General features: G+C 33.7%; 50 protein-coding genes and 1 tRNA gene (1 of these 51 cut by a window edge). 19 read left to right on the top strand and 32 right to left on the bottom strand.

The features are described from left to right. Window positions 1-428: the 3' portion of a 16S rRNA (cytidine(1402)-2'-O)-methyltransferase gene (gene rsmI / locus L3X39_RS02575; RefSeq protein WP_237230008.1), read on the top strand. 244 nt of this gene lie to the left of the window's left edge; the window shows 428 of its 672 coding nt (coding positions 245-672); the start codon falls outside the window, past its left edge; its stop codon occupies window positions 426-428. Beyond that, a complete protein-coding gene (locus L3X39_RS02570; protein WP_237230634.1) occupies window positions 428-997 on the top strand; it encodes a uracil-DNA glycosylase family protein in 570 nt (189 codons plus the stop codon). Before rsmI ends, L3X39_RS02570 begins: the two co-directional genes overlap by 1 nt. 87 nt (window positions 998-1,084) lie before the next feature. Here the strand turns inward: L3X39_RS02570 and L3X39_RS02565 are convergent, their stop codons facing one another. Further along, window positions 1,085-1,675 carry a carboxymuconolactone decarboxylase family protein gene (locus tag L3X39_RS02565; RefSeq protein ID WP_237230006.1) on the bottom strand — a complete coding sequence of 197 codons (591 nt, stop codon included), beginning with the start codon at window positions 1,673-1,675 and terminating at the stop codon, window positions 1,085-1,087. 60 nt (window positions 1,676-1,735) lie between these two features. On the opposite strand from L3X39_RS02565, the gene L3X39_RS02560 reads away from it, so the two are divergent. From L3X39_RS02560 to L3X39_RS02550, 3 genes are read left to right on the top strand one after another with little or no spacing between them, the layout of a single operon-like run. Then, complete coding sequence (locus L3X39_RS02560; protein ID WP_237230004.1) at window positions 1,736-2,158, top strand: OsmC family protein; 423 nt, start codon at window positions 1,736-1,738, stop codon at window positions 2,156-2,158. Between the two features lie 26 nt (window positions 2,159-2,184). Then, window positions 2,185-3,879 (top strand): single-stranded-DNA-specific exonuclease RecJ, encoded by a 1,695-nt coding sequence (recJ, locus tag L3X39_RS02555; protein ID WP_237230002.1) that lies wholly within the window; start codon window positions 2,185-2,187, stop codon window positions 3,877-3,879. 3 nt (window positions 3,880-3,882) lie between these two features. Continuing rightward, entirely contained in the window at window positions 3,883-5,151 is a 1,269-nt protein-coding gene (locus tag L3X39_RS02550; protein WP_237230000.1) for an MFS transporter, read from the top strand. Here the strand turns inward: L3X39_RS02550 and L3X39_RS02545 are convergent. After that, window positions 5,148-5,900: a UDP-2,3-diacylglucosamine diphosphatase gene (locus L3X39_RS02545; protein ID WP_237229998.1), complete on the bottom strand. Its 753-nt coding sequence runs from the start codon at window positions 5,898-5,900 to the stop codon at window positions 5,148-5,150. The two genes, L3X39_RS02550 and L3X39_RS02545, sit on opposite strands and share 4 nt — an antisense overlap. 124 nt (window positions 5,901-6,024) lie before the next feature. Further along, complete coding sequence (locus tag L3X39_RS02540) at window positions 6,025-6,477, bottom strand: 6-pyruvoyl trahydropterin synthase family protein (protein WP_237229997.1); 453 nt, start codon at window positions 6,475-6,477, stop codon at window positions 6,025-6,027. 111 nt (window positions 6,478-6,588) lie between these two features. Between L3X39_RS02540 and L3X39_RS02535 the strand changes: the two genes are divergently transcribed. Continuing rightward, window positions 6,589-7,218: a 2OG-Fe(II) oxygenase gene (locus L3X39_RS02535; protein ID WP_237229996.1), complete on the top strand. Its 630-nt coding sequence runs from the start codon at window positions 6,589-6,591 to the stop codon at window positions 7,216-7,218. A gap of 107 nt (window positions 7,219-7,325) precedes the next feature. On the opposite strand, the gene L3X39_RS02530 is transcribed toward L3X39_RS02535, so the two are convergent. Further along, window positions 7,326-8,660, bottom strand: coding sequence for an MATE family efflux transporter (locus L3X39_RS02530; RefSeq protein WP_237229995.1), 1,335 nt, complete (start codon window positions 8,658-8,660; stop codon window positions 7,326-7,328). Continuing rightward, window positions 8,657-9,157 (bottom strand): GNAT family N-acetyltransferase, encoded by a 501-nt coding sequence (locus tag L3X39_RS02525; RefSeq protein ID WP_237229991.1) that lies wholly within the window; start codon window positions 9,155-9,157, stop codon window positions 8,657-8,659. Before L3X39_RS02525 ends, L3X39_RS02530 begins: the two co-directional genes overlap by 4 nt. A gap of 58 nt (window positions 9,158-9,215) precedes the next feature. Between L3X39_RS02525 and L3X39_RS02520 the strand changes: the two genes are divergently transcribed. After that, the gene (locus L3X39_RS02520; protein WP_237229989.1) at window positions 9,216-10,010 is read left to right on the top strand and encodes a universal stress protein; all 795 of its coding nucleotides are present in this window, start codon (window positions 9,216-9,218) and stop codon (window positions 10,008-10,010) included. Between the two features lie 6 nt (window positions 10,011-10,016). Then, a tRNA-Ala gene (locus tag L3X39_RS02515) sits at window positions 10,017-10,090 on the top strand. A gap of 64 nt (window positions 10,091-10,154) precedes the next feature. Here L3X39_RS02515 and L3X39_RS02510 read toward each other — a convergent pair. The 6 genes from L3X39_RS02510 to L3X39_RS02485 form a co-directional block, all read right to left on the bottom strand. Then, window positions 10,155-11,465, bottom strand: coding sequence for a sugar MFS transporter (locus L3X39_RS02510; RefSeq protein ID WP_379840587.1), 1,311 nt, complete (start codon window positions 11,463-11,465; stop codon window positions 10,155-10,157). 52 nt (window positions 11,466-11,517) lie between these two features. Continuing rightward, entirely contained in the window at window positions 11,518-12,357 is an 840-nt protein-coding gene (locus L3X39_RS02505; RefSeq protein ID WP_237229985.1) for an alpha/beta hydrolase family protein, read from the bottom strand. Between the two features lie 2 nt (window positions 12,358-12,359). Continuing rightward, on the bottom strand, window positions 12,360-15,119 hold the full coding sequence (locus tag L3X39_RS02500; protein WP_237229983.1) for a PD-(D/E)XK nuclease family protein: 2,760 nt from the start codon (window positions 15,117-15,119) through the stop codon (window positions 12,360-12,362). Between the two features lie 74 nt (window positions 15,120-15,193). After that, window positions 15,194-16,561 carry an OmpA family protein gene (locus L3X39_RS02495; RefSeq protein WP_237229975.1) on the bottom strand — a complete coding sequence of 456 codons (1,368 nt, stop codon included), beginning with the start codon at window positions 16,559-16,561 and terminating at the stop codon, window positions 15,194-15,196. A gap of 123 nt (window positions 16,562-16,684) precedes the next feature. After that, window positions 16,685-17,878, bottom strand: a complete 1,194-nt coding sequence (kbl, locus tag L3X39_RS02490) for a glycine C-acetyltransferase (protein ID WP_237229972.1) — start codon at window positions 17,876-17,878, stop codon at window positions 16,685-16,687. Between the two features lie 21 nt (window positions 17,879-17,899). Then, window positions 17,900-21,046 carry a UvrD-helicase domain-containing protein gene (locus L3X39_RS02485; protein WP_237229970.1) on the bottom strand — a complete coding sequence of 1,049 codons (3,147 nt, stop codon included), beginning with the start codon at window positions 21,044-21,046 and terminating at the stop codon, window positions 17,900-17,902. Window positions 21,047-21,171: 125 nt separating this feature from the next. Between L3X39_RS02485 and L3X39_RS02480 the strand changes: the two genes are divergently transcribed. Together L3X39_RS02480 and L3X39_RS02475 are read left to right on the top strand one after the other, a co-directional pair. Beyond that, window positions 21,172-21,780: a superoxide dismutase gene (locus L3X39_RS02480; protein WP_237229968.1), complete on the top strand. Its 609-nt coding sequence runs from the start codon at window positions 21,172-21,174 to the stop codon at window positions 21,778-21,780. Between the two features lie 274 nt (window positions 21,781-22,054). Continuing rightward, window positions 22,055-23,716 carry a polysaccharide lyase family 7 protein gene (locus L3X39_RS02475; protein WP_237229967.1) on the top strand — a complete coding sequence of 554 codons (1,662 nt, stop codon included), beginning with the start codon at window positions 22,055-22,057 and terminating at the stop codon, window positions 23,714-23,716. Between the two features lie 215 nt (window positions 23,717-23,931). On the opposite strand, the gene L3X39_RS02470 is transcribed toward L3X39_RS02475, so the two are convergent. From L3X39_RS02470 to purN, 13 genes are all read right to left on the bottom strand, one after another. Further along, window positions 23,932-24,552: an LTA synthase family protein gene (locus tag L3X39_RS02470; protein ID WP_237229965.1), complete on the bottom strand. Its 621-nt coding sequence runs from the start codon at window positions 24,550-24,552 to the stop codon at window positions 23,932-23,934. 153 nt (window positions 24,553-24,705) lie between these two features. Continuing rightward, entirely contained in the window at window positions 24,706-25,233 is a 528-nt protein-coding gene (locus L3X39_RS02465) for a hypothetical protein (protein WP_237229963.1), read from the bottom strand. Between the two features lie 157 nt (window positions 25,234-25,390). After that, window positions 25,391-26,452, bottom strand: a complete 1,062-nt coding sequence (locus L3X39_RS02460; protein ID WP_237229962.1) for a metallophosphoesterase — start codon at window positions 26,450-26,452, stop codon at window positions 25,391-25,393. Between the two features lie 15 nt (window positions 26,453-26,467). After that, window positions 26,468-27,865 carry a sodium:solute symporter family protein gene (locus tag L3X39_RS02455; RefSeq protein ID WP_237229961.1) on the bottom strand — a complete coding sequence of 466 codons (1,398 nt, stop codon included), beginning with the start codon at window positions 27,863-27,865 and terminating at the stop codon, window positions 26,468-26,470. Window positions 27,866-27,959: 94 nt separating this feature from the next. Next, window positions 27,960-29,114, bottom strand: coding sequence for a serine hydrolase domain-containing protein (locus L3X39_RS02450; RefSeq protein ID WP_237229959.1), 1,155 nt, complete (start codon window positions 29,112-29,114; stop codon window positions 27,960-27,962). Between the two features lie 199 nt (window positions 29,115-29,313). Next, complete coding sequence (locus tag L3X39_RS02445; protein ID WP_237229956.1) at window positions 29,314-29,757, bottom strand: cupin domain-containing protein; 444 nt, start codon at window positions 29,755-29,757, stop codon at window positions 29,314-29,316. A gap of 185 nt (window positions 29,758-29,942) precedes the next feature. Further along, on the bottom strand, window positions 29,943-30,407 hold the full coding sequence (locus L3X39_RS02440) for a hypothetical protein (RefSeq protein WP_237229955.1): 465 nt from the start codon (window positions 30,405-30,407) through the stop codon (window positions 29,943-29,945). Window positions 30,408-30,554: 147 nt separating this feature from the next. Beyond that, window positions 30,555-31,292: a DUF6090 family protein gene (locus L3X39_RS02435; RefSeq protein WP_237229952.1), complete on the bottom strand. Its 738-nt coding sequence runs from the start codon at window positions 31,290-31,292 to the stop codon at window positions 30,555-30,557. A gap of 197 nt (window positions 31,293-31,489) precedes the next feature. Next, window positions 31,490-32,272: a DUF695 domain-containing protein gene (locus tag L3X39_RS02430; RefSeq protein ID WP_237229950.1), complete on the bottom strand. Its 783-nt coding sequence runs from the start codon at window positions 32,270-32,272 to the stop codon at window positions 31,490-31,492. Between the two features lie 634 nt (window positions 32,273-32,906). Continuing rightward, a complete protein-coding gene (locus L3X39_RS02425) occupies window positions 32,907-34,805 on the bottom strand; it encodes an amidophosphoribosyltransferase (protein ID WP_237229942.1) in 1,899 nt (632 codons plus the stop codon). A 143-nt stretch (window positions 34,806-34,948) separates the two neighbouring features. Then, window positions 34,949-35,881, bottom strand: a complete 933-nt coding sequence (locus L3X39_RS02420; protein WP_237229940.1) for a PfkB family carbohydrate kinase — start codon at window positions 35,879-35,881, stop codon at window positions 34,949-34,951. Between the two features lie 186 nt (window positions 35,882-36,067). Continuing rightward, complete coding sequence (locus L3X39_RS02415; protein ID WP_237229938.1) at window positions 36,068-36,709, bottom strand: ribonuclease H1 domain-containing protein; 642 nt, start codon at window positions 36,707-36,709, stop codon at window positions 36,068-36,070. Further along, complete coding sequence (purN, locus tag L3X39_RS02410; protein ID WP_237229936.1) at window positions 36,702-37,274, bottom strand: phosphoribosylglycinamide formyltransferase; 573 nt, start codon at window positions 37,272-37,274, stop codon at window positions 36,702-36,704. The genes L3X39_RS02415 and purN overlap by 8 nt, the downstream gene beginning before the upstream one ends. A 185-nt stretch (window positions 37,275-37,459) precedes the next feature. On the opposite strand from purN, the gene L3X39_RS02405 reads away from it, so the two are divergent. The 5 genes from L3X39_RS02405 to pyk all read left to right on the top strand — a co-directional run bounded on the left by L3X39_RS02405 (window position 37,460) and on the right by pyk (window position 41,738). Further along, window positions 37,460-37,693, top strand: coding sequence for an acyl carrier protein (locus L3X39_RS02405; RefSeq protein WP_007647141.1), 234 nt, complete (start codon window positions 37,460-37,462; stop codon window positions 37,691-37,693). A 12-nt stretch (window positions 37,694-37,705) separates the two neighbouring features. After that, window positions 37,706-38,956: a beta-ketoacyl-ACP synthase II gene (fabF, locus tag L3X39_RS02400; RefSeq protein ID WP_237229934.1), complete on the top strand. Its 1,251-nt coding sequence runs from the start codon at window positions 37,706-37,708 to the stop codon at window positions 38,954-38,956. 7 nt (window positions 38,957-38,963) lie between these two features. Beyond that, window positions 38,964-39,704, top strand: coding sequence for a ribonuclease III (rnc, locus tag L3X39_RS02395; protein ID WP_237229932.1), 741 nt, complete (start codon window positions 38,964-38,966; stop codon window positions 39,702-39,704). A 118-nt stretch (window positions 39,705-39,822) separates the two neighbouring features. Further along, entirely contained in the window at window positions 39,823-40,305 is a 483-nt protein-coding gene (locus L3X39_RS02390; protein WP_237229930.1) for an IPExxxVDY family protein, read from the top strand. Continuing rightward, window positions 40,305-41,738 carry a pyruvate kinase gene (gene pyk / locus L3X39_RS02385; protein WP_237229928.1) on the top strand — a complete coding sequence of 478 codons (1,434 nt, stop codon included), beginning with the start codon at window positions 40,305-40,307 and terminating at the stop codon, window positions 41,736-41,738. Before L3X39_RS02390 ends, pyk begins: the two co-directional genes overlap by 1 nt. Window positions 41,739-41,802: 64 nt before the next feature. Here the strand turns inward: pyk and L3X39_RS02380 are convergent, their stop codons facing one another. After that, window positions 41,803-42,048 (bottom strand): hypothetical protein, encoded by a 246-nt coding sequence (locus L3X39_RS02380; protein WP_237229926.1) that lies wholly within the window; start codon window positions 42,046-42,048, stop codon window positions 41,803-41,805. Window positions 42,049-42,134: 86 nt separating this feature from the next. Further along, complete coding sequence (gene dinB / locus L3X39_RS02375) at window positions 42,135-43,232, bottom strand: DNA polymerase IV (protein ID WP_237229924.1); 1,098 nt, start codon at window positions 43,230-43,232, stop codon at window positions 42,135-42,137. A gap of 83 nt (window positions 43,233-43,315) precedes the next feature. On the opposite strand from dinB, the gene L3X39_RS02370 reads away from it, so the two are divergent. The 3 genes from L3X39_RS02370 to L3X39_RS02360 are packed head-to-tail and all read left to right on the top strand — an operon-like array spanning window position 43,316 to window position 45,209. Next, window positions 43,316-43,786: a CYTH domain-containing protein gene (locus L3X39_RS02370; RefSeq protein WP_237229914.1), complete on the top strand. Its 471-nt coding sequence runs from the start codon at window positions 43,316-43,318 to the stop codon at window positions 43,784-43,786. Then, window positions 43,783-44,328 carry a YciI family protein gene (locus tag L3X39_RS02365; RefSeq protein WP_379840525.1) on the top strand — a complete coding sequence of 182 codons (546 nt, stop codon included), beginning with the start codon at window positions 43,783-43,785 and terminating at the stop codon, window positions 44,326-44,328. Before L3X39_RS02370 ends, L3X39_RS02365 begins: the two co-directional genes overlap by 4 nt. Next, complete coding sequence (locus tag L3X39_RS02360) at window positions 44,328-45,209, top strand: endonuclease/exonuclease/phosphatase family protein (protein ID WP_237229909.1); 882 nt, start codon at window positions 44,328-44,330, stop codon at window positions 45,207-45,209. Before L3X39_RS02365 ends, L3X39_RS02360 begins: the two co-directional genes overlap by 1 nt. On the opposite strand, the gene pbpC is transcribed toward L3X39_RS02360, so the two are convergent. The 6 genes from pbpC to L3X39_RS02330 form a co-directional block, all read right to left on the bottom strand. Continuing rightward, window positions 45,206-47,557, bottom strand: a complete 2,352-nt coding sequence (pbpC, locus tag L3X39_RS02355; protein ID WP_237229907.1) for a penicillin-binding protein 1C — start codon at window positions 47,555-47,557, stop codon at window positions 45,206-45,208. The genes L3X39_RS02360 and pbpC overlap by 4 nt on opposite strands. After that, the gene (locus L3X39_RS02350; RefSeq protein ID WP_237229898.1) at window positions 47,554-47,865 is read right to left on the bottom strand and encodes an antibiotic biosynthesis monooxygenase family protein; all 312 of its coding nucleotides are present in this window, start codon (window positions 47,863-47,865) and stop codon (window positions 47,554-47,556) included. The genes pbpC and L3X39_RS02350 overlap by 4 nt, the downstream gene beginning before the upstream one ends. Further along, entirely contained in the window at window positions 47,862-48,584 is a 723-nt protein-coding gene (locus L3X39_RS02345; protein WP_237229896.1) for a YqjF family protein, read from the bottom strand. The genes L3X39_RS02350 and L3X39_RS02345 overlap by 4 nt, the downstream gene beginning before the upstream one ends. Before the next feature lie 7 nt (window positions 48,585-48,591). Then, window positions 48,592-48,894 carry a hypothetical protein gene (locus L3X39_RS02340; protein WP_237229894.1) on the bottom strand — a complete coding sequence of 101 codons (303 nt, stop codon included), beginning with the start codon at window positions 48,892-48,894 and terminating at the stop codon, window positions 48,592-48,594. Between the two features lie 223 nt (window positions 48,895-49,117). Continuing rightward, window positions 49,118-54,688, bottom strand: a complete 5,571-nt coding sequence (locus L3X39_RS02335) for an alpha-2-macroglobulin family protein (protein WP_237229892.1) — start codon at window positions 54,686-54,688, stop codon at window positions 49,118-49,120. 119 nt (window positions 54,689-54,807) lie between these two features. After that, a complete protein-coding gene (locus L3X39_RS02330) occupies window positions 54,808-55,866 on the bottom strand; it encodes an isoaspartyl peptidase/L-asparaginase family protein (protein WP_237229890.1) in 1,059 nt (352 codons plus the stop codon). A gap of 121 nt (window positions 55,867-55,987) precedes the next feature. Between L3X39_RS02330 and amaB the strand changes: the two genes are divergently transcribed. Further along, window positions 55,988-57,541 carry an L-piperidine-6-carboxylate dehydrogenase gene (amaB, locus tag L3X39_RS02325; RefSeq protein ID WP_237229888.1) on the top strand — a complete coding sequence of 518 codons (1,554 nt, stop codon included), beginning with the start codon at window positions 55,988-55,990 and terminating at the stop codon, window positions 57,539-57,541. Window positions 57,542-57,671: the final 130 nt, after the last annotated feature.

The raw sequence follows: 57,671 nt of genomic DNA, 5'->3' as shown, positions 1-57,671 counted from the left end.
ATGCAGGAACACCTGGCATTTCTGACCCTGGATTTTTACTAACACGAGCGTGTATTGAAAAAAGCATAGATATAGAATGTTTACCAGGAGCAACAGCTTTTGTACCTGCTTTAGTAAATAGCGGATTGCCAAATGACAAATTTGTTTTTGAAGGCTTTTTGCCTGTTAAAAAAGGTCGACAAACCAGACTATTACTATTAGCTGAAGAAACCAGAACCATGATTTTTTACGAAAGCCCGCATAAATTGTTAAAAACCCTGGCTAATTTTTGTGAATACTTTGGTGAAGAGAGAACGGTATCTGTATCCCGTGAGTTGACAAAATTATATGAAGAAACCATTCGTGGTACCGCAAAAGAAGTATTAGATTATTATACCAACAAGCCTCCAAAAGGAGAAATTGTTATCTGTGTAGGCGGTAAAAAATGATGCAAGAACTACTTAATAACATTAGAAATTGTACAATTTGTTCAACGCATTTGCCACTTGGACCAAGACCTGTAGTATCTGCACATCCTGAAGGTAAAATTGTCATTATTGGTCAAGCACCAGGAACAAAAGTGCATGCTTCGGGAATCCCTTGGGATGATGCGAGCGGTAAGCAATTACGTAAATGGTTAAATGTTACGGATGAAGATTTTTACGATGAAACTAAGTTTGCTATTATACCCATGGGTTTTTGTTACCCTGGAAAAGGTAAAACGGGTGATTTACCTCCACGACCCGAATGTGCGCCACAATGGCACGATGCATTACTAAAAAAATTACCAAATGTTCAATTGATTTTATTAATTGGGATGTATGCTCAGAATTATTATTTAGGCAAAAAAGCGAAACAAACATTAACCGAAACGGTAGCTAACCATAAAGCATATTTACCTAAATATTTGCCATTACCACACCCAAGCCCTCGAAATAGGTTTTGGTTGACTAAAAACCCTTGGTTTGAAGTGGAGGTGTTGCCGGTGTTGAGGAAACGAGTGAAGGTTTTAATGTAACACATAATTTAATAGAAAAACCTTCCCGTTTCTGGAAAGGATTCAATCTGATTTATCTAAAAGGATTGAGACCAAAAGTCTAACAATCTAAACATGCTTCCCTTTCTCCCATCCATGTTTTCCTAAATATTGTTCACCACTTTCAACAGCGCCATCTTCAATACTAGTTCCCATGCTGTCATTCCATCTATTCAAATATCCAAACAAGGAAATTACACCCAGCATTTCAACAATTTCACCTTCATCCCAATGCTCGTATAATTGCTTTTTAATGTTTTCATCCACGGCATTTGGCACTTGACTCGCCGCTAAACTAAAATCTAGAGCAGCACGTTCGGCATCATTAAAAGCGGGATGTGTTCTGTATTCCCAAATATTATCTAGGTGTTCTTGTTCTGCCCCATAACGCTCTGCTGCACGTATAGCGTGCGCTTGACAATATCTGCAACCCGTAGCGTTGCTCGAAACCCAAGCAATCATACGTTTTAACGCTGAGGTAACTCTGCCCTCATTCGCCATAACCGCTTTATTTAAGTTTATAAAAGCTTTACTAATGGCAGGACGTCGCTGCATAGTCAATACTGAATTAGGGCAAAAACCCAAGGTTTCATTAAAGAATTCAGCAAGTTCTTTGGTTTCTAAATCGTGGTTTGCAGATAATGGTGTTACTAAAGGCATAATTAATTTTTTAAATAGTATTTTTGATGCTACAAGAAACGAAAAATTACTCAGAAGAAAATGACAAATCATATTACTACAACTTGGTTGGGAAACATGAAATTTGAAAGCACCAATCCATCAGGGCATAATTTGTTTATGGATGCTGGAGCAGAAAATGGAGGTAATGGAGAAGGCTATAGACCAAAAGCATTGATGTTATCAAGTTTAGCGGGCTGTTCAGGGTTAGATGTAGCTTCTCTGATAAAAAAAATGAAGCTAGAAGTTGATGATTTTAAAATTGAAATTGAAGCAAACCTTACTGAAGAACACCCAAAATATTACGATAAAGTCGCTATGCACTTCCATTTTTATGGAGGCAATTTAAACGAAAAGAAACTTCAAAAAGCAGTAGATTTATCTATTGAAAAATATTGCGGCGTTATGGAAATGTTTCGCCAATTTTCTAAATTAAACATAGAAACTCACTTTCATAAAAAATAAACAGTTAGATTTTTTCTGATTAATTTATGCGTTGGACCCTAAAGCCTAAACCAGTCTCTAAAAAAGTTGAAGCCTTACAAAAAGCACTTCAAGTAGATGCTGTTACCGCGACTTTATTGATTCAACGTGGTATTGAAACTTTTGATGATGCCAAACGATTTTTTAGACCAAGCTTAAAGCATTTGCACGATCCATTTTTAATGAAAGATATGGATAAAGCAGTTGCCAGAATTGAAAAAGCTATTGCTAACAAAGAGAATATTTTGGTTTATGGCGACTATGACGTAGATGGAACGACTGCTGTGGCTTTGATGTCATCATATTTAAAAACGAGGCACAATTTAGTTTATACCTATATTCCAAACAGATATGATGAAGGTTATGGGATTTCTTACAAAGGCATCAACTTTGCTTTAGAGAATGATTTTAGCCTTATCATAGCCTTAGATTGTGGGATAAAGTCTGTTGAAAAAGTAGAACATGCTAAAAAATTAGGAATAGATTTTATTATATGTGACCACCACAGACCTGGAGACAAAATACCAGAAGCTGTAGCAGTTTTAGACCCTAAGCGGGAAGATTGTAATTACCCGTATAAAGAACTATGTGGTTGCGGTGTTGGGTTTAAGCTTGTGCAAGCCTTAGCCTCAAAACAAGGAAAATCTGCAAAAGATTTAACGGAATATATGGACCTAGTAGCTGCAGCTATTGGAGCCGATATTGTACCAATTGATGGAGAAAACAGAGTGCTTGCTTATTTTGGATTAAAAGTTATAAATACCAATCCTAGATATGGAATTAAAGCCATACTTGACCAGGTTGAAAAAACAGAACTTACAATTACTGATGTTGTTTTTGTGGTGGCACCTCGTATTAATGCGGCTGGACGCATGAAGCATGGTAATTTTGCAGTTTCCCTATTGGTTGAGGAGGAAGAGGATATGGCAAATAAATATGCTGCTGAGATTAATGATTACAATTTAGATAGACGCGAAACGGACAAACAGATAACGGAAGAGGCTTTAAAACAAATTGAAGTAAACAAGGAGGAAAACCGCCTTACTACCGTTGTTTATGATAAAAATTGGCACAAAGGTGTTATTGGAATAGTAGCATCAAGATTAACCGAAACTTACTACAGACCAACTTTGGTATTTACAAAGAGCGGTGATAAGTTAGCGGCATCAGCACGATCGGTAAGAGATTTTGATATTTATAATGCTATTGAGTCTTGTAGTCAATACATTGAACAGTTTGGGGGGCATAAATATGCCGCAGGTTTAACACTAAAAGAAGAAAATTACGAAGCTTTTAAGCAAGCTTTTGAAGATGAAGTTTCCAAAACTATTGACAGGAATTTATTAACCCCTGAAATTAAGATTGATTGTAAGATTGATTTAAATGATATTACTCCTAAATTTTATAGAATCTTGAAACAATTTGCACCTTATGGTCCAAGTAATATGACACCCGTTTTTATGACCGATGAATTAATTGATACTGGTTATGGCAAATGTGTCGGAGCAGATAAAACGCATTTACGATTAACAGCAACCCAACCAAACTCCTCTAGCAGGTTTGTTGCCATTGGGTTTAGCATGGGTGATAAATACGAAATCATTTCTGATGGCGAACCATTTAAAGCGGTTTATTCAATTGATGAGAACGAATGGCAAGGAAATATCAATCTGCAACTTAAGTTAAGAGATCTTAAAGCTTAGTTTATGTCAAAAACCGATCCGTACGCAGCCTTAAGAATAAAAGAATTCAATATTTTTTTATTACTCCGTTTTGCATTAGTTTTTGGATGGTCAATGCAATTTGTAGTTATAGAATGGCAAGTGTATGCCTTAACTAAAGATCCTCTTTCTTTAGGGATTATTGGTCTTTGCGAATTTATACCTGCTTTCTTGTTTGCACCTTTTGCAGGACATATTGTAGATAAGAAGGAAAAGCGAAATCTATTTGCACTTTGCATTGCTTTGTTTTCTTTAATAAGCTTTGGATTGTTTTGGTTAACATCAAATAGAATTGAATCCACCTGGGAGACATATACAATTTTACTAGGAATTTATGCATTGGTATTTTTTGGTGGCGTTTTAAGGTCTTTCTTCGGTCCAACTATTTTTTCGCTCATAGGGCTTTTGGTTCCAAAAAAAATATATCCCAATGCAGCAACATGGAGCAGTAGCACATGGAAAGGCGCTAGTGTTTTTGGCGCTTTGTTCGGAGGCTTTTTAATTGCATGGATTGGTGTTCATTATACACTTGGCATAATATTTTTATTAGTTATGTTAGCATTGTTTCTAGTATTTTTTATAGCAAAGAAACCAATTTTCAATAAAGTTGTGGGCGAATCAGTGAAAAAGAGTCTTAAAGCCGGACTTAATTTTGTTTTTAAGGACAAAGTTATATTAGGCGCTTTAACGTTAGATATGATTGCGGTTTTGTTTGGAGGAGCGGTTGCCATTTTTGCTGTATTTGCAACAGATGTTTTAAATGCGGGACCAAAAGGGTTTGGTTTGTTAAATGCGGCATTGTCTTCAGGCAGTATTATTACCATGTTAGCAACTACTTATATTCCTATTACAAAAAATACTGGAAAAAAATTACTTATTTCAGTTTTTGGGTTTGGTGTTTTTATGATAATTTTTGGAGCTTCAAAACTTTTATGGCTTAGTGTTATAGCGTTGTTCTTTTCCGGTGTTTTTGATGGGATTTCCATGGTAGTTCGCCAAACGATTCTTCAACTCAAAACACCTGATGATATGAGAGGTCGGGTAGGAGCAGTTAACTCCATGTTTGTTGGGTCTTCTAATGAACTTGGAGCTCTAGAAAGCGGTGTAGCTGCACGAATTTTTGGCGCACCATTAGCAGTTGTTCTTGGTGGAACAATGACGCTTGTTATTGTAGCAATAATAGGGGTTAAAAATAAGTCGTTACGTAATCTTGATTTAAGAAAAGATATAGAAGAACATGAAAAAGAAGATTAATATTTCTTCAATTCAAACGTTTCTCCATTAAAAACACCGTAAGTGTAATACGTTATCCAATCACCTAAGTTTATGTATTTCGATTTTTTATCTAAGTCTATTTCTAGGGGTAGATGCCTATGCCCAAAAACAAAATAATCGCGGTGTTGTTCTTTCAATTTTTCTTTTGAATATTGAACTAACCATTCGTTGTCTTCTCCTAAAAACTTAGTATCATCATCGCCAGAAATAAGTTTGTTTTTAACAGATAGATATTGCGCCAAACGTACGCCTAAATCCGGGTGCAACCATTTAAAAAGCCATTTAAAAAATGGATTTGTAAACACTTTTTTCATGCGTTTATAGCCTTTGTCGTAAGGCCCTAAACCATCGCCATGCCCTATAAAAAATGTTTTGTTATTGAACGTGAACTCTTTTGGTTTGTGGTATACAGGGATGTTAAGTTCGTCTTCAAAATAACCATTCATCCAGAGGTCGTGATTACCAACAAAATAATACACAGGTATTCCTGAGTCGGTAATTTCAGCAAGCTTCCCTAGGGTGCGTGTAAATCCTTTAGGCACTACTTTATTATATTCAAACCAAAAATCGAATAAATCCCCTAACAGGAAAATGGCAGCAGCATCTTGTTTTACATCATCTAACCAAGCTACGAATTTTTTTTCGCGAGGTAATGAAGCCTCAGAAGTTGGGGCTCCTAAATGATTGTCGGAAGCGAAATATATTTTTTTCCCTTTTGGAATTTGCATGCTGTAAATATAGAAAATGTTTTCGCAAAGTTATGCTTTGCGTTAGGGATTGAGCAATTGTTGGAGCTACCCGTTGATAGCGACTTGCGAAAGCCCGACCCCGAATTTGTTTCGGGGGAACGCCCTAAATATTATCGTAAGCGTACCACTCTGCATAAGAGGTTTCGGTTTCCTGTAATTTTAACGCGTATAGGGTAATGTGATTGGGTAAACGCTTTTTAATTTTTGAAGCAAAATCAATAACCATCATTTCGCTGGTGGGTTGATAATCTACAAGTAGTACGTTATGACCTCTATCTTCAAGTTCTTTTGCAAGTTCTACATGAGGCGTGTTTTTATTAAAAACGGTAGCGTGGTCAAAAACATTTACTATTTCTTCTTTCACGATTTTTTTAAGGTCGCTAAAATCGATAACCATACCATATTTTACATGGGTTTTGTCGGCAATAGGTTTGCCAAACACAGTTACAGAAAGCTTGTAACTATGCCCATGTACATTTTTGCATTTACCGTCGTAACCGTAAAGGGCATGACCAGTTTCGAAAGAAAATTGTTTAGTTATTCGTATCCCACTCATTTGAATAAAATATTTTAGGACACAAAGATATTCATTTTGTTTTATGAATGCATTTTTAGATTACATTTGCGCACTTTTATTCGCTCTGGATAAATGGTTATTATTTAATTAATGAGTCACTTATTTGAAGCTATTGAGTTTGTAGAAAACTCATTATACGAAAAAATAATTTCGGATATCGCCACACAGCGATATAGCGTTATAGAAAACTTTTTCTCTGACGACGAGGTTAGTTTGTTAAGAGCATCGCTTTTAGAAAGACAAATAGAAGATGGTTTTAAAAAAGCTGCGATTGGTAATAAGCTAAATGAAACTATTGTAAAATCTATTAGAGGCGATTTGATTTTGTGGATGGATGAAGATAAAGCCAACCATAATGAACTCCTTTTTTTCAATAAAATAAATGATTTGGTGACTTACCTTAATAAAACTTGTTTTTTAGGGATTTTGCAGAAAGAGTTTCATTATGCCATTTATCCAAAAAACACTTTTTACAAAAAGCATATTGATACTTTTCAAAATGATGATAAAAGAAAATTATCTTTTGTGTGCTATTTAAATGAAGATGGTTGGTTGCCAGAATATGGTGGCGAACTGGTTTTATACTTAAACGAAGGCGAAAAGGTAATTTATCCCTTCCCTGGTAGGGTAGTTATTTTTGAAAGCCAAATAATTGAACACGAAGTGAAACCCGTAAATACTGAACGTTTAAGCATTACAGGTTGGTTAAAAACGCGTTAACTTAGCGTTTTCGGTTTCTATTATAAAAGTAAATTATAATTAAAACGATTGCGAGTACAAGAAACACTCTATTCATAATATTCGATTTAAATTAGATTAATATAAAGTTACTGTTTTTGTGTTAGGGGTAAAAATAGTTGTCTAAATTTTATGATTAAAGGTAAACCGCGAGCAGCTATCCAAACGGTTAAAGCGATAAAAATGGCGTAAAGTTTATAGTTTAAGTGGTCTAATACAAATAGAATAGGCACAAAAACTAAAAATGTTGAAAACAACAAAACATTGCGGAGATACTTCATTCTGCCCAATCCTTTAAACATCCCATCAAAAATAAAAGCTAATGCACACAAGGGTTGCATAAGTAAAACGATGTAAAAAACTGAATAAAATGCATCTAATACCTCTGGTTCGTTTGTAAAAACCCTCCCAATTGGATAATAAAAAATAGCTCCTAATATGGCAGTAACGAAACCTAAAATAATTCCATATTTTATAAGTTTATTACTGAGTTTTATAAGTAAATCATATTCTTTTCCTCCCAATAGTTTACCTGAAAGAATATTGCCAGCACTTGCATAACCATCGATGATAAAAGCGCCTAAAAACCATAAGTTAATTGCAATAGTATATGCCGCGATGTATTTTGCCCCATAGCTAGTAGCAAATGCACTAGCAAAATATAAAGTAACATTTAAGGCAATGGTTCTTATAAAAAGATTTAGAATCATTAATGCAAACCGATTAATTTCTTTATTAAAAGGGAAACTTAATTTTAAAGGGATAGGTGTTTTTTTAAGCAAATAATAAGCCGATAAAATAGCCATTATAAATTGCGCAATAACACTGGCGTATGCGGCGCCTTTTATGTTTAAAGCAGGAATAATACCATCAACACCATAAACCAAAACAACATCTAAAACAATATTTAGTATGGCACCTAAAATGGCTATAACCATGGGATAGTAGGTGTTTTGCAAGCCTCTAAAAGCACCAAAAACAGCAATTGTAAACAAAGTGAAAGGAAATCCAAAAACGCGTATTCTATAATAATCTACAGAATAATCTAAAATTAGGTTTGATGCGTTGTAAAGTTTAAAGATACTTTCAGCAAAGGGATAAGTGCCAATTATAATTAAAATACTTAACGAGGTTATAATAAATATAGCTTGGGAAGGAAGGTTTTTTACTTTATTTAGCTGATTCGCACCCACATATTGTGAAACTATGGATGAAATGGCACTACGTGTTTGCCCCAAAACCCAAATAAGCATAGATAGAAACGTAGTAACAATACCTACAGCAGCAAGAGATTCGGTTGCATTAACATCAATATTTCCAACAATTGCAGCATCAGTTAATGATAAAATAGGTTCTGATATTCCAGAAATTAAAGCTGGAATTGCAAGTTTGTTTATATGTTTTAGGCTAATATTTGTACTCAAAATACAAGTTCGTAACAATAAAAAGGATAGATGCTTTGTTTTGGAAAGAAGATTTCACCCAAACGTTTATAACCTCGACTTTCGTAAAACTTAACGTTTCTAGGGTTTTGTGAAAAGGTGTCTAAACGAACAGAATTAAAGTGATGCTCTTTTGAGTAGTCTTCTGCATAATCCATAAGTTTTTGCGCATAACCTTTTCCTTGATAGGTTGGATGAATAGCCAATCGATGGATGTAAATATTGTTATTGTTTAGAGTTAACCAATTAATAGGAATATATTCTTCGTCCATAAAGGTAGACATAGTAATACACCCTACAATGGTATTTTTAATCTCTAAAACATATAATTCTTCGCGTTCAAGGTCGTTTAAAAAGGCTTGTTTACTAGGGTAAAACTCGTTCCATTGAAAAATATTATTACTAATCATATGGGCTGCACAAGCTCTCGTAATTTGTAAAAGTTCATCAATATCTTTAGGTAAAGCCTTACGTATCATTTAAATGTTTTACTTTTGCCTCAAATTTATTGTAAATTTAGCTTTAAAACTTTATGATATGAAGAATATTTTAGTTCCTGTAGGCACTTCAAAAAACGTATTAAGTCATTTACAGTATGCCGTCGATTTTGCTCAAAATTTTGGCGCAAAGCTTTTTATAGTACAGATATATAACGTTTACACAAAAGCGGGTACTATGATTAAGGTAGATGATATTATTGAAAAGGAAAGCTTAGCATATTTAAATGATTTGGTTTCTAAGTTAAACACTAAAAATGTAGATATCACGGTAAAAGTTTTAAAGGGAAAACTTATTGATACTTTAGAATTAGCCAGTAAAGCAGCAAATATTGATTTAATTTTAGTTGAGCCCCGAACAAACTCTGTTAATGAAGAAGTTTTTTTAGGTAAAACATCAGGAAAAATTATAAAACAAACTCAAATTCCAACACTTATTGTACCTGAAGGGTATAAATTTAAACCTGCAAGTAATATTTTATTTGCCGTAAAGTCGGCAATAATAAAAAAGGAAAATGCCTTAAAACCTTTAGCCTTTATAAAGAAACACTTTAAAGCTGGAGTGCATTTATTATTAGTAAAAACTCCTTATTATAACGATGGAGATTTTGAAATAAAAAAGAATTTAAAAGCTATTGTAGACAGTATCACCGAAACTGAAAATGCTACCACTTTTCAAGGGGTATTACAACATTTACATTCTTTTAACCCTGACATGTTATGTGTAGTGAGGCGTAAAAGAGGGTTTTTTGCGAAAAAATGGGAAAAGAACGAGATAATGAAAAAAGATTTTTCAAGTAACATTCCTGTTTTAGTATTAAGAGGCATGAAATAAATCAATGGGGATGTAGCTCAGTTGGCTAGAGCGCTTGACTGGCAGTCAAGAGGTCGTCGGTTCGAGCCCGATCTTCTCCACAAGAATAAAAAAGACTTTACGAATTCGTAAAGTCTTTTTTCTTTTAATCATTTTATATGTGATTTATTTAGAGGTTTTCAATCCTAGCTTATGCCCCCAAAAAGCATAATATAAAATGATTATATAACATGGAAGCAAAATCCAATATCCGTTTGTTGCAGCGTCGGCAGAGGCCGTAACATCACTAACACCTTGAGCAATTAATTTGGATTTACTTGTATCAACAATACTCCCATATAATGGAGGAATTATAGCACCACCAGAAATAGCCATTATTAATAGCGCAGAGGCTGTCTTGGTAAATTTTCCTAGGCCTTTAAGGGTTAAAGGCCATACGGCTGGCCATACTAGAGCATTTGCAATACCCAATGCAGCAACAAAAAGGACTGAAGTAAATCCTGTTGAAAAAATGATGCAAAAAGTTAGAATGATTCCTAAAATAGCACTTGCTCTTAAAGCAAAAGCTTGACTTATATATTTTGGAATTAGAAAAACGCCTAAGGCATAAGTTGCAACCATAGCCATAAGTGTAAATAGGGTAAAAAACTTTGCTTGACTAACTGGTAGATCTAATGCTATTCCATACGAAATAATGGTATCCCCAGCAATAACTTCGGCACCAACATAAACAAACAAAGCCAAAACACCCAACCATAAATGTGGAAATTGAAAAATACTAGTTTTAGCTGTTTCCCCAGATTTTAATGCCTCAATAGGTTCTGGTTCCACATGAGGTAAAGGAGCCTTTCTAATTAATACCCCTAAAATAAACAAGATAACAGCCATTACTACATAAGGGGTTACCACACTATCAGCCATAACATTTAATAATTCTGATTTTTCTGAATCAGAGACCCCTTCAAATTGCTCTTTTATTTTATCAATACCAGACAGTAATAAAGCGCCAAAAATTAAAGAGCCTAATGCGCCAGCAACTTTATTAGCTATTCCCATAATAGCGATACGCTTGGCAGCACTTTCAATAGGGCCTAAAATAGTAATGTAAGGATTTGATGCTGTTTGCAACAAGGTCATTCCAGCACCTTGAATAAAAATACCAGTTAAAAACATCCAATAGGTTCTAGCTTCCGCCGCAGGAATAAAAACCAAGGCGCCTAAGCCCATAACGATTAAGCCTAAAGACATGCCTTTTTTGTAACCAACCTTGTTAATGATATAGGACGCTGGTAATGCCATTACAACAAAAGAAATATAGGAAGCCGATGCCACCAAATACGATTGGGCTTCTGTCAATTCGTTTATGGTTTTCATAAAAGGAATTAATGCTCCATTTATCCAGGTTACAAATCCGAAAATAAAGAACAGTCCCGCGATAATTGCTATGGGGACTAAAGTGTTGTTTTTTGAAGGCATGGAAGTTTGAATTGTATCAGACATATTGCTTGAATCTTTTAACTTTTTAATATTATTTTAAAAACACAATAACTCTATCAATTGCTTGTTGGAGCGGTTTAGGGAGCGCGTCTTGTTCCCAAGGATGCTTAGCTCCAAATACGTGATCCGCATTTTTAATTATTTCTAATATACTCTTTTTATTCCACGAATGAAGATTATAAGCTTCTTCAACAAAAACACTGGTATCAGCATTCCCATGAATAATTAAATAGGGTATTTTTAAATTTGAAACAGCCCTTTTTATTGTTAACCTCTCTTCATTAGCTTTAAAATCTTCATGAAATTGATAATAATGTGGCATTTGCTGTTTGGTTCTTCCGTTTAAGACATATTTTACACCGTCTTTTTTCCATTGTTTTAAATCACCTGTCGTAGCAGTGCGTTTAGCAAAATCGCAAACTCCTGCTAAACTTATAATGTTTTTAATACGATTATCTTCTTCTGCTTTTATACATACAATTCCACCACCTCTACTATGGCCAATTAAGCTTAGAGCATCTAAATCCGCTATGTTTTTTATATTTCTGTCTTTAAAAACCCAATCAATCACGCGTTCTAAATCGTTTAACTCTTTGGTATAATTATTATTACCAAATGCTTCTAAGTCTGGAAAATCAATAGGCTGCTCAACAGTACCTCCATTATGAGAAAAATTAAATTTTATAAAACAAAATCCAGCCTCAACAAACGATTTTGCCACTAAATCCCAAGCACCCCAATCTTTAAAGCCTTTATAGCCATGACAAAATATGATGATAGGTTTTGGTGTTTTACTTTCAGCATAAAACGTATCAATAAGAATAGGTTTCCCCTTTTCACCTTCAATAATAATATTTTTAGTAATAATCATTTTTAAACTTCTTTTTCGATAAAATCCATTTCAGGATTACAAATTTCTATAATGAGGGCTTTAAGTTGCACAAGAAAGTTTTCAATTGTTTCTTGAGTTATTAATTGGTCTTTGTTTCTGCTAAAGGTAGAATCCTTTTTACCAAATTTCAATAATCCTGAACTCAAATTTTTAAACGAAATAATACCGGCTTCAACAGGAAGCTCTATTTGTTTTGATGCTAACATCATATAAGCATACGCAAGTACTTGAAAACTTTTACTATACTTTTTGTAATCTGTATTTAGGTCTTCCCAATTAACAATTTCAACCTCATTTTGTTGTACACCACCAGTTTTATAATCTATAATCCTAGTTGTGCCATTATATTCCTCTACGCGGTCAACCTTTCCTTTAAGTCTAACAGGGAAATTGAGTTCTGGAATATTAATTGAAACCTCGTTTTCAGCCTCAATAGCAATTATTTTAATCTTGTTTCCTTCTTTTAAGGAGTTAATTTCTAAATCTAAAAAATTTGAAACATAGCGTTTTGCAATTTCAAAAATAATTAAGTTTTTACCCTTTGTAATATCCCCTTCTTTATATTCATTTTTAAAATGATATGTTACTATTTCTTCAATTTGAAGTTTAAGACTTTTTATAATTTCAATAGTTAAGAACTGCCCTATTAAAGGTTTGTAAAAATCCTCAAGCGTATTGTGCACCACAGTACCTAAAGTATTGGCAGCAACAGTTTCTTCTACATCATCGTGTTCTTTTATCTTCAGTATTTTTTGATAATAAAAGTCTATGGGGTTTCTAATGTAACTTGTTAATGATGAAGGAGAAAACCCTTCTTCAGCCAACGTTATAATTTGGTTTTTTAAAGCATCCGTTTTCTTAACTATGTTTAATTTGTTTTCAACAATGGGAACATGAGGCGTAATTATTTGATGGTTTATGTTATGGACTCCCTCTAATTCCAATTGTGTAATAAACCGACTTTTTTCACCACCAGTTAAAACATCTGCCTCCGTATTATATAAAATGTAAATGTTTTTGGCACGTTGTAAAATACGATAAAAGTGGTAGGTATAAACGGCGTCTTTTTCTTTGTAAGTGGGTAAATTGTTCTCTAGTTTAACATCAAACGGGATAAAAGAGTTGTTACTTTTTCCCGAAGGCAATACGCCTTCATTTACAGAAGTAATTATAACGGTTTCAAAATCTAAAACACGAGATTCTAACATTCCCATAATTTGTAAACCTTGTAAAGGTTCTCCTTGAAAATCTAAAGTCTCTGTGCTTAATAATTCTTTGTAAACACCATATAATGATGAAATATCATAAAGATGTGGATGCTTTACATTTAATCGCCTAAGCTCGTTAAACAATTCATTAAAACGATATAGATACTCTAAAGAGAGTAAGTTTGACTGCTTATCATTATCTAAATAATTCTTAATATTTAATATTAATTCCGTACAATTATTTAAAGCATTATCAATAGATGTTGCCCAATTTGAAAACAATAAGTCAATAATAGTATTAGCATTATTGTTGCTTATTTCTATTAATCGAGATGTATTTAAGTAAACAATATTATTAGCATCAATAGGTTCAATTATTTTGGAGGCATAATCCGTGTTTTCTATATGGAACAAAGGTCTTATAAATTGGTGCGAAATAATATTTACAACGTCTTTATAGTAAAATGAATTTGAGGTTGTTTTATGTAAATGGAATAAAGACTCAAAGAGTGACGCTAACGGAATAGATTTTAGGGGAAACCCCATGGTTATATTTAATGACTCAATTGATTTTGGAAGCGAATTAAGCACGGGGATTAATAAACTTTCATCACCTAATACAACTGCGGTATTTTGTAATGATGAATTGGTTTTTTGTAAACCATTTAATAGTTCGCCAACATATTTGGCTTGCCCAATGTTTTTAGGGATACCATAAATGGATATGTTCTTTTCTTTAGAATAATTTTGCGTTATCCAATTAAATGTATTGTTTTTAAAATATGGCCAATTAGTTTTATGCTGTCTTGTAAACAAAGCCGCATCATGTTGGGGCTTATCCATAAAAACAGCATCAATATCCCAGTAAATTTTGGCTAAATCATTTTGAAGTAATTCTTGTATTATAGTTTCTTCAGCAGAATTTAAGGCATTAAACCCTAAAAAAACATGTTGTTTTTCTGGGTTATTTTGAATGTACGATTCAAGGTTGTTGACAGCTTCTCTATAAATCAAACCTTGATAGCCAATATTTTTTTCTAATAGATTTGTTGAAAAATGATGATAATACTTATAAAGCTTATTCCAGAAGGATAAATAATTTTTAACCAAATCGGTTTTATTATCTTCTAACGACCAATGTTTTAAATCCTGAATGGCACTTAAGTAATTAAAAATCTTTTCCTGAGGGATGAGATATCTATCTATTTCATTAAAATCTTGAAGCAATACTTGTGCCCATTTTGAAAAGGATTCAAAAGTATCTAGATGCTCTTGTTCAGTTAGTGCTTTATAAGTATTATAAAACTCAAAAATCAGTTCTGTATTTGAAACGGATTTTAGTAATGACAAATCCTCAACAAATTCTTCGATGCTAATAATTTGAGGCGAAAAAATAGTTTGCTGAATAACTTTAGGAAGTTGATGTTTTAAAAATATTCCAGCCCTTTTACTGGGTAATATAAATGTAGTTTTTGAAAAATTTACATGGCTGTTTTGTAAATCTTTTAAAACATCAAAAATGAAAGTAGTCATTGTATAAAAATAAAAAACGCTCCGGATATCCGAAGCGTTTTTTGTAAACTTATTTTTTAATTAAATAGCTCTTATTATTTTGCTAAGTTAATTTCAACACGTCTGTTGTTAGCTCTACCAGCTCTAGTTTTGTTAGAATCAATTGGTTTAGATTCTCCGTAACCAAGAGCAGATAATCTGAAAGCATCAATACCGTTTTCAATTAAATATTCTTTAACAGCATTAGCTCTAGCATCAGATAATCTTTGGTTTAAAGTCTCACTACCAACACTATCAGTGTGTCCTTCAACTGTAAATTTAGCTGTTGGATACTCTTTAAGTATTTTAATGATATCAGATAATACTTGAGCAGACTGTGCTTTAATAGAAGATTTTCCAGTATCAAATAAGATAGTTTTTGCGTACTCATTAAGAGTTTTTTGAACTTCAGCACTTACTTCAGGACAACCGTTGTTAGCCACAGTACCTTTTACGTCTGGACATTTGTCATCTTTATCTAATACACCGTCACCATCAGTATCTGGCCATGGGCATCCTTTGTTTGCAGCAGGACCAGCAGTATCAGGACAAGCATCATCAGCATCCGTTACGCCATCACCGTCAGCATCAGGACAACCAGCTAAAGCTTTTAATCCAGCAACTGTAGGACAGTTATCATCTTTATCAGCGATTCCATCTCCATCAGTATCAGGACATCCGTTCATTTCAGCTGAACCAGCTTCGTTAGGACAAGAATCTTTGCTGTCTTCAATACCGTCACCGTCTGAATCTGGGCAACCGTTGAAAGCTGCTAAACCAGCAACATCTGGACAAGCGTCGTCTTTATCATAAATACCATCTCCATCAGTATCAGTTCCACCAAATTTAATTGATAAACCAACAGTATGTTGGAAATGTGTTTGTAAGTAATCTTCAAAAGCATGCTTATAAGCACTTTGAACTGTTAATCCAATATTTTCGCTAAACCATACATTTACACCTAAGTTTCCATTTACAGTTCCAGCTCCAACTTCGTCAATCCAAGTGTAACCACCACCAACACCTAAATAAGGATCGATAGTTGTACCTTTTAAGAAGTTAAATTTAATTGTACCATCTACAGCATAATAAGATAGATCGTCTGCACTCATAGCTGTTCCATCTGCATTTTCACCCCATTTGTCAATTTTATTTAAAGATCCAGCTACTCCAAATGAGAAACCATCACCTAAATATTTCGAAACTGAGATTGTAGATAATGAGGGTAAGATGTTGTAATTATCAACATCAACAAATTTACTAAAGATAGTCTCACTAAAAGGAGCACCATCTCCAGAAGGATAAGCATCCACTGCGTTTGCCCCAATCGTAATTTGCCATGGGTTGTTTTCGTCTTGCGCATTTACGTTGCTATAACCAAGTACAAGCAACATAGCGAACAATAATCTGCTAAGATTTTTCATATTCAAAAGTTTAATTTTTAAGTGTTAATTGTAAACAAAAGTAAGTTGTTAAATGTTATTAACAAAGACAAATATATAAAAAAATAGTACAAATGGATTATTCATCGATAGTTCAGAATGAATTTATATAATTTTTAGTGATTTTCCCACTTTGATGAATGCCATAATAGCCTTGTCTAAATGGGTTTTTGTGTGTGCTGCGGAGAGTTGAACACGTATCCTCGCTTTTTCTTTTGGAACAACAGGAAAAAAGAACCCGATAACATAAATTCCTTCCTTAAGAAGCATATTTGCCATGGTTTGGGATAGTTTTGCGTCATATAACATCACTGGAACGATAGCAGAATCACCATCTATGATGTCAAAACCGGCATTTTTCATACCTTTTTTAAAATAATTTGTATTCCATTCTAAAGTGTCTCTTAATTCGGTATTATTAGATAGCATTTCAAAAACCTTAATAGAAGCACCAACTATTGCAGGAGCTAATGAGTTTGAAAACAAATAAGGTCTTGAGCGTTGGCGCAACATATCTATAATTTCTTTTTTACCCGTTGTATAACCACCCATAGCGCCACCTAAAGCCTTACCTAAAGTTCCTGTAATAATATCAATTCTATTAAGGACATTTTTCTCTTCAAGCGTTCCTCGACCTGTTTTACCTATAAATCCTGCCGCATGACACTCATCAATCATTACTAAAGCATCATATTTTTCAGCTAAATCACAAATTTTGTCAAGCGGAGCAACCAAACCATCCATTGAGAAAACGCCATCCGTCACAATTATCTTAAAACGTGCTCCATTTTTATTGGCTTCAATAAGTTGTTTTTCTAAATCAGCCATATCACTATTTTGATAACGATATCTGGCGGCTTTACACAATCTAACACCATCTATAATAGAAGCATGATTTAAAGAATCCGAAATGATAGCATCTTCAGCACCTAATAAAGGTTCAAAAACACCACCATTAGCATCAAAAGCAGCAGCATATAATATAGTGTCTTCAGTTTGATAAAAATCAGCAATCTTCTGCTCAAGTTCTTTATGTATATCTTGAGTACCACAAATAAAACGAACCGAACTCATTCCAAACCCATGGGTATCCATAGTATCTTTGGCTGCTTGGATAACTTCTGGATGTGACGAAAGCCCCAAGTAGTTGTTTGCACAAAAGTTTAAAACAGTTTCGCCTGTATTTAAAGTTATTTCGGCACCTTGAGCTGAGGTAATAATTCGCTCTTCTTTATAAAGTCCGTTATTTTTTATGTCTTGAAGTTCTTTTTGTAAATGATTTTGCAGTTTTCCGTACATATAATTCAATTTTCAGCAAATTTAAACATCTTTTACCTTAATTTCATCATTTATATAAACGAGAATCTTCTTTTTAACGGTCAAATGCATCGCTTCCAATACGTCTTGATATAATTGCAGTTGTTGTTCGTGTTTTTTATCTTCTAAACCTGTTTTATAATCAATTATAACTGCTTCATTCTGTGAATTAACAACAACTCTGTCTGGTCTTAAAACCACACCATTATTAACTATAATATCACGCTCATTATATATGGTGTTATCTAAATCGAAATAATTACTAAGTTTTGGGTGTTGAATAATCTGTAAAACTAAAGGTTTTAAGGTTTTTGCTTGCTCCAAGTTTATTGTAGAAGCGTTAATAAAGTCATTTATTACAAAGTCAACATCGTTTTTGGTTTTGATTTCAGACATGATATCATGAATAAGATTTCCTTTTTCAATGGCAGCATGTTGATTAGTATCCCAAAGGAATCCAGATTTTGTGATTACCTTGATATTATGGTCTTCTTTTGCAGAGGAAATAAATGTTTGTTGAACCGAGGTATTCTTTGAAGGAGTCTCAGCTTTAATGCTTCTAGCTATATTCCCGAAGCTATAATGTAATTCCGAATCGTTCCAAACGCCTATTTGCTGTAAGTAACTAATAAGTAAACCCGAATATTTTTTCGCATTAGCTCCTCCTTTTGAAGAAATGTCTTTTTTCGATAATATATATAACTGTTCTATGGGTCGAGTTAGAGTTACATAAAGCAAATTAATATTATCTAGTTCTAATTCTGATTGGTGTCTAGCATAAATTTGCTGCCCTTCTTCACTAAAATGCTCAAAATCTTTATTGTAATTTAACAAAGTATGTGAAAAACCAACGTATTTTTCTTCATCCAGAGCGAACCATTCTTTTGGTTCTAATTCTCTATAAATATCTAAATCAGCATAAGGGAAAATAACCACCGGAAATTCTAACCCTTTTGATTTATGAATGGTCATTATTTGAACAGCATTCTGCCCTTTGGGTGAAATAACACTTAAACTCTCTTTTTTCTTATTAAAATATTCTAAAAACCCAGAAATATCAGAACCCTTTTTTTGAGAAAAATCTAAAACAACATCCATATAAAATTGAATGTACGCATTGGAAGTTTTAACCAAATTAAAGCTTCTTACAATAGTTTCGGCTAAATCATAAAGCGGTAATTGCAATAGGTTTTGACTATTTATATGAACATTGAAACCCTTTAAGCTTTCAAAAAAATTAGGTAATGTTAAGTTTAGATGTGTACTAAAAAATGTGTGTTTATCTTCAACATTAAAAAGGGAAACTAAATAATTTAAAATTGAAATTTTTAACTCGTTGTTTTTAGGTTGAATTAATAACCCAAGTAAATCATTAATGAAGTTGACTTCTGGAGCACTCGCAATAAGTAAGGTTTCTGAAGAAATAATTGAAATTCCATGCTGACTTAAATAGTTTGCAACGGCAACGCCTTCTTTTTTCTTTCTAACTAAAACACAAATATCTTCAAGGTTATAACCATGTTCTAAACATTTGGTTATTGTATTTAAAACAGATTCAGAAAACATGATGTCTCGATCATCCTCTTTTTCAAAATCTAAAAAATTTAGTTCTACATAGCCAGTTTCTTTTTTAGCGATATTTTGATGTGAATTTTCATAAAGACCTTTATAATCATCATTGTTAAAAACCGTTTGAGCTAAAAACTTAAAAAACCCATTATTAAAATTTACAATTTCTTCAAAACTGCGGTAATTTGCTTTTAAGTTTTTCACCTCTTGTTGTACAACAAATGGTTTCGATTTTTCATTAAACAAGTTTATAAATTGCTCAGCTTTTCCTCCACGCCAGCGGTAAATAGCTTGTTTAGCGTCTCCAACCAACATGGTGCTACCCGCTTCGGTAGATAATGAATTATCCAACAATGGAATTAAATTTCGCCATTGCATTTGTGAAGTATCTTGAAATTCATCAATAAAATAATGCTTAAATTTTTCACCAATGCGCTCATAAATAAAAGGTGTAGGCTGTTCTTTAATTTCATTACTTATTATGGAATTAAATTCTGAAATAAGCATTTTATTTTGATCGGCTTTTAAGGTGTTTAGCTCTTTATTAATAGCATTTAAAACAGAAAGCGGAGTAATGTTTTTATAGAAGTTTTTTAAGAATTTAAGATAAAAAACCATGTGCTTGGTTTGATTAAAAGCAGAGACAATTTCAGGCTTAATCTCATCAAGTATAAGTTTTATATCGTCAGTTGTAGATTTTTCTGGATACAGCGGTTTTTCTTCTAAATTAGAAATCCACGCCGTGGAGTAATCAATATCAATATTAAGAACTTTTAATTTTAAAAAGTAATTTGGTAAATAGGCTCTACTTCCACCAGAAAAATCATCAAACTGCAAACCAGCTTCTTCAATTAAAGTTAAAATGCTTTTTGCTAGTTCAACAATGTTGGTTTCTGTTGTTGAGATGTCTTTTTTTATTTGATTTTTCAGGGCTTTAAAATCATTTAAAGTTTTATCCTTTAATTTTTCAATAAAAGGGATATCATTTTCATTAACTAGCAGTTTTGCAATCTTTTTAAAATCATAAGCTACATCCCAGCTTTTATCATCATCAGCTTTTTCAATAGCAAAATCTACCAAAATATTGGTAAGTTCTTTATCAGTTCCAGCTTTTGCAATTAAACTATCAACCGCTTCACTTAAAACAGCATCTTGATCTAGCTCCACCTCAAAGTTTAAAGGCAGTTTTAAGTCGTGAGCAAAAGTTCTAATTAATTTATGAGTAAAACCATCAATGGTAGAAATATCAAAAGCCGCATAATTATGCACAATGGCGTTTAGCAATTTATCCGCTTTTTCTTGTAGAGTACTAGGTTCGAGGTTTAACTCTTCCACCAAAGCGGTAAACATATCGTTTGGAGTATGTAAAATATCTTTACTCGCAAAAACCCTTAACATCCCAATAATGCGGTCTTTCATTTCGGCAACAGCCTTATTCGTAAAAGTGATGGCTAAAATATTTTTAAAAAGATATAAATTGTTTGAAGCCAATAAAATTTTCAAATATTCCTTTACTAGTGTATAGGTTTTTCCGCTACCAGCTGAAGCATTATAAACTGAAAAAGGAGTGTTTGATGACATGCAGAATAATTTGCATACAAGATAAAAACTATCAATCACATCATAACGATTTATTATTTTTAATTGCAGTGTTTTATCCGTAAATTTGAATGAAATTAAATATTAATATTTTAAAACAGAAAATTATGGCTTTCGAATTACCGAAATTAGGATATGCTTATGATGCTTTAGAACCTCATATAGATGCAAGAACTATGGAAATACATCATACAAAGCATCATGCTGGTTACACAAATAATTTAAATAATGCAATTTCAGGCACTGGTTTAGAAGGAAAATCTATTGAAGATATTCTTAAAGGCTTAGATATGAATAACGCAGCAGTAAGAAATAATGGTGGTGGATATTACAATCACAGTTTATTCTGGACTGTTATGAATCCAGAAGACAGAGGCTATTTATCTGGTGAGTTAAAAGGCGCTATTGAAGCAGCATATGGATCAAAAGATGAATTTATAGCCGCATTTAGTAAGGCAGCAGCAACACGTTTTGGCTCTGGTTGGGCTTGGTTATGTGTGCACAAAGGAGGCAAAGTTGAGGTTTGCTCTTCGCCAAACCAAGACAACCCATTAATGCCAGGAGTTGGTTGCGGTGGAACCCCAATTTTAGGATTGGATGTTTGGGAACATGCTTATTACTTAAACTATCAAAACCGACGTCCAGATTACATTAATGCGTTCTTTAATGTTATTAACTGGAATGAAGTTGAAAGACGTTATGCTGAAGCAAAATAAAAAGTTCAAAATATATTTTTTAAGCCCACTTTTTAGTGGGTTTTTTTATGGCGTTACCCCAAGGGTCGGGCTATCCGCTGTATCTTTTTTATCCTGAACTAAATTCAGCTTAAAAAAGGATGCCGCTACTATCCCTAACGCAAGCACTCTTGGGTTCAATCAAAATTTGAAATTTTTTATGCGTTTTGTAGTAACTGGTTCTGTTTTATCACCTATTAAATATTTTCATATATTGGGTTAATATTTATTAATCTAACTAAACTAACTGACAATTATGAAATTAAAATTACCTAAGCTATTTAGAAATATTCGTGATATTTTCTATTTAAAAACAAATTTTAAGTCGGTATTAACCCTCTGTTTCGCGCTATTTACAGCAATGGCATTTAGCCAAACTTATAACGCTCCCTACGAAATACCTAAGTTTCAAGACTTTATAGGAGAGTGTAAATTACAAGGACCTACAAGCTCAACTGAAGCCACACAATCTGAATTAATTAATGGATATTCATCTAGTTCGTTTTATGTGGCCGATGTGGATAAAATGGCTTTTAATCAATCAGGTTCTAGTAATCGCACGGAATTGAGATACTTAACCAACTGGACTCTATCTCAAGGAGACCGTTCAATGCATGCTAGAATAGATATTGTACAGCAGACTTGCGATCAAGTTACCGTGATGCAAATACACGATGATGCTAATGCTGGAAGTGGACCAAATAAGCCATTACTAAGAATTTACAAGCACAATAACAAGACACCAAACAATCACATTTGGGCGGTCTACAAGACAGATAATACTGGAAATAATAATGCGCATGTAGATTTAGGAGCCGATCCTGGTGGATACTTTAATGTTGATATCCGATTGGTAAATGGAAATATGATTATTGATTTTGAAGGCGTGGAAAAAGTGAACGTAGATGTTTCATATTGGACATTCCCAAGCTATTGGAAAGCAGGTGTTTACCTTCAAGACAATGGTGAGGCTACAGCCTATTTTGACCAACTTTATACAGGCACTCCCTCTGGAACTAATGCTTCACCAAGCGTTAGTATTACGTCTCCATCAAATGGCGCTAGTTTTAATGATGGAGATAATGTGACTATATCTGCAGATGCAACTGATAGTGATGGTTCAGTGAGTCAAGTTGAATTTTTTGTAAATGGTAGCAGTGTGGGGATAGATACTTCAAGCCCTTATTCTACAAATTGGACCATTGGAGTAGGCTCGTATGATATAACTGCGGTAGCCACAGACAATGAATCGGCATCAAGTAGCTCATCCGCTATTACAATTACGGGTAATAGCGTCGGTCCGAGCACAGAATTGTACGTGTCGAACATTGAGACAGGAACACAGAATGCTGGTAAAGGAAAAAAACATGGAGTGGCAACAGTAACGGTTTTAGATGATGCCGGGGCTCCTGTAAATGGAGCAACGGTAAGCGGTACATTTAATGGTACTTTTAATGAAAGTGTATCAGGTTCTACGAGTAGCGATGGAACTGTAGTTTTGATTACTTCTGCAACCGCAAAAGGAGGAGTGAATGTAGATTTATGTGTAGACGATGTAACCCATTCTACATTAGTGTATAATAGTGCGCTAAACATAATTACCTGTACGGGATCTTCAATGAAAATAGGGCAATCAACTAAAGATAAAAATTCTAAGACTGATAATATAGCGTTTGTAATATATCCTAACCCAACTGTTGAAATGGTTACAGTTAAACTTGGATTGGACGAAAAAAGTCAATTTTACGCTAGAGTTATTAGTTTGGATGGTAAAGTATTACAGATCTTACAGCCGCAAATTTTAGGTAGTGGCAATCATCAAATAGATATGGATATATCGCATTTGAGAAATGGTATTTATTTTTTGGAATCTGTATTAAATGGAGAAAAGCGTGTTAGTAGAATTGTAAAAAAGTAATCTAACAAAATATATGCTTCGAGTGAGCCCTATTAATTTCTCTCTAGAAATTAATAGGGCTCACTCTATAAATAGGTTTCAAGTAATTACACAAGATTAGCTGCATTGTTTATATTTCTAGTAAAGTAATTACAAATCTCCGATAAAATTTTTGTTAGCAGGAAAGAACCTGTAATAGTTTATTCGTGGTTTAAATTATTTCTAATAACAAATATTCAATTAGATTTAAGTAATTCAATTCCAATTAAAGAAAACCCTATTCCTAAAATAACACCTCCAACAATACCTCCTATTACTGGTGTAAATATTCCTGAGATCAGAGGAATTATTAAAAACCCTACAATCACTAATGCTGGCCCTATGCGTTTTAATTTTTTGCTAACTAATAGTGATATACTAAACAAAATCCAACCAAATGAAAAGGTTGCCAAGGCTATCATTGCTCCAATGGCATAACTACCTGTTTGAACAGAAGAACCTAATTTATCTACCATATCAGGGCTTAAGATGGCAATCTCAGGAAGAACAAATATTTGGTGCCACTCATTTGCAAACATGAAAGCACTGCCAAAAAAGGCCAATATAAAAGTTGTTTGCCTAAACTTTCTAACCCGTTCTATATGGCTATGATTCAAATAAACACCAATAGAACCAAATAAAAGAAATGCGACGGTTAAAGCGGCGAAAATCATTCTATAAAAAAAAGGGGTAGATGTCAATAGTTCACTAAAAGGAGCTTCAAAGTCTACAAATGGTAGAATTACGGTGTTAGGTATTGCAAAGAATAAACCTCCTAAAATTAAAGAGACTCCACTATATCTAGTCAAATTTTTCATTCCTATTAAAATTAATTATGAAAATGAGATTCAATACTGGCTATGACGACTTTTTACCAAACTAGGTTACAAGAAAATGAATCTAATTAATTATATCTCTTGTTAAAGCTTCCTTATTATTCCATTTGTTTTGAGATACCTAGGAATAAGTAGTTATTCTTTGTCGGCTGACTTTTGATCTTTAACTGCCTTATACATGCCTTCAGAAATTTCTATATCCGTATTTACGATTTCGTCAATATGTTTCTGAAATTCAGGAAAGAACAATTCTCTTCGTAATTTCCAGAAAAGTCGAAACCCAGGTTGGTCTTTTACACCCACTGCTGCCTTTGTTATAGATTCTTGAATGTGCGAATCGAGAGTTCCTTGCTGACCTAAATAATAACTGTTCTGAAATGTTAAAAATAGACCGTGTAAACTTATAATAATCTGAAATCGTTCTTCTGAATTGAGAGATTCGGGATCTGCCATGAAATTATAAAATAAACTGCTTGATTGTTCATTATTTCCCATTTCATTGTACCATGAAGAAATAGTTGCCACGGTACTTGCGGCAGTAGCCGACTTGGTTGCTTTTGTATTTTCAGTAAATTGAATACCCACAAAAATTAGCGATATTACAATAGCTACGGCACCCACTATTTCAGTGATTATGCTTATTTTCTGAAGTCTATTTTTCATGTTTTTTTAATTACTTAGTTTCTCATGTCTTTGTGTATGCTTTGGCAAGGTTTTCTGTCAAACCAGTTTCAGCTAATCTTGGAGTTTAAAAGTAGCATAATTTATGTAATTACAGATTCCGCTTGCTAAATTATACACGCTGTTGGTAGTCATGGTTCTAAAATTGTATTTTATCTCCGCTTAAAGTACCACGAAAGAATTGATTATTTTTTATAAATAAAATCTCTCCATACTTGCCTTTTTTAATACTAGAATCTACGCCAAAAATTTTATTATTATATAGTTGAACAATCTCATCATTTGAACAATGCCCAACAATAATATGTTTTGAATTCATGAGTTTCAATATTTTTGAAATATCCGAATCTAATAAATTATCATAAAAATAACCTCGATACCATATCAAACTTTTACTACCATAATAGATGTTATAAAAATTAGTCGACTTCATTTCTCGTTTAGTTCGATCAATAGATGTTCTCATTATATCGTTTATTTTTTCAAAATTCAAATCATTTTCTGCTATAAAATCTTCGGAAACACCACCATGAACAAAAACATAGTCATTTATTTTAATAATGGTTGATTTTGAACGAAGCCACCTTCCAAGAACGGTTTTGTTACTATACAATTCACTATACTCCAAATTCAGTAATTTGGAAGCTAACAAGTATTTTTCACTTACATATCTTAAGTCGTTATGAAGAACCATATACTCGTGATTGCCTAATAGAAAATGTACATGACCACCTTTGCTTTTTGCTTGAGCTTCTAGTTTATAAACTAACCAAAGCATTTCATTAACTTTATTACCCCTATCGAAAATGTCTCCAGCAATTACCAGATGACCTTTGTCAAAATTCCAATTTAGATTCTTGTCAATTATTTTATTGTTTTTTAATATCTCAATTGCTAAATCATATTGTCCGTGAATATCACTTAATGCGGCAATTTTTGTAACGCTATTAAAAGTGGATTTTTCAGGGGGAAATATTGTGTCGAATGTATTGACTTTTAAAATCCGTGAAGAAACTTTACCATTGATTATTGTTTTTTCAATGAGTTTGTTTTTTTCAATAAAAACGTATGGGCCATCAGAAATTTGAGAAAACTCAGATAGTTCATCTGTTATACTATCTTTTTTATTTTCAACTTCTTGACTAAAGACAGATGAAATTGAGATGATTAAAATTATTAGATGTAAAGTGTTTTTAATCATTAACATTACGTTATTTTATGGTTTATTATTCCTTTTGGTTTTTAAATTGAAATATAAATCTGTTAATAAGTAGGCAACGAAACTAGTTGAAATTCCTATAAATATAGAAGGAACATCCGCAACTCCAATTAAATCCCATATTAATTTTGATACAAATCCTGCCGCCATAGATAAAGCTGCAGATTGCCAATAATGTTTCTTTTTTACTATAGCAAAAAAGGTAACTGCTAGCATGACATTCGCATAATAATCCAAAATAACTAGGGCAACTTCTAATGCAGAGTCAACAAAGTTGGCAACCACTATAGCAACTAATCCGATAAAAACCGTATAGGCTTTTGAGTAAAATAACTTCTTTTTGTTGGACACCGTTGGCACGATCCGTGGCAAGATGTCTTGAGCAAAACTGACTCCCGCGTTGTTCAAAAACGTGTCTTGAGATGACATCACAACCCCAATCATAGCAATAATAAAAATACCGTAAAGTATACCTGGAAAATGATTTTGCGCAATGTGAAGTAATACTTGGTCATTATTAGCCATTTCAGGATACAAGTACGCCCCAGTGGTGCCAATAAAAATCATCAATACCGTCCATAAAACGATAAATATTCCCGACCATAACGTAGCATTTTTAGCAACTGCATCGTTTTTTGATGCTAAATATCTACTTACAATAGGTGTGTCATATCCAGAGATAGTAAAGAAAACCAAAAAAAGACCAAAAATCACGGATACACTACTTCCTTCAAAGGCGACTTGAGTTTTTGCCATGGCAAGATTATTATAGTTTTCCCACGAAAAACTATCGTTTATAACGATAAGCACTGCTAAAATTGGAATCAGAATTGCAAAATGAAGAAATTGAATAACGTCTGTCTGGATGGTCGCCCTTATACCTCCAAATAAGGAATACAACATTACTATAATGGTAATGGTGAATATTGACCAAAATTTCGAAAAGCCAAAAACATTGTTAATCAATTCTCCGCCAGCATAACTCATAGCCACCACTAAGGCAGAAAGTGATAAAAGCACCATGGTTCCTGCCATGGTAATAACCACAGGATGATTATGAGAAAGGTGCCCTCCAACTATATCGCCAATAGAGTAACTGCTAGTAAATTTTTTACGAATTTTTGGAGCCAAAAAAATTGCAAAAAATATTATGGCAATCCCCATGATAGGCGCTATGAATGCCATAAACATTCCATTATTAAATCCATTTCGTGTCAATCCCAAAGTCCATCCGGGTCCTAAATAAGAAGCACATATTGAAGCGAAAATCACAAAACTACCTAAACCTCTATTTGCTACAGAATATTCTTCAAAATCCCCCTTTCTTCTTGTGTAAATGATAAAAGCGAAATATAAAATTCCAAAGAGAATGATAATTATTTGGTTGTTGTCCATATTAAAATTTAATGGTTAGTCATAGTTTCTGTTCAGAAGTTTTAGCATAAGGATAATGTAGCACAACGTGTTTGTATATAGTCGGTTGCGTGTTTTAAGCACCTAATTTAGCAGATATAATTTTATAAATCCCACTGGAAACATCTTTTGGACTCATAGACACATTGTTGCTAAAAACAACAATTCTTATATTCTCCTTTGGATTTACAATAAAATGGCTTCTAAAGCCGACAATATAACCCGTATGACTTATCAACTCTTTGGAAAGGAAAAGTCCATAGCCATAGCCTTCCAAATTGCCATCTGGTCCCGTTTTACCTGTTTCTGCATAAGAAGTGATCATCTTTTTTAAAGATTCTTTCTGAAGTATTGGTTGCTCATTTTCAATATAGATGTTTGTCCATTTTAGGAAATCATTTAAGGTCGTCACTAAATTTCCATCTGGCTCGGTAACAGGCAAACTAACTATATCATCAAGAACATGTTTATGCTGCTCATTGTCCCATCGATATCCAATAGCTTCATCATTTGAGGCTTCATAGTCGGTTGTATGGATAAAGGAAGCGTGCATTTCTAAAGGTTCAAGAACATTAGTTTTTAAGTAATCACGATAGGGTTCTCCAGTGATATTTTGAATAATTTCTCCCAGTAAGGTGTATCCTATATTTGAATAGTTAAACTTAGAGTCTGGATAAAATTCTAATTCCTTGGGCATAGCTTCTTTTATCATTCCATCAACTGTGTTCCCCAAACAGAAGCCTTTCACAACATTATAATAATCTCGCACTACAGCATAGTCTTCAATACCACTTGTATGGGATAGTAGATGATGAACAGTAACAATATCCCATTTATCGGAACGATATTGAGCAGGTAGAAACTTATTGATGGATTCTTCCAGATTGATTTTATTCTGCTCTACAAGTTGCATGATTGCCGCAGCCGTAAACTGTTTGGTTATTGAAGCCACATGAAACTTAGTGCTGATTTTGTTTTTTACGGTATCATTTGCCATCCCGTAGCCTTTGGCATGAATCACTTCATTTTTTTTTGTAACAAGAACAACACCTTTAAAATGCTCTTCGTTTATCATTTTTTCGATAAATGCTTCTATATTAGAATTCGTGACCTCCTTATGAAGTTCTAGTTTTTCAGCACTTTCGTTATTTACTGCTGTTTTCTCTTTGTTCTTACATGAAGTAATAAGAGACACCAATAAGATAATGCCAATTGTTTTGATGTTATTCATATTTTGTGTTTTTCAGATAATTTGTAATGGTTTAGTATATGGTGTGTTGCGTGGTTAAGCAATTAATTATACACGTTGTTGCCAGCACGTGCTTTTCATTTTTCGACAGCATTATTTTATTTCAAAAACTTTATTCAATAATCAGTTTAATATTCGAATTTGATAAGTCTTAATATCAGACGTTATATGAATATTCGTTTTATCTATCAACAAAATGAAAATCAGGCGGTCCATCTCTCTTTACCAAAATAATTGCATCTCCTGTCTCTGGTATATCCCAATAGTGAGGCATTCCACCTGGAATTACTATAAAGGCACCAGGTTTAAGGTTATAAATCTCCTTTCCAAGTTTGATTGTCACTTCTCCGTTAATCAAAACAACGTATTCATCGTGAGTATGCCAATGCTCGTCAAAAAATCCTCCTGCCGGAAACCAAGCATAATAACTAATTCCGCCAGTATTCGGATTTGTTGATTGCAATGCTGTTCGCGTTCCTGCTGGTGCTATACTTCCGTCACCTGCTTCTCCCCATTCGACATCATCTAGGTTTATAGCGAGTGATTCTGGTGGACTCTTTTCGGATTTACAGCCTAAAAAAATAAATAGGAATATAGCGAGGTAAAATAATCGAATTCTAGTCATATTGGTCAGTATTTTTGTTCCCGTCAGTTTTTTTGGCATTGCAGGCAACGTGTTTGTGTATGATTTCGTTGAGTGTTTCAGCAACTAATTTAGTAAACAAAACCGAACGCGAGAAAATTCCGAAGGAATTTTCGGAGTAGCACTTGCCAAAGCAATTAATTATACACGTTGTTGTTCATTGGGCTTTAATTTTTAAGTTCATTACATCCATCCAAATATTTTGTGTAAGATGCATTGATTATTTTCCAACCTTCGTTTGTTTCCGAAAGTGTGAATATATCTATTCCACAATGAGTGAATTCCCCATTAACTTTAAATTCATATGGAACCCAAGCCATTGCAATTCCGTTATGAATTTTTATATCAAAGCTCAAAGGTATTTCTTCCCAAATCTCGTCAGGATTAAAAGTTCCAATATCATCACGAAAAAACCTCATGGACATGCTACTCGATTTTGTGGTATTATTTATTGACCAAATTTGACCTTCGAGAAATAGTATTTTTTTGTAGAGTATTGTGTCTTGTTTATTTAGAGACTCAAAAAACTGATTAACTACTTTCTTGACTTTAATTTTATCAGAATCATCTGGTTCTTGTGAAAAACAACTAAAACTAATTAAAAGTGATACTAATAAAATTATTTGTCTCATAATTTGATGAATTAGTTTTCCAGTCTTGTGCGCAACGTGTTTCAGCAACTAATTTAGCAAACAAAAACGAACGCGAGAAAATTCCGAAGGAATTTTCCAAATAAGCAACGACCAAAGCAATTAATTATACACGTTGTTGAGCTTTCGTTATTTTTCAAGTTCCGATAGTTCTCTTTCAATTTGGGTTATCAATTTTTCTGATTTGGATTTAACTTTGTTCAATGGGTCTCTTACCTCATACCACAATTGCATTTTTAGACTTTTGATAAAATATTTATACTCTTTATCAATCTTCAATGATTCATAGTCGTAAGGTATCATTGCATAATCTCGTGTATTCCATAATCCGTCAAATCTTGTATTGAAGATATTATTGCTTGCATTTTCAATGACGTTGGCGTATCTATTAATACTTTTATCAAATTTTCTCTTTGCGAAAGAGTAGTAGTCTACAATTTCTAATTTCAAACTATCATTTGTTATTATATTTAAATCAGCAGCTGTCATAGTTGCATAAACTTCTTGTTCAATACTTGGCATCCATCTTGCTGTCGAATTTAGAAAATGGAAGTTTAATGAATCATTATAAGGTAAATTTTCATTTAATGCCTTAATCAGAATGTTTATGGAATAATCAATAGTTCTAAATTCTTTTATATTCCAATCAATATTTACCATATCTTTTTCAAGACTTTTCTTAAAGGTTTTTAACAAACCAATTTCATTCGATTTTAGTTTTTGTAGTTCATTCCAATTATTAATTTGAAGTGCAATTAAAATTCCGATAACAACAAGCACAATTTCTCCAATAGCATAAAGCAGATACTTGCTAAACTTATTTTCAGAGAGCAATTTTTGGCGGATTTTTCTAAAGAATTTTATCATTGGTTAGTTATTTCTCGAAAGTTAGGATAATTATTTCATTCCGTACAAGTGAGAATAATGAAGCACAACGGTCTCGGCTATGAGTAGTTGCGTGGGTTAGCACTTAACTTTGCAAGTATACACCAAGCTGAAAATCCGCGAGGATTTTCAGAAGTAGGCGAAAACAAGCAATTACTTATAGCCATTGTTGTAGCCAGTTATTTTTTATTCAATTTTACTTTTATTTCTTCGTATAAATTCCATTTCGAGTCCTCAATTATTTGGAATTCAAAATCTCGTTTATTTCCGTTTTGTTTTAGAAAATCCATTAGTCCATTCGCACCATCTTTTTCATTAGTCACAAAGTATATTATTCTTTCTCCGCTATGTGTTGTTCTCCCAATGTAGTATGACTTAATTCCGTTTTGATTCAGGTTATTTTCTATAAAAAGCTCCAATTCATCCAATTCTTTATATTCCTTTTCATTAGGCATTTTAGTTGTATTGTCAATGTCATATTTACAAATAATTTTTATGAAAAATGAATATTCTGATTTATGGGGAAAATTGTCAAATGCTGAATTTGCAATTATTAGAAAGGGAACTCCGTTTTTTTGAAAATCATTTGATTTAAACTCTTCAGGGACAACATAAGTGTCTCTTTCAATTCCTTTAGTTTTGTCTGCATTTCCAACGTCAAACCCATCATAAGATTCAATCGAAAATTTGTCAGCGATTGCATATAATTCTTTGTTCAGATTGAAAAGGGTTTCTGAATCGTGAATTTCAATTCTTTCCATATGCAACCAAAATTGATTTGTTTCGTCAGGATAAATGTCCACATATTCAAATCCTTGCGTTTTTAATTCTTCCGCTACTTTTTCTAATTTCTTTGGTTCGTTGTTTGTGAAAAAATAGCCGTAAAGCATTTTGGTATTTGTATCAACTCCATTTGATTTCATTCGGTCAAAAAATCCGATGATTTCTTCCTTTGGTATCATATTATTCTGTGAATTCGTTTGGCAAGAAGTCAACAAAGTGAGTAGTAAGATTATTAATAAATTCTTTGTCATTCTTGGTTTGGTTTAATTGGCTACAACTCGTTATATAATAACTTTTATTACTCTTATCCCGTAATTAAGCTATGATATAGTAAGTTTTGGTTACTGTTATCCAGTAAAGATAATTTTTTTATGGTAAGAAATAACACAAAAAAAGAAGTGCATTTTTATGGAAACTATATAAAATGAAAAAGGTGAACGAGTGTTCACCTTTTTGCCCCAAATCTACCATAAACTTAACCTACTTATGTTATGGTGGTTCAAATATATAATGATAAAAGAGTTCTCTAAAATATTTTAGTTAAACGACGTATATATTGGCTTAAAAGAGGTTGAGATAAAAATGTAAGAAAAACAATAAAGGTTATTTTGGAACTTTAATTCCATAAAAAAAGGCGAACAGATGTTCACCTTTTTTTGCCCCAAATCTACCATGAACTTAACCTACTTATGTTATGGTGAGACCAATTTATGCGTATTTTAGATAATCTGATCATTTTTTAGATAAACAGCGTTTTTATCGGATAAAATGTATATTACCCAGTTTAAGTGTCAGAAATTGTAAGATTTAAAATTAGTAGGCGCGCTCTTTATTTCCTTCGTAAAAATTAATAAAAGCACGGTTTACAACCCTGTTGCCACCAACGGTTGGGTAATCGCCCGTAAAATACCAATCACCTAAATGTTCCGGACAAGCCATATGTAAATTTTCAACCGATTGGAATATAATTTTTACTTCCGCATTAATGCTTTCGTCACTTAATAGTTCTGATATTTTATCAGAAATTTGTTCATCTGTAAAAGGGTCGTAAACCTCTTTCACAAAGTTTTGTACATAGCGGTCTTCTAACTCTGTTTGATCAATACACTTTTTATAAACATCATCAACTATATGATATTTATTAGATTCTTTTAATAAAGCTAATGCTGCTCTAAAAGCCACCAAGCTTTCAAGGTTTGCCATATCAATACCATAACAATCAGGATATCGAATTTGCGGTGCCGAAGATACCACTACAATTTTCTTAGGGTTTAAGCGATCCAGCATTTTAAGGATACTCTTTTTCAAAGTAGTTCCTCTTACAATACTGTCATCAATAATAACCAAGTTATCCTTTGGCTTTATAACGCCATAGGTAACATCATATACGTGCGCTACTAAATCGTCTCTACTACTATCTTCAGTAATAAAGGTTCTTAACTTTACATCTTTAATAGCAATTTTTTCAACGCGTATTCTTTCTGATAAAATTTCGGTTACTTTTTCTGCTGAAATATTTCTGTTACCTTTTAATAAGGTTTTGGTTTTCTTTTTATTTAATTCAGCTTCAGCAGTTTCAACCATACCAAAAAAGGACGTTTCAGCCGTATTAGGAATGTATGAGAACACGGTGTTTTTTGTATCATTATTAATGGCCTCTAAAACTTTTGGCATTAATAATTTACCCAACATTTTTCGTTCTTGATATATTTCCGCATCACTTCCTCTAGAAAAATAAATACGCTCGAACGAGCAAGATTTACGCTCTAAAGGGTTTAATATTTTCTTTATAAAAACCTTGCCAGATTTTTTAGTGATGATAGCATGACCTGGTTCTAACTCTTTTACATCTTTAAATTTTACATTAAAAACGGTTTGAATTACAGGGCGCTCTGAAGCGACTACTACTATTTCATCATCTTGATAATAGTATGCGGGTCTAATACCTGCGGGATCTCTTAAAACAAAGGAGTCGCCATGGCCTATAAGTCCTGCCATAGCATAACCACCATCCCAATTTTTTGCAGCACGTTTTAAAATTTTAGCAACATTTAAACGCTCAGCAATTAAAGGCGACGCCTCTCTTTTATTATAACCTTCTTTTTTTAAGTCTTTGTAAATTTTACTTACTGCATCATCAAGAAAATGCCCTATTTTCTCCATGATGGTGATAGTATCGGTATACTCTTTTGGATGTTGCCCCAGCTCAATTAAATTTCTGAAGAGCTCCTTAACATTCGTCATGTTAAAGTTTCCTGCCATAATTAAATTTCGGTGCATCCAGTTGTTTTGTCTTAAAAACGGGTGTACACTTTCTACACTATTTTTCCCGAAAGTACCATAACGAACATGCCCCAATAACACTTCACCTATATATGGTATGTTCTTTTTTTGAGCAGCCACATCATCTGCATATTCAGGGTGTTCTTCAAACTCTTTATTAACGCGTTGGTTAATTTGAGCAAATATATCCTGAATAGGTTGTTGAGCAACCGAACGCACTCTACTTATATAACGTTCCCCAGGGTTTGTGTTTAATTTTATACTAGCAAAACCCGCACCATCTTGTCCACGATTGTGTTGCTTTTCCATCATGAGGTACATTTTATTGACACCATAAAATGCACTTCCATATTTTTCTTTGTAATACTCTAATGGTTTTTTAAGTCTTATGAGTGCTATTCCGCATTCATGTTTTAAAGCATCGCTCATTGTTATTTTGTAGTATTATATTTAATTTAAAAACGCGCTCAAATTTGAGCGCGTTTTTTTATGTTAATTCAATTGTATTTGGTTTCAATATTTGTTTTAAAAAGGTCATATAGAATCTTTTACAAAATACCCAATTTAATATATTAATTATTTTCAAGGACGATTTCAAACTGAGTTAGTTGCTTAAATTGCTGTAAGCGTTTAAAAACGTCTTTACTTTTTAAATTTACCATACGCTCGGTTCCAAATTTCTCCACACAAAACGAAGCTAAAGTTGAACCATAAATTACGGCGTTTTTCATGTTTTCAAAAGAAACATCATCTGTTTTAGCTAAGTAGCCAGCAAATCCTCCTGCAAAGGTATCGCCTGCACCCGTTGGATCGAAAACCTCTTCTAAAGGTAATGCTGGAGCATAAAACACATTATCATCGTGGAACAATAATGCACCATGCTCTCCTTTTTTAATAACCACATATTTAGGTCCCATCGAATGAATTTTTCTAGCAGCAACCACTAATGAATATTCACCAGTTAATTGTCTCGCTTCTTCATCGTTAATGGTAATAACATCAACTTGCTTTATTACTTTATGTAAATCATCTAAAGCGGAATCCATCCAGAAATTCATGGTATCTAAAATGGCAAGTTTTGGCTTTTTACTCATTTGCTCCAAAACAGATAATTGTACTAGAGGATGTAAATTACCTAAAAGGACTATTTCCGCATCTTTATAATCTTCAGGAACCTTAGGATTAAAATCAGCTAAGGTATTTAGTTCCGTAACTAAAGTATCGCGGGTATTCATATCGTTATGATATTTTCCACTCCAAAAGAAGGTTTTACCGTCTTTAACGATTTCTATACCAGAGATGTCTATATTTTTTTCTTCAAGTAAGTCTAAATATTCCTTTGGGAAATCACCACCTACAATGGATACAACGGCGGTATCTACTTCAAATTGAGAGGCTGCAAGCCCTATAAATGTTGCTGCTCCTCCAAGAATTTTATCGGTTTTACCAAATGGGGTTTCAATAGCATCAAAAGCTACGGTACCTACTACAACTAATTTGCTCATAAAGCGTTTTAAAATTTGCTGCAAAAGTACATTAATTTTTTCATTTATAAATTCGCAAAAAACTAAATGAAAAAAATTAACGTATTAGCGAAGCGATTCCTGAAGTGAAACTAAATTTTGTGTTTTTAGAACAAAATTTAGTTTTTATAGAAGAAATATAAGCTTTTTAAGTGCTAAAAAACGAATTTATTTTCTGCCAAAATCGGCGGGAATTTCTCCCCAAGCTTTTGTCTCCCATTTTACTATGGGTGTAGTATAAGTATTTGTTTTAAGCCAGTTAACCGCTCTTTCAACCAATTGAAATAAATCCTCATTTTTAGAATTACGCTCAAGCTTTGTATTACAAGCCTTCTTCTTAACCCAGCTAATAGCCGTTTTGGAATCGGTATATATTATGCGATTACTATTTTTTTGTTTTAAATAAGCTAACCCGTGTACAATAGCCAAAAACTCGCCAATATTATTGGTGCCTTCTTCAAAAGGGCCTTGTTTAAAAATAGGTTTTTTTGTTTTTGTATCTACACCTTGGTATTCCATTTTACCAGGATTTCCACTAGAAGCGGCATCAACACTTATAGAATTGTAATTAGGTTGTCCAATTTTTTTAAGTTGTGCTTCGGAAAGTTCGCTTTTAAACGATTTATCCTTTCCTATATAGTCTTTATAATTTCCCTTTAACGCTTTTTTTGCGGCATCAAACGTTGCAAACGATTTGTAAATGGCTCCTTGAAAATCTTTTATCTGGGCTTTGCAATCGTCCCAAGACTCAAAAACACCTGTGTTATGACCTTTCCAAACGGTATAATATTTTTTTTTCTTTTTACTCATGTGAAAATAAAAGGGATTCAACCACTTTAGGAAAATGTTCCATCTCCAACAAATGAATCTTTTTAGCTACATCTTCAGCTGAATCAGAAGGTAAAACTTTACATTTTGCCTGAAAAATCACAGCACCTTCATCATAATGTTCATTTACATAATGAATAGTAATGCCGGTTTCTATTTCTTTATTTTCAACAACTGCTTTATGCACGTGCATTCCATACATACCTTTCCCGCCATATTTTGGCAATAATGCAGGGTGTACATTTATAACTTTATTTGGGAATTCATTTAATATGTTTTCAGGAAATTTCCATAAAAATCCAGCTAACACAATTAAATCGGGCTTTGAGGCCTTTAAAATATTTAATACATCATTGGTGTCTGAGAATGCTATTTTATTGAAAGACAAAGCGCTAACTTTTAATGTTTTACATCTATCTAAAACTTTGGCATGAGGATTGTTAGTAAGCACTTGAATAACAGAAGCATTATCTCTGTTGTGAAAAAACTTTATTAAATTTTCAGCATTAGTACCACTTCCGGACGCAAAGATTACAATACGTTTCATAAACAGACATTCGATGTTAGGATTATTCAAACAAAAAAAAGAATAATTATTAACAATTAGAAGGCAAAATTAAAATAGTTAAAACTTATTTAGTAAATTACAATCACATTTTTAAACTAAAGGTGTGTTTTAAAAATAAAGTTTTTTATTTTTGCCAACTAATTAAAACTTAAAATTAAAAGATTATGTCAGACATTGCATCAAGAGTAAAAGCGATTATCGTAGACAAATTAGGAGTTGATGAAAACGAAGTTGTAACAGAAGCTAGCTTCACAAACGACTTAGGAGCAGATTCATTAGACACTGTTGAATTAATAATGGAATTCGAAAAAGAATTTGATATCCAAATTCCAGACGATCAAGCTGAAAATATTGCAACAGTTGGTCAAGCTATATCATACATAGAAGCTGCAAAATAAGCAAAATACTTTATGGAATTAAAGCGAGTTGTAGTCACGGGATTAGGGGCTTTAACACCTATTGGCAATACCAAAGATGAATATTGGGAAGGGCTTATTAGTGGGAAAAGCGGTGCTGCGCCTATAACATATTATGATACCGAAAAGTTTAAAACTAAGTTTGCTTGCGAACTTAAAAACTTTAACGCTACCGATTTTATAGATAGAAAGGAAGCCAGAAAAATGGATAAATTTGCGCAATACGCTATGGTTGCAGCAGATGAAGCCATTGCTGATGCTAGATTAGATCTTGATAAAGTTAATAAATTGCGTGTTGGTGTTATTTGGGGCGCAGGTATTGGTGGTTTAGAAACCTTTCAAGAGGAAGTTTTAAACTTCGCTAATGGTGATGGAACTCCAAGATTTAACCCATTCTTTATTCCTAAAATGATTGCTGACATTGCTCCAGGAAACATTTCCATAAAATATGGTTTTATGGGACCAAATTACACAACGGTTTCTGCTTGTGCATCTTCCGCAAACGCTATGTTTGATGCTTTAAATTCTATTAGATTAGGGCATTGCGATGTAGTTGTTACAGGAGGTAGTGAGGCAGCGGTAACCATTGCTGGTATGGGTGGTTTTAATGCTATGCATGCACTTTCAACAAGAAACGAAAGCCCTGAAACAGCTTCTCGTCCGTTTGATGCAACCAGAGATGGTTTTGTTTTGGGCGAAGGTGCGGGAGCTTTAGTTTTAGAAGAATATGAGCATGCTAAAGCAAGAGGCGCCAAAATTTATGCTGAGTTTATAGGAGGAGGGTTATCATCCGATGCGTATCATATGACAGCTCCACATCCAGAAGGTATTGGAGTTATTGCCGTAATGAAAAACTGCTTAGAAAATGCTGGATTAAAACCAGAAGAGGTAGACCATATTAATACACATGGTACCTCAACACCATTAGGAGATGTAGCAGAACTTAAGGCAATTTCTGAAGTATTTGGAAGTCACGCGAAAAATATAAATATAAATTCAACAAAATCAATGACAGGACACCTACTTGGTGCTGCAGGAGCTATTGAAGCTATTTCAACTTTATTAGCTATGGAACATGGTATTGTTCCTCCTACTATTAACCATACTACAGTAGATGAAAACATTGATCCTGAATTAAATTTAACGCTAAACAAGGCACAAAAGCGCGATGTAAAAGTAGCAATGAGTAATACATTTGGATTTGGCGGTCATAACGCCTGTGTATTATTCAAGAAAATAGATTAAATCCCGAATGAAGAACATTCGTAACATATTAAATTCCCGTTTTAAACGCAACGGGAATTTTTTTATGGAGTTACATAAAATTCTAGGGTTTAAGCCAAAGCAATTAAAATACTATAAAAAAGCCTTTACGCATCGTTCTATGAACATTAAGGATAGTAAAGGAAATCCTTTCAATTACGAACGCTTAGAGTTTTTGGGTGATGCCATGTTAAGCTCGGTAATAGCATCACATTTGTATTTAGAAGTCCCAAGTGGAGACGAAGGATATTTAACCAAAATGCGCTCTAAAATTGTAAGTAGAGAACATTTAAATGAACTCGGAAGAGACCTAAACTTAATTGATTTAGTTGAAAGTAAAATTCCTCCAGGGCATTTTGGAGACAACATCTACGGAAATTTATTCGAAGCTTTAATAGGAGCTATTTTTTTAGATAGAGGCTATAAGTATTGCGAAAAGTTTATTTACAAACGCGTGATTATACCGTATGTTGATATTGAAACTTTAGAAGGAAAAGTTATTAGCTATAAAAGTTTATTAATTGAATGGTGCCAGAAAGAGAAAAAAACCTTTGGATATAATGTGTATGAAGATACCGGGAATGATGACGTTAGACATTTTTCAGTAAAACTTTCCATTGATGATAAAATTGTGGCAAAAGCTCGAGCGACTTCAAAGAAAAAGGCCGAAGAGAAAGCTTCAAAACGTGCTTTTTTTGCTTTTCAAAACAGAATATCAAGAACGATTTAAAGGGTTAAAATCTCTAATTATAACTACAACGTTTTAGTGCTATTTCTTATCAAGATTAGGCTATTCTTAACAAAACTCACCATTATATATATTATCTTTACGTTGTTTAATGTAGGTTATGGCTATTCACAAACTTGTTTTTGATGATGATTTTGATGAGGTGTGCAACACCTTAATTGCAATTCATTGCACACTTGAAGACTATCGCTTAGCCTATCTTTTAAACAAACATTTAGGAATAACACTTAAACGAAAACCTGTAGATCTAGATTACAGTAAAAAAGATGCTTCCTATGCAATTTACGAATGGGTTGACCACAAACAGTTGTTAACATGGAACTTAGTTTCCAATATATGTAAAAAGCAAGCACTACAGGAAACGGATTATAGGTCGTTATTCAATACAGAACAAACAACAACAACATTTTACTTATTACCAGAACATAAAACTGTAAATTATTTTTTAAAAATAGATAGCGAATTCAGTTTCAGTAAAGAAAAATATATTTTAGATAGTATATTAAAGATTCCGCAAATCGCTACAGCATACAGCATAAATTACAGTGAATTACAATCAAAAGAAAATCTAATTTTTAGCTAATGTCAATAACCAAAAAAACCAAAATAGTAGCAACACTCGGACCCGCTACAAGTACAAAAGAAGTTTTAAAAGGCATGCTTGATGAAGGCGTTAATGTGTTTAGAGTTAACTTTTCGCATGCTGATTATAGCGACGTAAAACAGCGTATTGAAATGATACGCGAATTAAATGATGAGTTTGGATATAATGCCGCAATACTAGCCGATTTACAAGGACCAAAACTACGTGTTGGCGTAATGAAAGAAGAGGTTGTTGTAAACCCAGGCGATGAAATAATATTTGCTACTGGGAAAAAATTTGAAGGCACAAAAGCGCGTGTTTACATGACTTACGACAGGTTTCCTCAAGACGCAAAACCAGGAGAGCGCATCCTTTTAGATGATGGGAAATTAATTTTTGAAGTGGTTTCTACTGATAGTACATCGGAAGTAAAAGCTAAGGTAATTCAAGGCGGACCATTAAAATCTAAAAAAGGGGTAAACTTACCAAACACGAACATATCGCAACCCGCATTAACCGAAAAAGATATTGAAGATGCCATTTTTGCTATAAAACAAGAAGTAGATTGGATAGCTTTATCGTTTGTTCGTCATGCTGAAGATTTAATGCAACTTCGTGATTTAATAGCGGAACATAGCGAGCATAAAATTCCGATTATTGCTAAAATTGAAAAACCTGAAGCGGTTGAAAACATTGATAAAATTGTAGCACATTGCGATGGTTTAATGGTAGCACGTGGCGATTTAGGAGTAGAAGTTCCTGCACAAGAAGTACCACTCATTCAAAAACAATTGGTACTACGAGCTAAAAAAGCTAGAATACCAGTAATTATAGCCACTCAAATGATGGAAACTATGATTTCTAGCTTAACACCAACGAGGGCTGAGGTAAACGACGTTGCAAACTCTGTTATGGATGGCGCTGATGCCGTAATGCTTTCGGGTGAGACATCAGTGGGTAAATATCCGGTTCAAGTTATTAAACAAATGGCCGACATTTTAAAAAGTGTTGAAAATTCAGAATTAATAAAAGTACCGCAATTGCCACCACACATTCGTACCAATCGTTATATCACCAAATCTATTTGTTATCATGCTGCTATAATGGCAAACGAAATAAATGCGAAAGCCATTTCAACACTAACTAATAGTGGGTATACGGCATTTCAAATTTCGGCGTGGAGACCATTGTGTCATATATTAGTATTTACATCAAACAAACGTATTTTAACTCAACTAAGTTTACTTTGGGGTGTAAGCGCTTTTTTCTATGACAGATTTGTATCGACAGATGAAACAATAGTTGATACTAATAGAATGGCAATAACACATGGTTATGTTGCCAAGGGCGATATGGTTATTAGTTTAGCCTCTATGCCAATAGCCGAAAGAGGTATGGTAAACACCTTACGTGTTAGAGAAATATCAAGTTAATAACAGGCTTAAAATATTTTGAGCGTTATTCTTTTTAATTTATAAAAAAGGGTAACGCTTATTTTTATTTGCTCAGTTTTAAAAATTCTTCAATTTCATTGTCAGTCACTCGCCAATTATCACCTTTTTTTTCTATAAGATTTGCTAATCCTAAAAGTTCAATTTGACTTTTGGCTTGTAGAGTCCAATAGTCATTTTCTGCAACCCAAATCTCATCTTGCTTAATTATATTATATCCTAACTCTTTCAAGATTTTATAGGATGGGACTTCTAAATTTCCAGCTACAGACAATGATTTTTTATTTATCATATTATATTTTCATTTTGAATTTTGTTCTAATTTCTTAGGAATTCATTTCGAAGATAGCCGAAATTTTTTACAAAGGCAAGATGTGTTTAAAACTCAAATTTCAATTGTACACTCACACTTTTTTCTTCTATTTTTTTATTTGCTTCGGTATTTAAGTTAGACATAGATATACCTAATAAACGTACGGAATTATTCAACGTTTCTTGATACAGTAAGTCTTTAGCCGTTTCTAAAATGATGCTTTTATCACTCATATAATATGGCAAAGTTTTGCTTCTGGTTTGCAAACTAAAATCGCTGTATTTTATTTTTAATGTGACCGTTTTCCCCGCTACTTTACTCTTTGCTAATCGTTTGGAAACTTCATCGGCAATGCGCTCTAGTTTTTCTAGCATAAATATTTCAGACGATAAATTTTCGCTAAAAGTGCGTTCAGCCGCTAAACTCTTTCGTATTCTATTGGGTTTTACCTCGCTATTTTGAACACCTCTTACAATATGGTAGTAGTACCGACCAGATTTTCCAAAGTTTTCATCTAAATACTCCAACGATTTTTGCTTTAAATCTAAACCTGTAAAAATCCCTTTTTGGTACATTTTTTCGGCCGTTACTTTACCAACGCCATAAAATTTACGAATATCTAGTTGCTCTAAAAAGTTAGTAACTTCTTCAGGGTTTACGGTTTTTTGTCCGTTAGGTTTATTATAATCACTCGCAACTTTCGCAATAAATTTATTAATTGAAATTCCCGCAGAAGCCGTTAAACCAATTTCGTTAAAAATGCGTTCCCGAATGTCTTTAGCAATTAACGATGCACTTGGGTTTCCTTTTTTATTATTCGTTACATCTAAATAAGCTTCATCAAGTGATAGCGGTTCTACCAAATCGGTATATTCATAAAAAATGGCTCTAATTTTTTTTGAAATTTCTGTATAGCGTTCAAAATTGGGTCTTACAAAAATTAAACCAGGGCAAAGTTTGGCAGCCAAATTTCCAGCCATGGCACTTTTAACCCCAAATTTCCGGGCTTCATAACTTGCAGCATTTACCACACCACGCTTGCCACCGCCACCAACAGCAATAGGTTTTCCTTTTAAATCAGGATTATCCATTTGCTCAACGGAAGCATAAAATGCATCCATATCAACATGAATAATTTTTCGTATTGGTAAATCCTCAGACATAGTGTAAATTTAGACATTAATACGAATGTCAGTTCGAGTGTCCCGATTTTTTATCGGGATGTATCGAGAACTTTAAAATAGTTATGATTGAAATAGAACGGAAATTTTTAGTCAAATCGGATGTTTTTAAAACGGACGCTTTTAAAAAAACTAGGATTATTCAAGGTTTTTTAAATTCAGACAAACAACGTACTGTGCGAGTAAGAATAAAAGAAGAAACGGGTTTTTTAACCATAAAGGGATTATCATCTAAAAATGGATTATCACGATTTGAATGGGAAAAGGAAATTACAAAGCAGGACGCCGAAGTTTTGTTAAATCTTTGCGAACCAACGATAATTGACAAAACGCGTTATGAAGTCACTGTTAAAAATCATACTTTTGAAGTAGATGAATTTTTTGGAGACAATCAAGGTTTAGTGATTGCAGAGGTTGAATTAGAGAGCGAAAACGAAGCATTTGAAAAACCAAATTGGTTGGGTGAGGAAGTCACAGGAAATATAAAATATTACAATTCACAATTAAGTAAAACACCTTATAAATCATGGAAATGATTAGAAAACTCTTAGTTATAATCGTTATTGGAATAACAATTATGGCGTGTAAAGATGAAACCAAAGCATCGATGAATGATATTAAAGATGACATTGAAAACACGAAACCAGCGGTTGATTCTATAATTGAAGTTATTGAAACGCCTATAACAAAATCCACAAAACAGATTAAAGAAGAACTAACATCAAAAGGGTTTAAAACCTTTGATTATATTGATGACAAAACCCAAGACACGATTTTAATGCAACAGTATTTTATAGCATTTTTAAAACGAGGGCCGATTAGAGGGCAGAATGAAGAGGAAGCTGCTGAACTTCAGAAAGAGCATTTAGCATATCTTGCTAAAATGTATGACTTGGGTTATGCCGATATTTCTGGGCCTTTTGGAGATGACGGTGATATTAGAGGTATTACTATTTACAATGTGCCAACCCAGAAAATGGCTGATAGTTTAGCCAATGCAGACCCAATGGTTAAAGCAGGTCGTTTAGAAATTGAAATACATCCATGGTGGGCAGCAAAAGGATTTCCGTTAAGGTAATGCTTAAAATTTTACAATTTGTTTTACAGTTTATAAACATTGTAATTGTTTTAAGTTTATTGTTAATTCATTTTGTTTTTAAAGAACGAACCTATCAAGATTCGCTATACTTTTATCTTTTTCCGTTACCTATAATTATACTTATAGTTTTACTTCTATCCGTGTTCTTAAAACAAAGAAAGTATAACTTAATTTTAGCGGGCATCTTACTAATCCTTTGGCTGGGGCGTAGTTTTAAAATACATTTTTCAGAAGATTTAAAGGAATCGGACATGGAGGTAGTTTTTTGGAATGCTGCACATGAACGGGGATTTGTTGAAGCTTTTCAAGAAAATAACGGAATAGTGCCAGATGTTTTAGTATTAGTTGAATATAGCAGAGCATATAACATAAAAAATCTTACTCAAGAATATCCCAACTATCATTTTTATCAATCTGAAAGTGATATTAGTATTTTTTCTAAAACGCCTATAATTATAAAAAGTGAAGTGCCATCAAAGCACAAATCTACTGTGATAAATTTTGAAACTAATGAAATAAATTTTTATGCTATTGATGTTTCGGGAAGTACAGATGTTCCACGCGAATGGGAATTAACTTTTGTTGATTCTGTTGTAATAAAAGATGAAAACACCATTCTTTTAGGCGATTTTAATGTGCCATATGAGTCTAAATACTTAAAAAAAATTAAGAGCAATTTTCAACATGCTTTCAATAAAAAGGGTAACGGTTTTAGGGAAACTTGGTTTTGGAATATCCCTTTACTTTCCTTAGATCATATTTGGGTTTCTAAAGACTTAAAAATTCTGAAAACAGAAAAAATAAGCACCTTTAAATCCGACCATAGTATGATTAAAACTTATGTTAGAAAGCAGCCTTAATTTGAAATTGTAAAATATCGTTTTGCTTCATTTCCAAATTCATCAACAACGGTTATAATATGTTTTCCTTCTTTTGGGATTATTGCCAATTCATGAATATCTTTTGTGCTGCCAATATAAGTATCATCAACATACCAGAATAATTTAGATTCAGGTTTAGAATGCGCTATTTTTAACACTAAATCATTCGTTGTTCCGTCAAAATCTTTTGGTAAAAAAATAGTGTTGTTTTCCTTAGGATAAATAAATTCCATTGTAATTGTACTTTCGCCTAAGCAATCATTTCTAAATTTGGGCAATGGTTTGTAAAAAGGGTTATTGGTTTTGTAGTAATAAGCCATTAAAGGCGGTAAAGTAAACCAAGATTTATGTGTTATATTATTTAAGTCTTCACAAGACGAATTAACTTGATACGTTTCTGTTTTATCTAAATGCACCAGCACATGATACGGACAAGGTTTCGTTTTTAATCCGCTTAATTGAATGAATTTATCTTCAGTGTCATCACAATTTGGTGACGCACGATGACCACTTTTTTTACAGATGGAGACCTCTTGCATTTCATCAAACGGTTTTGCAAACCACTCGCTATTTGGTAACACATCAAATACATCGAACAAAATAGGTGCAGCAGCTTGCACACCAACCAAACCAGGTCTACCTTCGCCATCAGCATTTCCAACCCAAACGCCAACTACGTAATCTTTTGTAGTTCCAATGGCCCAAGCATCGCGAAAGCCAAAACTGGTACCTGTTTTCCAAGCAATTTGTTTGGAGCCATCAAAAAACTCCCAGCTTTCGTCACCTTCAGGTCTGTTTACTTCTTTTAAACTTTCGTATGTCAAATAAATCGAAGCTGCATCAAACAAAGTTTTGCCTGATGTTTTTTTTCCGAAGTCAATGGTTTCTGAAGCTAAAAAAGTAGGTTCGCAAAATTCATTGGCATAATATTCACTAGAAGTTTCAGAAAAATGATTTAATGTTGAAGACAATGCTGCATAGCTTTTACATAAATCCCAAAGGTTGCTTTCTGCGCCTCCTAAAATGAGCGATAGTCCATAATGATTGGCGTTGTATTTTAAATCTTTAAGCTGAAGTGTTTTTAAATAATGGTGAAATCTATCCAATCCAAACTTCTGAAGCATTCTTACGGATGGCACATTTAACGAACGCGATAAGGCTCTGCTTGCTGGTACTGCACCATCATAGGTTTTGTTGTAATTTTCAGGATTATAACTCCCAAACTGCGTGGGCACATCGGCTACCAAAGTATTGGGGAGCATGTCGCCAGCATCCAACATGGCCGTATATAAAAAGGGTTTTAAAATACTGCCTGTACTTCTGGGTTTGTCAATAACATCTACATCTTTTTGATGCGCTTTATCAGTTGGAGAATTTCCAACATAAGCCATTACTTGCCTCGTTTTTACATCTAAAACCAAAACGGCTGCATTGTAAATTTTATTCTGACTTAATTGATTGTAATGTGTTTTTATAATACGATTAACTTGTTGTTGTAACCGTGTATCGATAGTGGTTTGAATACGCTCTCCTGAATAGTTTTGTGCTACTTTTTGTAGCAAATGAGGAGCAACTCGTGGTAAAGGATGCGGTTTTTGAGGTAATCCTTCAACAATAGAAAGTTTATAGGTTAACGAGTCAATAACTTCATTTTCTAGTAATTTTTTTAAAAGGCGATTACGTTTTTCAAGTAAACGTTCTTGATTTTTCCCAGGATAAATTAAACTAGGCGCATTAGGTAAAACCGCGAGTGTTGCACTTTCTGCCCAAGAGAGTTCGTTGGCATTTATATTAAAATAACGCCATGAAGCTGCGTCTAGCCCAACAACATTACCGCCAAAAGGAGCATTACTGCTGTAATAAGATAAAATATGGTCTTTTGAAGCTCTAAACTCTAGTCGTGTGGCTAGGATAATTTCAATGACTTTTTCAAAATAAGTTCTATTCTTTCCTTTTCTGGATAAGCGAATAACTTGTTGCGTTAAGGTGCTTCCGCCACGTTTTATACCATCAGATTTTAACTTCTCACGTAAGGCTTTGAAAATTGAAACAGGATTAAAACCAGGATGTTTGTAAAAATATTCGTCCTCAAATTGAATAATGCAAGTTTTAAATTTTTCTGGAATACTATCGTTATGCGGAAATCGCCATTGGCCATCTTTAGCAATTTGTGCTCCAAGCAACTCGTTATTTTTACTTGTAATAACTGTAGCAGTTGGGTCTTTAAAAAGTTGTCTTGGTAAACAGAAATAATAGACAATTAAAAGCACAGCAATAGTTGCCGATTTAATTTTGTTGCGTTTTATGTAGGTTATTACTTTGTTCACGAATTAAACTCATACTCACGTTCTACTTTGCAAATCCTCACATTATACCATCTATACCAATCTTGTCTACCTTTTAATTGTGCTGCAAGATGTTCACTTTGTTTTTTCCAGTTTTTTATGGCATCAAGACTTTCCCAATAACTAACAGTAATTCCAACCTCATTTCTAGCACTATCAATTCCCAAATAACCAGGTTGCTGCTTTGCAAGTTCTTCCATTCGAGCTGCCATTTCAGCATAGCCTTCAACATTTTCTTTTTGAGTTGAAGTGAAAATGACTGCATAATAGGGTTTGAAATCTTTGTTCATATTTGATATTTCTTTTTATCCCAAGTTAAAACTTGGATACCTTTTGAATAATGAATTCTATCAGGATTGTTATCTATTAAATGGTTGAATTTAGGGTAATCCAACTCTAATTTTTTGATAGAAATAGTTTGCATTGGCCATTCCACATGGTGAACATCATACTCAATAATTTGATTTTTGTAATCCTGAAAAACAGCATAGCGTTCGGTTAACCAAACATCCGTTTCATCTTTAATTATTGGGTCACTTCCTAATCTGTATTCGGTGTAAAACGAATTATTATAAAGGTCATTTTTTGATGAATAGCTAAAATCCGTTCGTTTCATTTTAGAATGGTAATACGGAAATTTAGAAATGGTTTTTAACACTTTACACGACGAGCGTTTACTGCCTTCCATACTTAAAAAGTAAACACTTGGTTTGCCATTGCAAGTGATATATACTCTAATGTTTATCTCATGAAAATCTGATATATGAGGCACTTTTGGCAAACTCCTAATCCCAATATGATTCATATCAAAAGCAACCAAACTCAACCAAGTTTTCCCGTTAATGGTATCTAATTCAATCTCTTTTGGAAGCAATGGTTTTATGGCTTCAGGCTCTACTTCCCAATGCAAAAAAATAGCTTTGTTCCATTCCTGATAAAATTTCCAAGAACGTTCTGGAATTTCAAAAGGTCTGTGCTTGGTATGTTTTAATATTTCTTTTGCTTTCAAAACAAGATTAATTATTTATAAAATTATACAACTTCGGGAATTCATCTATAAAACGTTTATCATCCATTTTACCATCATAATCATTATCTCCATACTCTAATCCTACATCAATTAATCCTTCAAAATTTTGTTCGTTTTTAGGAAATTTTTTAACTAAACTTATAAATTCCTCCTCACCTAGTCTGTAAATAATTTGTGTTATAACAAAGCCTAGATCGTAACTACTTGCAGCGCCTCCATTTGGAAAATTCTTCAAGCTAATTATTGCTTTTACATCTTTGTTTAGAGATTTTTTAATTAATTTTCTCATTTCACTATTTCTTTTTAGACTTTGATGAGCATATAATGTTTGACCTATAACGATTCCATCAACATTATCAGTTTTACAAGTAAATAAAACTAAAGTGCTTACAAGGAACGTTAAACAAAACCTTATTTTTTTCATTAAATTAAAATTCAATTTTGTCATTCTGCGCTACGACGCAGAATCCAATTTAATAACTATGGATTCCGCATCAAGTGCGGAATGACAATTACTTCTCAACTTCAACCCATTTCCCTTTAGTTCTAACCAAATACTCATTATCATACATCGCTTCGGCTTGAATTCCTGGTAAGTAATAAGTTCCTAAATAGGATGCATTCAACATGACATTAAAAGTTTTAGTACCATGTTTTCCTTTTTTACTTAAATCGAAATAGAAATTCACGCGATCATCTCTAATATCGGTAAAACGTGCTTGACTTGTGGTGGTATCTCCAAAATCGGTAAAACGTGTGTTGACAATTTCCCAACCTGACGGGAAAATTTGTGTCAAAGCCACATCATTCACATTTTCATTTTTAAGATTACTTACACTTACTGTTGCAACAAAATCTTGTCCTTGTTGTAATTTTGAAACATCAATAGTATTGCCTTTTAAATCTTTGTATTGCACCGAAACACTTAATCCACGTTGTTCTGTCAATTCCTGACCTAAAGGCAATTTCCCAGAATTCAACACACGTACATACACCACATTATCAAGGTTATTGGTAAACGATAACGTATTATTGCCATCCAGAACTTTCAATTCGCGTTGCGCAATCGCGCTTTTAGAGTCTATAGTTTCCGTTTTTCCGTTTATAGTATAGTTTAAATTTAAAGCTTTTCCGCCATTGGCTTCTACCATTTTAGCCATAGCCAATAAACTATATGCTGTGGTTTGTGTGCTCATCCATTGGTTGCTCGATAAATCTTTAGCAATGTATTGTGCTAATTCTCTAGTTTTAGGATTTTTCGTCAAGACCATAGTTTCCAAAGCCATGGCTCTATTTCTATCTACCGAACCATAGGTGTAATAGTTATGTTTTGGAGGTTGGAAATCTATGTTTGCACGTTGCGAAATTTGATTACTCGCTTCTTTTTGTCCTGCTAAAGCGTAAGCTGCTGCCAAACGCCATTTGGCTTCATTAGAAATTTCTGAAAATTCTCGTAATCGATTCATAGAGGCTAAATTAGGTTCTCCAGCTAATGCCAAGGTATATAATCGGTAAGCCTGCGCTAAATCGGAATTATATGTTCTGTAACTTGGTCGCCAATCTCTAGCAGCTTGTTTTTGGTATTTCAACCAGTTGCTTTTAAAAGTTAATGGTAACACAAAACCTTTCTTTTCGGCTTCAATCATGAAATGTCCTGCATAGCTTGTAGACCAATCATTAGCAGTGTTTTCTCCCATCCAATAACTCATGCCACCATTGGGTTGCTGGAAATGTGCTAATCGCTTAATACCATTTTCAATATTTGACTGGATACTTTGTTTTTTATCATAGGTTAAATCGAAAATATCGCGTAAAAATAACTGCGGAAACACACTAGATGTCGTTTGCTCCAAACAACCATGAGGATATTGGATTAAGTATTGCAGTCTGCGTGAAAAATCCATTGGAGGCATGGTCGAAAATTCAACCGTTGCACTGTTAGTTCCTGTAACACCAAAGGTTGAAAAATCCAAGGTTTGTGTTGCATTGGCTTCTAATGTTTTGTCTATAGATTTTGATGTGATTGGATTTGGATTTACCACGTCCAATTCCACTTTATAGGTCGATTTTTCACCATTTCCGGTCGCTATGACTTCAACCGTGTTGATGCCTTTCGCCTTGCTTACATCCAATTCAAAATACGTCATTTGTTCATCAGGTTTTGTAAAAGATAAAGTTTTGGTGTTGTCACCAACTACTGAAATACCATCACTTAATTTTAAACTGATATTGACGCTTTTTACTTTGTTTTCCATAGCAAAAACGGTCACAGGCAATGTTACTTTTTCACCAGGACTTAATTTCCGTGGAAGCGAAGCCAATATCATTAGTGGTTTTTTAACCTGAACTGATTTGTCGGTACTTCCGTAAGCATCGGTTTTGTTGTTTCCTGCAACAACCATTGTTCGAACCGAACCAATATAATTTGGAAGTTTAATAGTGTGCGTTTTGTTTTCGCCTGCTTTCAATTCAAAAGGCCCTAAATAGGTCACTACAGGTTTAAAACGGTTGGCTTTTTTGTTTTTCCCAGCGGCTGCATTTCCGTCTCCACCAATAGCAAATACTTGGTCAATGCTTCCAGAATAGGCACCAATGACATCATCAAAAACATCCCAAGTTTTTACACCTAAAGCTTCACGTTTGTAAAATTCGTCCCAAGCATTAGGTGTTTTAAATCGTGTTAAATCCAATAAGCCTTCTTCAACCAAAGCAATGGTATAGGTCATTGGTTTTTTGTTTTTTTCTGAAACCGAAACTTGAAATTCTTGCTCTGGTTTCAATACATCAGGCATTTTTAGTTGTGGTTCCAGTTTGGTATTTGGGTCTTCAACCATTAAAGGAATGACGCCATACAAACGAATTGGTAAATCGTTAGCTGAAATAGCATGTGGTTGCAATAAAGAAATATTAACGAACACATTTGGAGCCATTAAAGACGTTATAGGAATATCAACAACCGTTTCACCTTGTTGGGTTTTTACCCATTTGTAATCGAGAACTTCTGTTCCGTTTTCAATACTGACCAATGCACGTCCTTCGTTACCAGAATTGAAGGTGATTTTTGCAGTTTCACCAACGTTATACTGTTCTTTATCCGCTGAAAACACCAGCATTTTGGCCGCTTCTTTATCTCCTGGAGGCGCATACCAGTTTTTGTAAAAATAGGCTGTTCGTCCAGTAGCATGACCGCTTTTTGGGTCAACCACTCGAATGAGGTAACGACCACGTTCGTTATTAGGAATTTTAATATTGAAGCTGCCTTTTCCGTTGGCATCTGTATTGACTTTGGTGTCTAAATACGGTCTGTGGTAGGTGCTCGACACATAGCTAGATAAGTTGTCGTACGATGAATTCCACCACCAACGCCATTGAATTTTATAGATTTTTACTTCGAGATTTTCACGCTGAATAGGTTTCCCGTCTTTATCAACCACAACGACATCAAAGGTTTGGTTTTCGTCTGTGAAGAATGAACCATAGGCATTTCCTTCAGGAGAACGCAAACCAACAAACGACTCGTAAGGCGCATATTGTTTGGTAAACGCATCCATTGAGAAATCGCCACCATTTTCAAACGCACGTACTAAAAACTGAACGTTTAGCATTCCTGGAGCATTTTTACCAACTTCTAACTTGTTATTAATTTTAGCTAAACCTTCAGCATCTACATTCCCTTCAAACACATTAATTTCTTCGGTGGTGAATTGACGCGTTGGGTCTGTAAAGGTGTAGCCTTTATAATTACTAAACCCAGAATAAGAAGTGCTGAATTTCGCCTTAATTTCTGCTTTTAAGTTTTTTCCAACTGCACCATGAAGCCATTTTACATCTAACGTTCCATCTAACGGTTCGTTGCTCGTAAGAATGTCGTTTTCAAAATCAACTTTAATTTTTAAACGGTTAGGTTTTACGGTTTCAATTTTTAATCCTTTATGGAATGTTGCGCCACCAACCGAAACTTTGGTATTGTAAGTTCCTGTTTTATCTTCTGTAGAAGTAGGGACTGTGAATTTGTAAAAGTTGTTGAGGTTATCTGCTGTTACATTTTTATACACCAGTTTTCCGTTAGGGTCTGTAATTTCCAATTTTACAGGATGTCCTTTAGGGAGTTTATTGGCTAAATCATTCAACAAAAACGTTAAATGTAGCGTATCTCCAGGTCGCCAAACACCGCGTTCACCATAAATGTAGCCTTTGAGTCCACGTTGTAATTTATTACCTGAAACATCAAATTTACTTAAGGATAGCGAGTTTCCATCGGCAAGTTTTACATAGGTTTTATTTTGTCCTTTGCTGACAATTGCAAAAGCGGCATGTTTATCGGCATCAATGGTTACCAGTCCATCTTTGTCAGTAAAAAGTGATGCGATTTCTTGTTGCTGAAAATTATACAAAACCACTGATGCATTGGCTTCTGGATTGGTGGTTAAAATATCAGTAATCGCAAAATAGTATGAGTTATTCGTGCCTTGTTTTGTAATAACACCAAGGTTGGAAGCCAATAAATTTTGAGAAACAATTCGGTTTTCATTGTAATAGGCATCATGACAAGGATTTTCGCGTTCGCGCCAATTATAGGCGTAATTTCGGTATCTATACGTGAGATTGTCCCAATATTCCTCTTCTTTTAGCTCTTCGTCTTCAGTAAACGTTTCATTGTAATCGCCTTCGTAATAGTAATCTTCTTCGTAGTAATAATCATCGTATTCATCATCTTCTGCATTAGTAACCAAAGTATTTGCAGTACAATTATACAGTGAATAGTTTTTGTTAAAACTCAACTCTACACGATAAATTGCTCCAGCATCCGCTTTAAAATATTTGGATAAATCGATGCTGTAGGCTTTCCATTTTCCTGTGTTTTCAGATTCGGTTTGAAGCTGAATGGTTTGTTTGGCAATGCGACGACCTACTTTTTTAATGTTGTATTCGTTATTGCTGTTTAGGTTATTATCTTGAAGAAATTGCAAAATATTATCTTGAAAAATCTTAATCACGCGAACATCAACGGCTTTAATATTTACAGCTTCAAAATTGAATTTTAATTCTTGAGAATTTGGCAAAATGGTTCCGTTACTGATTAAACGAACTTGTGGTTTTAACTCTTCAAAAGGAACACTTTCAGAAAATGGTTTTTTGAGTTTATAGCCTTCTTCATTTGAAATACCTTGAAACACATCTACCTGAATATTGCCAACCAATTTACTGTCTGGATACACTTTTAGCACGTTACTATCCACTATATATTTAGGATTTTTTATATTTTGAATTGTAACCAAACCATCAAAGTTTTGTTGCTTTTTTAGAGGGTCTGAAAAGTTGATGGAAAGATGTTGTTCTGGCGATTGAATGACATCAACATCTACAATAGTGAAATTATTAATACCTGGAATAAGCACTTTGTTTTTACCTTCATTATCTGCTTTAATGGCTTTTCCATTCCATTTTACTAAAATTTCGCTGTCATCAATTTTGCGGTTGATACTATCTATTTTAAACTCAAAAACTTTTGCACGCTCACTCGTTTCATTAAAAACAATGGATAATTTTTTTCCACTTTGAGAAGCTTCAACTAATTGTTTGGCTTCCTTAATTGAAATTACATCGGCAGACCGTAAAACCGATTCTAAATACTGCCAGTTTTTGCTGTAGGATTGTAAATTATTGGTGACAATATTGAAGTTTGGAGTGATGGTTTTAAACTGAAACGTATAGTTGTCAAAACCATCAGGAATGGTTTTGTATATTTTATCAAGTTTGACGGTAACGGTATATTCTGTAGCAGGTTCCAGTGGTTCATCTGGAGTAAAAAGCAGTGTGTGTTTATTAGCTACTGCTAGTTTTCCTTGTACGTGTGGTGAAATGGAAACAATCTTATCGGTGATTTCCTGTCCCATTTCCCAACCTTCAACATCATTTGCCAAATTAATTTGAATAGGGTCAACAACAGAAGTTAAACCTGAAGTTGTGTAACTTATATAATCTCTAAATTTAAACAGGTTATCAGTTTCTACTTCCTTCTTTTTACATGAAGTTGCTAACGTAAGTATCGCTACGATAGCCAAAAGTTTTCTTAATGGCATAGATTGATGATTTTATTAAATTGAACTTAATTAAAAGAAGCGTAGGTGATTCCTTGTTAAATTAATTACGTTCAAAATTTAAGGTATGGTCTTTTGGCTTTGTTAAATTGCTCTTAAAGTTATTCATCTTTATAAATTCCCAAGAAAAGCTCGCCTTTATCATTCATACTTGCTCTGTACATGCCAGCAGTATTAAATTCCATAACCATATTTCCATTTTTATCAATGGCTATGATACCCCCATCGCCACCAAGCTCTGGTACTTTTTTCTGAATCACTTCTTTTGCTGCTTCCTGTAATGTTAAGCCTTTGTATTCCATTAAAGCCGAAATATCATGAGCCACCATTGCACGAATAAAAAACTCACCCCAACCAGTACTCGAAACTGCACAAGTATTGTTGTTGGCATAAGTACCAGCTCCAATAATTGGAGCATCACCTATGCGACCATAACGTTTATTGGTCATGCCCCCGGTTGAGGTTCCTGCAGCTAAATTGCCATTTTTATCTAAAGCCACACAGCCAACAGTTCCAAATTTAGAGTCTTTAATTTCGTGGTCATAAAAGGCTTGCTTGTCATTGTGATCTAGTTCTATTTTTTCTGAATCTTTAATTTTTTTAAGAGCTTGAAATCTATTTTCAGTAAAGAAATAATCAGGTTCAACAATTGTCAAACCTTGCTCTTCGGCAAAAGTCTCAGCCCCTTTTCCTGAAAGCATTACGTGTGGGGATTTTTCCATGACTGCTCTTGCTAAATTTATAGGGTTTTTTACAGTTGTAGTTCCGGCCGAAGCTCCTGCATTCAATGTCTTTCCATCCATGATAGACGCATCGAGTTCATTAGTTTCTGCATTGGTAAACACAGCGCCTTTTCCTGCATTAAAAAGTGGAGAATCCTCCATGACGTTTATTGTTTTTTCAACAGCATCGAGACTACTTCCTCCATTTTTTAAAATGTCATATCCAACTTTTATCGCTTCTTCAAGTTTAGCTTGGTAAGCAGCTTCTTTTTCAGGTGTCATGTTTGTTTTCAAAATAGTTCCTGCACCTCCATGTATAACTATAGAAAATTGAGCTTTTTCAGTTTCGACTTTTGAGGCTTGAACATTTAATTTAGAATCATTTTTACACGAAGTAATAACGACTAAAGCAGCTAATGATAAAAAGATATTTTTCATAAAAATGATATTTGTTCTAGCTATAAAGTTAATGGATTTATCATTACTAAACTTTAATAAAAACGACTTTTTATTAGTATATTCGCAAACAAATTAAATATAATTAACAAATCAATAATTAATGAAAGAAGTTTTAACTGATTTTGGCGTAGAAAATGCACTTAACGTTTTAGGTATAAATGAAGTAAATGATGGAACTTCAACAGGGTCAAATAGCTTTTCAAATGGTGAAATAATTGAAAGCTACTCACCAGTTGATGGACAATTAATAGGTAAAGTAAAAACTACGTCAAAAGAGGATTATGAAAAGGTAATGCAAGCAGCAACAACGGCTTTTAAAACTTGGCGCACAATACCAGCACCTCAACGTGGAGAAATTGTTCGTCAGTTTGGTGAAAAACTCCGCGAGAAAAAAGAAGCCCTAGGAATACTTGTATCTTATGAAATGGGTAAAAGTTTACAGGAAGGTTTGGGAGAAGTTCAAGAAATGATTGACATCTGCGATTTTGCAGTAGGGCTATCACGTCAGCTTCATGGATTAACCATGCATAGTGAACGACCAGGACACAGAATGTATGAGCAATACCATCCGCTTGGGGTGGTTGGAATTATTTCAGCATTTAATTTTCCAGTTGCTGTTTGGGCGTGGAATACGGCTTTAGCTTGGATTTGTGGAGATGTATGCGTTTGGAAACCGAGCGAGAAAACACCTATTTGTGGCGTGGCTTGTCAAAATATTGCCGCTGAAGTTTTTAAAGCCAATAATTTACCTGAAGGTATTTCGTGTTTGATTAATGGTGATTATAAGGTTGGTGAGATGATGACCAAAGATACTCGTGTACCTTTAGTTTCTGCAACGGGAAGTACTAGAATGGGTAAAATTGTAGCACAAGAAGTGGCGGCTCGTTTAGGGAAAAGCCTATTAGAATTAGGAGGAAACAATGCTATAATAGTAACACCAGATGCTGATATTAAAATGACTGTGATTGGTGCCGTTTTTGGTGCCGTTGGTACTTGTGGGCAACGTTGTACTTCTACGCGGCGTTTGATAATTCACGAAAGTGTATATGATAAAGTAAAAGAAGCTGTAGCCGATGCTTATAAACAACTACGTATAGGAAATCCGCTAGATGAAAATAATCATGTAGGGCCTTTGATTGATAAAGATGCCGTTGGAATGTATCAGAAAGCACTAACACAGGTTGTAGAAGAAGGTGGTAATATTGTAGTTGAAGGAGGTGTATTAATTGGTGAAGGCTATGAATCTGGTTGTTATGTAAAACCAGCTATTGCAGAAGCAAAACCAGATTATAAAATTGTTCAGCATGAAACATTTGCACCTGTATTATATTTATTGAAATATTCAGGTGATGTTGAAAATGCTATTGAAATTCAAAATAATGTAGCTCAAGGATTATCTTCAGCAATTATGACAAATAACTTACGTGAAGCTGAACGTTTTCTTTCTGTCCAAGGATCAGATTGCGGAATTGCTAATGTAAATATTGGAACCTCTGGTGCAGAGATTGGTGGTGCCTTTGGTGGTGAAAAAGAAACTGGAGGAGGAAGAGAGTCTGGTAGTGATGCATGGAAAATTTATATGCGCCGACAAACCAACACAATTAACTATACAACAGAGCTTCCGTTAGCGCAAGGTATTAAGTTTGATTTATAAAAAAACCTTGACTCTTATTTCAAAACGATTTGGAGCACAAGGTTTAATTAAAAGATTAATAGCACTGCAAACATCGGAAATTAATTACATTTTTCAAAGTTTCAAAATTAAATAAAGGTTAAATCTTTAT

This window comes from Flaviramulus multivorans (genome assembly GCF_021728415.1).
In the GTDB taxonomy this organism is placed as follows: domain Bacteria; phylum Bacteroidota; class Bacteroidia; order Flavobacteriales; family Flavobacteriaceae; genus Sabulilitoribacter; species Sabulilitoribacter multivorans.
Note: the sequence above shows the minus strand (reverse complement) of the source record. Positions and strands in the feature narration are given on the sequence as shown.

Excerpts from the sequence above, each read along its gene's own strand:
- L3X39_RS02570 (WP_237230634.1), top strand. The coding sequence starts at position 428 with ATGCAAGAACTACTTAATAACATTAGAAATTGTACAATTTGTTCAACG.
- L3X39_RS02565 (WP_237230006.1), bottom strand. The coding sequence starts at position 1,675 with ATGCCTTTAGTAACACCATTATCTGCAAACCACGATTTAGAAACCAAA.
- L3X39_RS02560 (WP_237230004.1), top strand. The coding sequence starts at position 1,736 with ATGACAAATCATATTACTACAACTTGGTTGGGAAACATGAAATTTGAA.
- recJ (WP_237230002.1), top strand. The coding sequence starts at position 2,185 with ATGCGTTGGACCCTAAAGCCTAAACCAGTCTCTAAAAAAGTTGAAGCC.
- L3X39_RS02550 (WP_237230000.1), top strand. The coding sequence starts at position 3,883 with ATGTCAAAAACCGATCCGTACGCAGCCTTAAGAATAAAAGAATTCAAT.
- L3X39_RS02545 (WP_237229998.1), bottom strand. The coding sequence starts at position 5,900 with ATGCAAATTCCAAAAGGGAAAAAAATATATTTCGCTTCCGACAATCAT.
- L3X39_RS02540 (WP_237229997.1), bottom strand. The coding sequence starts at position 6,477 with ATGAGTGGGATACGAATAACTAAACAATTTTCTTTCGAAACTGGTCAT.
- L3X39_RS02535 (WP_237229996.1), top strand. The coding sequence starts at position 6,589 with ATGAGTCACTTATTTGAAGCTATTGAGTTTGTAGAAAACTCATTATAC.
- L3X39_RS02525 (WP_237229991.1), bottom strand. The coding sequence starts at position 9,157 with ATGATACGTAAGGCTTTACCTAAAGATATTGATGAACTTTTACAAATT.
- L3X39_RS02520 (WP_237229989.1), top strand. The coding sequence starts at position 9,216 with ATGAAGAATATTTTAGTTCCTGTAGGCACTTCAAAAAACGTATTAAGT.
- L3X39_RS02510 (WP_379840587.1), bottom strand. The coding sequence starts at position 11,465 with ATGCCTTCAAAAAACAACACTTTAGTCCCCATAGCAATTATCGCGGGA.
- L3X39_RS02505 (WP_237229985.1), bottom strand. The coding sequence starts at position 12,357 with ATGATTATTACTAAAAATATTATTATTGAAGGTGAAAAGGGGAAACCT.
- L3X39_RS02500 (WP_237229983.1), bottom strand. The coding sequence starts at position 15,119 with ATGACTACTTTCATTTTTGATGTTTTAAAAGATTTACAAAACAGCCAT.
- L3X39_RS02495 (WP_237229975.1), bottom strand. The coding sequence starts at position 16,561 with ATGAAAAATCTTAGCAGATTATTGTTCGCTATGTTGCTTGTACTTGGT.
- kbl (WP_237229972.1), bottom strand. The coding sequence starts at position 17,878 with ATGTACGGAAAACTGCAAAATCATTTACAAAAAGAACTTCAAGACATA.
- L3X39_RS02485 (WP_237229970.1), bottom strand. The coding sequence starts at position 21,046 with ATGTCATCAAACACTCCTTTTTCAGTTTATAATGCTTCAGCTGGTAGC.
- L3X39_RS02480 (WP_237229968.1), top strand. The coding sequence starts at position 21,172 with ATGGCTTTCGAATTACCGAAATTAGGATATGCTTATGATGCTTTAGAA.
- L3X39_RS02475 (WP_237229967.1), top strand. The coding sequence starts at position 22,055 with ATGAAATTAAAATTACCTAAGCTATTTAGAAATATTCGTGATATTTTC.
- L3X39_RS02470 (WP_237229965.1), bottom strand. The coding sequence starts at position 24,552 with ATGAAAAATTTGACTAGATATAGTGGAGTCTCTTTAATTTTAGGAGGT.
- L3X39_RS02465 (WP_237229963.1), bottom strand. The coding sequence starts at position 25,233 with ATGAAAAATAGACTTCAGAAAATAAGCATAATCACTGAAATAGTGGGT.
- L3X39_RS02460 (WP_237229962.1), bottom strand. The coding sequence starts at position 26,452 with ATGATTAAAAACACTTTACATCTAATAATTTTAATCATCTCAATTTCA.
- L3X39_RS02455 (WP_237229961.1), bottom strand. The coding sequence starts at position 27,865 with ATGGACAACAACCAAATAATTATCATTCTCTTTGGAATTTTATATTTC.
- L3X39_RS02450 (WP_237229959.1), bottom strand. The coding sequence starts at position 29,114 with ATGAATAACATCAAAACAATTGGCATTATCTTATTGGTGTCTCTTATT.
- L3X39_RS02445 (WP_237229956.1), bottom strand. The coding sequence starts at position 29,757 with ATGACTAGAATTCGATTATTTTACCTCGCTATATTCCTATTTATTTTT.
- L3X39_RS02440 (WP_237229955.1), bottom strand. The coding sequence starts at position 30,407 with ATGAGACAAATAATTTTATTAGTATCACTTTTAATTAGTTTTAGTTGT.
- L3X39_RS02435 (WP_237229952.1), bottom strand. The coding sequence starts at position 31,292 with ATGATAAAATTCTTTAGAAAAATCCGCCAAAAATTGCTCTCTGAAAAT.
- L3X39_RS02430 (WP_237229950.1), bottom strand. The coding sequence starts at position 32,272 with ATGATACCAAAGGAAGAAATCATCGGATTTTTTGACCGAATGAAATCA.
- L3X39_RS02425 (WP_237229942.1), bottom strand. The coding sequence starts at position 34,805 with ATGAGCGATGCTTTAAAACATGAATGCGGAATAGCACTCATAAGACTT.
- L3X39_RS02420 (WP_237229940.1), bottom strand. The coding sequence starts at position 35,881 with ATGAGCAAATTAGTTGTAGTAGGTACCGTAGCTTTTGATGCTATTGAA.
- L3X39_RS02415 (WP_237229938.1), bottom strand. The coding sequence starts at position 36,709 with ATGAGTAAAAAGAAAAAAAAATATTATACCGTTTGGAAAGGTCATAAC.
- purN (WP_237229936.1), bottom strand. The coding sequence starts at position 37,274 with ATGAAACGTATTGTAATCTTTGCGTCCGGAAGTGGTACTAATGCTGAA.
- L3X39_RS02405 (WP_007647141.1), top strand. The coding sequence starts at position 37,460 with ATGTCAGACATTGCATCAAGAGTAAAAGCGATTATCGTAGACAAATTA.
- fabF (WP_237229934.1), top strand. The coding sequence starts at position 37,706 with ATGGAATTAAAGCGAGTTGTAGTCACGGGATTAGGGGCTTTAACACCT.
- rnc (WP_237229932.1), top strand. The coding sequence starts at position 38,964 with ATGAAGAACATTCGTAACATATTAAATTCCCGTTTTAAACGCAACGGG.
- L3X39_RS02390 (WP_237229930.1), top strand. The coding sequence starts at position 39,823 with ATGGCTATTCACAAACTTGTTTTTGATGATGATTTTGATGAGGTGTGC.
- pyk (WP_237229928.1), top strand. The coding sequence starts at position 40,305 with ATGTCAATAACCAAAAAAACCAAAATAGTAGCAACACTCGGACCCGCT.
- L3X39_RS02380 (WP_237229926.1), bottom strand. The coding sequence starts at position 42,048 with ATGATAAATAAAAAATCATTGTCTGTAGCTGGAAATTTAGAAGTCCCA.
- dinB (WP_237229924.1), bottom strand. The coding sequence starts at position 43,232 with ATGTCTGAGGATTTACCAATACGAAAAATTATTCATGTTGATATGGAT.
- L3X39_RS02370 (WP_237229914.1), top strand. The coding sequence starts at position 43,316 with ATGATTGAAATAGAACGGAAATTTTTAGTCAAATCGGATGTTTTTAAA.
- L3X39_RS02365 (WP_379840525.1), top strand. The coding sequence starts at position 43,783 with ATGATTAGAAAACTCTTAGTTATAATCGTTATTGGAATAACAATTATG.
- L3X39_RS02360 (WP_237229909.1), top strand. The coding sequence starts at position 44,328 with ATGCTTAAAATTTTACAATTTGTTTTACAGTTTATAAACATTGTAATT.
- L3X39_RS02350 (WP_237229898.1), bottom strand. The coding sequence starts at position 47,865 with ATGAACAAAGATTTCAAACCCTATTATGCAGTCATTTTCACTTCAACT.
- L3X39_RS02340 (WP_237229894.1), bottom strand. The coding sequence starts at position 48,894 with ATGAGAAAATTAATTAAAAAATCTCTAAACAAAGATGTAAAAGCAATA.
- L3X39_RS02335 (WP_237229892.1), bottom strand. The coding sequence starts at position 54,688 with ATGCCATTAAGAAAACTTTTGGCTATCGTAGCGATACTTACGTTAGCA.
- L3X39_RS02330 (WP_237229890.1), bottom strand. The coding sequence starts at position 55,866 with ATGAAAAATATCTTTTTATCATTAGCTGCTTTAGTCGTTATTACTTCG.
- amaB (WP_237229888.1), top strand. The coding sequence starts at position 55,988 with ATGAAAGAAGTTTTAACTGATTTTGGCGTAGAAAATGCACTTAACGTT.